53 protein-coding genes, 1 pseudogene and 1 riboswitch (2 of these 55 cut by a window edge) are annotated in these 55,689 nt (G+C 63.2%); of the genes and pseudogenes, 15 read left to right on the top strand and 39 right to left on the bottom strand.

Annotated features, from left to right (window positions below):
- The 6 genes from HU764_RS16535 to HU764_RS16510 all read right to left on the bottom strand — a co-directional run.
- Positions 1-843: the 5' portion of an MFS transporter gene (locus HU764_RS16535; protein ID WP_186703348.1), read on the bottom strand. The gene continues 495 nt to the left of window position 1, outside the view; only the first 843 of its 1,338 coding nucleotides appear in the window; its start codon is at positions 841-843; its stop codon lies beyond the left edge, outside the window.
- Between the two features lie 191 nt (positions 844-1,034).
- Positions 1,035-3,185: a TonB-dependent receptor gene (locus tag HU764_RS16530; RefSeq protein WP_186703347.1), complete on the bottom strand. Its 2,151-nt coding sequence runs from the start codon at positions 3,183-3,185 to the stop codon at positions 1,035-1,037.
- 66 nt (positions 3,186-3,251) lie between these two features.
- Positions 3,252-3,659: a DUF2946 family protein gene (locus HU764_RS16525; protein WP_085273260.1), complete on the bottom strand. Its 408-nt coding sequence runs from the start codon at positions 3,657-3,659 to the stop codon at positions 3,252-3,254.
- Between the two features lie 81 nt (positions 3,660-3,740).
- Positions 3,741-4,517 carry a ParA family protein gene (locus HU764_RS16520; protein ID WP_085273261.1) on the bottom strand — a complete coding sequence of 259 codons (777 nt, stop codon included), beginning with the start codon at positions 4,515-4,517 and terminating at the stop codon, positions 3,741-3,743.
- Between the two features lie 128 nt (positions 4,518-4,645).
- Positions 4,646-6,229: a sensor domain-containing diguanylate cyclase gene (locus tag HU764_RS16515; protein ID WP_085273262.1), complete on the bottom strand. Its 1,584-nt coding sequence runs from the start codon at positions 6,227-6,229 to the stop codon at positions 4,646-4,648.
- An 87-nt stretch (positions 6,230-6,316) separates the two neighbouring features.
- Positions 6,317-6,796, bottom strand: coding sequence for a hypothetical protein (locus HU764_RS16510; RefSeq protein ID WP_186703346.1), 480 nt, complete (start codon positions 6,794-6,796; stop codon positions 6,317-6,319).
- Positions 6,797-6,924: 128 nt separating this feature from the next.
- Between HU764_RS16510 and HU764_RS16505 the strand changes: the two genes are divergently transcribed.
- Together HU764_RS16505 and HU764_RS16500 are read left to right on the top strand one after the other, a co-directional pair.
- A complete protein-coding gene (locus tag HU764_RS16505; RefSeq protein WP_186703345.1) occupies positions 6,925-7,422 on the top strand; it encodes a GNAT family N-acetyltransferase in 498 nt (165 codons plus the stop codon).
- Between the two features lie 141 nt (positions 7,423-7,563).
- Positions 7,564-7,878, top strand: coding sequence for a hypothetical protein (locus HU764_RS16500; protein ID WP_225935665.1), 315 nt, complete (start codon positions 7,564-7,566; stop codon positions 7,876-7,878).
- Positions 7,879-7,943: 65 nt separating this feature from the next.
- Here HU764_RS16500 and HU764_RS16495 read toward each other — a convergent pair whose 3' ends face one another.
- The 6 genes from HU764_RS16495 to HU764_RS16470 all read right to left on the bottom strand — a co-directional run bounded on the left by HU764_RS16495 (position 7,944) and on the right by HU764_RS16470 (position 14,062).
- The gene (locus tag HU764_RS16495) at positions 7,944-9,281 is read right to left on the bottom strand and encodes an OprD family porin (protein WP_186703344.1); all 1,338 of its coding nucleotides are present in this window, start codon (positions 9,279-9,281) and stop codon (positions 7,944-7,946) included.
- Positions 9,278-9,712 (bottom strand): pseudoazurin, encoded by a 435-nt coding sequence (locus HU764_RS16490; protein ID WP_186703343.1) that lies wholly within the window; start codon positions 9,710-9,712, stop codon positions 9,278-9,280. Before HU764_RS16490 ends, HU764_RS16495 begins: the two co-directional genes overlap by 4 nt.
- Positions 9,713-9,729: 17 nt before the next feature.
- Complete coding sequence (locus HU764_RS16485; RefSeq protein WP_420876204.1) at positions 9,730-10,509, bottom strand: ABC transporter ATP-binding protein; 780 nt, start codon at positions 10,507-10,509, stop codon at positions 9,730-9,732.
- 5 nt (positions 10,510-10,514) lie between these two features.
- Complete coding sequence (locus tag HU764_RS16480; protein WP_099453544.1) at positions 10,515-11,531, bottom strand: FecCD family ABC transporter permease; 1,017 nt, start codon at positions 11,529-11,531, stop codon at positions 10,515-10,517.
- On the bottom strand, positions 11,531-12,541 hold the full coding sequence (locus HU764_RS16475; RefSeq protein ID WP_186703342.1) for an ABC transporter substrate-binding protein: 1,011 nt from the start codon (positions 12,539-12,541) through the stop codon (positions 11,531-11,533). The genes HU764_RS16480 and HU764_RS16475 overlap by 1 nt, the downstream gene beginning before the upstream one ends.
- Before the next feature lie 127 nt (positions 12,542-12,668).
- A riboswitch (cobalamin riboswitch) is annotated at positions 12,669-12,867 on the bottom strand.
- Between the two features lie 28 nt (positions 12,868-12,895).
- A complete protein-coding gene (locus HU764_RS16470) occupies positions 12,896-14,062 on the bottom strand; it encodes an acetyltransferase domain-containing protein (RefSeq protein ID WP_186678765.1) in 1,167 nt (388 codons plus the stop codon).
- Positions 14,063-14,264: 202 nt separating this feature from the next.
- Between HU764_RS16470 and HU764_RS16465 the strand changes: the two genes are divergently transcribed.
- Complete coding sequence (locus HU764_RS16465; RefSeq protein WP_099453547.1) at positions 14,265-15,011, top strand: outer membrane beta-barrel protein; 747 nt, start codon at positions 14,265-14,267, stop codon at positions 15,009-15,011.
- A gap of 127 nt (positions 15,012-15,138) precedes the next feature.
- Here HU764_RS16465 and HU764_RS16460 read toward each other — a convergent pair whose 3' ends face one another.
- The 3 genes from HU764_RS16460 to lpxO form a co-directional block, all read right to left on the bottom strand.
- Positions 15,139-15,708, bottom strand: a complete 570-nt coding sequence (locus HU764_RS16460) for a GNAT family N-acetyltransferase (protein WP_027593832.1) — start codon at positions 15,706-15,708, stop codon at positions 15,139-15,141.
- Positions 15,709-15,786: 78 nt separating this feature from the next.
- Positions 15,787-16,131: a carboxymuconolactone decarboxylase family protein gene (locus HU764_RS16455; RefSeq protein ID WP_013973174.1), complete on the bottom strand. Its 345-nt coding sequence runs from the start codon at positions 16,129-16,131 to the stop codon at positions 15,787-15,789.
- A 97-nt stretch (positions 16,132-16,228) separates the two neighbouring features.
- Entirely contained in the window at positions 16,229-17,128 is a 900-nt protein-coding gene (gene lpxO, locus HU764_RS16450; RefSeq protein WP_027593830.1) for a lipid A hydroxylase LpxO, read from the bottom strand.
- Positions 17,129-17,285: 157 nt separating this feature from the next.
- Between lpxO and thpR the strand changes: the two genes are divergently transcribed.
- A complete protein-coding gene (gene thpR, locus HU764_RS16445) occupies positions 17,286-17,831 on the top strand; it encodes an RNA 2',3'-cyclic phosphodiesterase (RefSeq protein ID WP_085273273.1) in 546 nt (181 codons plus the stop codon).
- Between the two features lie 13 nt (positions 17,832-17,844).
- Here thpR and HU764_RS16440 read toward each other — a convergent pair whose 3' ends face one another.
- From HU764_RS16440 to HU764_RS16425, 4 genes are all read right to left on the bottom strand, one after another.
- Positions 17,845-20,280 (bottom strand): TonB-dependent siderophore receptor, encoded by a 2,436-nt coding sequence (locus HU764_RS16440; protein ID WP_186703341.1) that lies wholly within the window; start codon positions 20,278-20,280, stop codon positions 17,845-17,847.
- 94 nt (positions 20,281-20,374) lie between these two features.
- Entirely contained in the window at positions 20,375-21,349 is a 975-nt protein-coding gene (locus tag HU764_RS16435; RefSeq protein ID WP_186703340.1) for a FecR family protein, read from the bottom strand.
- Entirely contained in the window at positions 21,346-21,852 is a 507-nt protein-coding gene (locus tag HU764_RS16430) for a sigma-70 family RNA polymerase sigma factor (RefSeq protein WP_027593826.1), read from the bottom strand. Before HU764_RS16430 ends, HU764_RS16435 begins: the two co-directional genes overlap by 4 nt.
- 389 nt (positions 21,853-22,241) lie before the next feature.
- Positions 22,242-23,147 (bottom strand): AraC family transcriptional regulator, encoded by a 906-nt coding sequence (locus tag HU764_RS16425; RefSeq protein ID WP_085273275.1) that lies wholly within the window; start codon positions 23,145-23,147, stop codon positions 22,242-22,244.
- 180 nt (positions 23,148-23,327) lie between these two features.
- Between HU764_RS16425 and calA the strand changes: the two genes are divergently transcribed.
- The gene (gene calA / locus HU764_RS16420) at positions 23,328-24,380 is read left to right on the top strand and encodes a vanillin reductase (protein ID WP_186703339.1); all 1,053 of its coding nucleotides are present in this window, start codon (positions 23,328-23,330) and stop codon (positions 24,378-24,380) included.
- Between the two features lie 61 nt (positions 24,381-24,441).
- Here the strand turns inward: calA and HU764_RS16415 are convergent, their stop codons facing one another.
- A complete protein-coding gene (locus tag HU764_RS16415) occupies positions 24,442-25,758 on the bottom strand; it encodes a WD40 repeat domain-containing protein (RefSeq protein WP_186678759.1) in 1,317 nt (438 codons plus the stop codon).
- A 202-nt stretch (positions 25,759-25,960) separates the two neighbouring features.
- Between HU764_RS16415 and HU764_RS16410 the strand changes: the two genes are divergently transcribed.
- The gene (locus tag HU764_RS16410; RefSeq protein WP_027593822.1) at positions 25,961-27,160 is read left to right on the top strand and encodes a sugar transporter; all 1,200 of its coding nucleotides are present in this window, start codon (positions 25,961-25,963) and stop codon (positions 27,158-27,160) included.
- A 125-nt stretch (positions 27,161-27,285) separates the two neighbouring features.
- On the opposite strand, the gene HU764_RS16405 is transcribed toward HU764_RS16410, so the two are convergent.
- The 3 genes from HU764_RS16405 to HU764_RS16395 are packed head-to-tail and all read right to left on the bottom strand — an operon-like array spanning position 27,286 to position 29,722.
- A complete protein-coding gene (locus HU764_RS16405; protein ID WP_186703338.1) occupies positions 27,286-27,870 on the bottom strand; it encodes a LysE family translocator in 585 nt (194 codons plus the stop codon).
- 50 nt (positions 27,871-27,920) lie between these two features.
- Entirely contained in the window at positions 27,921-28,751 is an 831-nt protein-coding gene (locus tag HU764_RS16400) for an AraC family transcriptional regulator (RefSeq protein WP_099429858.1), read from the bottom strand.
- A 47-nt stretch (positions 28,752-28,798) separates the two neighbouring features.
- Positions 28,799-29,722 (bottom strand): LysR family transcriptional regulator, encoded by a 924-nt coding sequence (locus HU764_RS16395; protein WP_085273278.1) that lies wholly within the window; start codon positions 29,720-29,722, stop codon positions 28,799-28,801.
- 103 nt (positions 29,723-29,825) lie between these two features.
- Here HU764_RS16395 and nfsB point away from each other — a divergent pair, with 103 nt between their 5' ends.
- Entirely contained in the window at positions 29,826-30,479 is a 654-nt protein-coding gene (gene nfsB, locus HU764_RS16390) for an oxygen-insensitive NAD(P)H nitroreductase (RefSeq protein ID WP_027593818.1), read from the top strand.
- A gap of 139 nt (positions 30,480-30,618) precedes the next feature.
- On the opposite strand, the gene HU764_RS16385 is transcribed toward nfsB, so the two are convergent.
- The gene (locus HU764_RS16385) at positions 30,619-31,773 is read right to left on the bottom strand and encodes a cysteine desulfurase family protein (RefSeq protein WP_085273279.1); all 1,155 of its coding nucleotides are present in this window, start codon (positions 31,771-31,773) and stop codon (positions 30,619-30,621) included.
- A gap of 185 nt (positions 31,774-31,958) precedes the next feature.
- Positions 31,959-32,885 (bottom strand): LysR family transcriptional regulator, encoded by a 927-nt coding sequence (locus HU764_RS16380; protein WP_085273280.1) that lies wholly within the window; start codon positions 32,883-32,885, stop codon positions 31,959-31,961.
- 140 nt (positions 32,886-33,025) lie between these two features.
- Between HU764_RS16380 and HU764_RS16375 the strand changes: the two genes are divergently transcribed.
- The 3 genes from HU764_RS16375 (at position 33,026) to HU764_RS16365 (ending at position 36,161) form a co-directional block, all read left to right on the top strand.
- Complete coding sequence (locus HU764_RS16375; RefSeq protein WP_085273281.1) at positions 33,026-34,255, top strand: acyl-CoA dehydrogenase; 1,230 nt, start codon at positions 33,026-33,028, stop codon at positions 34,253-34,255.
- A gap of 117 nt (positions 34,256-34,372) precedes the next feature.
- Positions 34,373-35,776, top strand: coding sequence for a PAAR domain-containing protein (locus HU764_RS16370; RefSeq protein ID WP_186678745.1), 1,404 nt, complete (start codon positions 34,373-34,375; stop codon positions 35,774-35,776).
- Positions 35,766-36,161 carry a hypothetical protein gene (locus HU764_RS16365; RefSeq protein ID WP_186703337.1) on the top strand — a complete coding sequence of 132 codons (396 nt, stop codon included), beginning with the start codon at positions 35,766-35,768 and terminating at the stop codon, positions 36,159-36,161. The genes HU764_RS16370 and HU764_RS16365 overlap by 11 nt, the downstream gene beginning before the upstream one ends.
- Positions 36,162-36,236: 75 nt before the next feature.
- On the opposite strand, the gene HU764_RS16360 is transcribed toward HU764_RS16365, so the two are convergent.
- The 7 genes from HU764_RS16360 to ribBA all read right to left on the bottom strand — a co-directional run bounded on the left by HU764_RS16360 (position 36,237) and on the right by ribBA (position 44,182).
- Positions 36,237-37,301: a TerC family protein gene (locus HU764_RS16360; RefSeq protein WP_186703336.1), complete on the bottom strand. Its 1,065-nt coding sequence runs from the start codon at positions 37,299-37,301 to the stop codon at positions 36,237-36,239.
- A 169-nt stretch (positions 37,302-37,470) separates the two neighbouring features.
- The gene (locus HU764_RS16355) at positions 37,471-38,778 is read right to left on the bottom strand and encodes a substrate-binding domain-containing protein (RefSeq protein WP_186703335.1); all 1,308 of its coding nucleotides are present in this window, start codon (positions 38,776-38,778) and stop codon (positions 37,471-37,473) included.
- Positions 38,779-38,888: 110 nt separating this feature from the next.
- Positions 38,889-40,037 carry an ABC transporter ATP-binding protein gene (locus HU764_RS16350; protein ID WP_186678736.1) on the bottom strand — a complete coding sequence of 383 codons (1,149 nt, stop codon included), beginning with the start codon at positions 40,035-40,037 and terminating at the stop codon, positions 38,889-38,891.
- Between the two features lie 19 nt (positions 40,038-40,056).
- Positions 40,057-40,866 (bottom strand): ABC transporter permease, encoded by an 810-nt coding sequence (locus HU764_RS16345; protein WP_027593811.1) that lies wholly within the window; start codon positions 40,864-40,866, stop codon positions 40,057-40,059.
- Between the two features lie 6 nt (positions 40,867-40,872).
- Complete coding sequence (locus HU764_RS16340) at positions 40,873-41,790, bottom strand: ABC transporter permease (protein WP_033694105.1); 918 nt, start codon at positions 41,788-41,790, stop codon at positions 40,873-40,875.
- A complete protein-coding gene (locus tag HU764_RS16335) occupies positions 41,787-42,812 on the bottom strand; it encodes a polyamine ABC transporter substrate-binding protein (RefSeq protein WP_099429850.1) in 1,026 nt (341 codons plus the stop codon). The genes HU764_RS16340 and HU764_RS16335 overlap by 4 nt, the downstream gene beginning before the upstream one ends.
- 248 nt (positions 42,813-43,060) lie before the next feature.
- Positions 43,061-44,182, bottom strand: coding sequence for a bifunctional 3,4-dihydroxy-2-butanone-4-phosphate synthase/GTP cyclohydrolase II (ribBA, locus tag HU764_RS16330; RefSeq protein ID WP_085273282.1), 1,122 nt, complete (start codon positions 44,180-44,182; stop codon positions 43,061-43,063).
- A gap of 78 nt (positions 44,183-44,260) precedes the next feature.
- Between ribBA and HU764_RS16325 the strand changes: the two genes are divergently transcribed.
- Positions 44,261-44,554, top strand: coding sequence for a DUF1330 domain-containing protein (locus HU764_RS16325; RefSeq protein WP_027593807.1), 294 nt, complete (start codon positions 44,261-44,263; stop codon positions 44,552-44,554).
- A gap of 22 nt (positions 44,555-44,576) precedes the next feature.
- Here the strand turns inward: HU764_RS16325 and HU764_RS16320 are convergent.
- Positions 44,577-44,693, bottom strand: a pseudogene (locus HU764_RS16320) (cupin domain-containing protein); the annotation flags it as partial.
- A gap of 82 nt (positions 44,694-44,775) precedes the next feature.
- Positions 44,776-45,795: an alpha/beta hydrolase gene (locus HU764_RS16315; protein WP_186703334.1), complete on the bottom strand. Its 1,020-nt coding sequence runs from the start codon at positions 45,793-45,795 to the stop codon at positions 44,776-44,778.
- Positions 45,796-45,941: 146 nt separating this feature from the next.
- Here HU764_RS16315 and HU764_RS16310 point away from each other — a divergent pair, with 146 nt between their 5' ends.
- Together HU764_RS16310 and HU764_RS16305 are read left to right on the top strand one after the other, a co-directional pair.
- On the top strand, positions 45,942-46,826 hold the full coding sequence (locus HU764_RS16310; RefSeq protein WP_186703333.1) for a LysR family transcriptional regulator: 885 nt from the start codon (positions 45,942-45,944) through the stop codon (positions 46,824-46,826).
- Positions 46,827-46,947: 121 nt separating this feature from the next.
- Positions 46,948-47,712, top strand: coding sequence for a hypothetical protein (locus HU764_RS16305; protein WP_186703332.1), 765 nt, complete (start codon positions 46,948-46,950; stop codon positions 47,710-47,712).
- A 32-nt stretch (positions 47,713-47,744) separates the two neighbouring features.
- Here the strand turns inward: HU764_RS16305 and HU764_RS16300 are convergent, their stop codons facing one another.
- Positions 47,745-48,368, bottom strand: coding sequence for a glutathione S-transferase family protein (locus HU764_RS16300; RefSeq protein ID WP_186703331.1), 624 nt, complete (start codon positions 48,366-48,368; stop codon positions 47,745-47,747).
- Between the two features lie 177 nt (positions 48,369-48,545).
- Here HU764_RS16300 and HU764_RS16295 point away from each other — a divergent pair, with 177 nt between their 5' ends.
- Together HU764_RS16295 and HU764_RS16290 are read left to right on the top strand one after the other, a co-directional pair.
- Complete coding sequence (locus HU764_RS16295) at positions 48,546-50,972, top strand: TonB-dependent receptor (RefSeq protein WP_186703330.1); 2,427 nt, start codon at positions 48,546-48,548, stop codon at positions 50,970-50,972.
- A 172-nt stretch (positions 50,973-51,144) separates the two neighbouring features.
- Complete coding sequence (locus HU764_RS16290; protein WP_186678721.1) at positions 51,145-51,879, top strand: hypothetical protein; 735 nt, start codon at positions 51,145-51,147, stop codon at positions 51,877-51,879.
- A gap of 108 nt (positions 51,880-51,987) precedes the next feature.
- Here HU764_RS16290 and HU764_RS16285 read toward each other — a convergent pair whose 3' ends face one another.
- The 4 genes from HU764_RS16285 to HU764_RS16270 form a co-directional block, all read right to left on the bottom strand.
- Entirely contained in the window at positions 51,988-52,476 is a 489-nt protein-coding gene (locus HU764_RS16285; protein ID WP_186678719.1) for an REP-associated tyrosine transposase, read from the bottom strand.
- A 216-nt stretch (positions 52,477-52,692) separates the two neighbouring features.
- Positions 52,693-53,235, bottom strand: a complete 543-nt coding sequence (locus tag HU764_RS16280) for a WCX domain-containing protein (RefSeq protein WP_186679029.1) — start codon at positions 53,233-53,235, stop codon at positions 52,693-52,695.
- 98 nt (positions 53,236-53,333) lie between these two features.
- The gene (locus tag HU764_RS16275) at positions 53,334-54,242 is read right to left on the bottom strand and encodes a LysR family transcriptional regulator (protein WP_186678716.1); all 909 of its coding nucleotides are present in this window, start codon (positions 54,240-54,242) and stop codon (positions 53,334-53,336) included.
- Positions 54,243-54,625: 383 nt separating this feature from the next.
- On the bottom strand, positions 54,626-55,689 hold the 3' portion of the coding sequence (locus tag HU764_RS16270) for an aminotransferase-like domain-containing protein (RefSeq protein ID WP_027593793.1). Its footprint extends 361 nt past the window's final position; 1,064 of the gene's 1,425 nt are visible here — the last part of the coding sequence; its start codon lies beyond the right edge, outside the window; the stop codon is at positions 54,626-54,628.

Here is a 55,689-nt window from a genome sequence, read left to right as displayed (position 1 = left end):
TACCAGCAGCGATTGCGCACGGGTGAGGTTGCCGACCAGTTGCAGGTAGGTGGCAAAGTAGGTGGTGAACATATAGAACGACAGCGCCGTCAGCGAGATGAACGCCCCTAGGTTGCGGATGGCCCGGCCATGGTTGCGCAGGGTCTCCTTGAGCGGCGAGTGCTCGTGTTCTTTGCCTTGGGCCACAGCTTCGCGGAACGCCGGGGTTTCTTCCATGCGCCAGCGCAGGTACAGGCCTACCAGGCCCAACGGGGCGGCGATCAGGAAAGGCACGCGCCAGCCCCAGGCGTTCATCGCCTCGGCCGTCAGGTTGGCTTCCAGGCCGTAGGCGATCACCGCCGCGCAGGCAAAGGCTGAAAAGGTCGAGACCGGCACGAAGCTGCCGTAGAACGCGCGCTTGTCGTTGGGCGCATGCTCCATCAGGTAGGCGCAGGCGCCGGCGTACTCGCCACCCGCCGAGAAGCCTTGCAGGCAACGGGCCAGGGTCAACAGCACGGGTGCCGCCAGGCCAATGCTGGCATAGGTCGGCAGCAAGCCGATCAAGGTGGTGGAGCCGGCCATCAGCAGGATGGTCAGCGACAGGATGCGCTTGCGGCCCAGGCGGTCACCCAGTGCGCCGAACACGATACCGCCGAGCGGGCGCAGGGCAAATGCCACGGCAAACACGGCGAAGGTCTTGAGCAAAGCCACGCTGGCATCTTCACTGGCGAAGAACTGGCTGGCAATCAGCGTGGCGAGAAAGCCATAGACGGCAAAGTCGAACCACTCGACGAAGTTGCCGATGGCAGAGGCGGCGATCACCCGGCGCAGGGTGGCGGGGGATACCTCATGAGGTGCGGACATGTGGGAGCTCTCCGGTTTCCATTGGCAGCCTGAATGAACGTGACGCGGTCGGGCCGCGTCATCATTGTTGTGCTTGCCAGTAGATCGGTGAGCGCCTGCGGGAGCTTCGTCGAGGGCGACACTGGGATGCCTGTTTCAACCAGGCGAGTACAGCCCTGCTGCGGCATACCCCTTGCAGCAGGGCTGACACCTCAGAAGCGCATGTCCAGCGCCACCTCGAAGGTGCGCGGAGCTCCCATGTAGTACTGGGAGCTGTAGGCCTGCTTGGCATACACCTCGTCGGTCAGGTTGCGCACTCGCCCGGTCACCGTGGTGTGCTCATCCAGCCGGTAGCGGGCGAAGGCACCGAACAGCGTGTAGGCCCGTGCCTTGAGGGTGTTGGCATTGTCGGCATACACCGAGCCCACGTAGCGCCCATCGACCCCCGCCGACCACGCGGACGTGAAGCTGTAGGTCAACCACAGGTTAGCGACGCTGGCCGGTACGTTGACCGGTGTATTGCCCTTGCGTGACACCGATACCCCGTTGACCGCTTCGTTGAACGTGTCGTACTGCGCGTCGACGTAGGCGTAGTTGGCCTCGGCCAGCAGTTTCGGCGTGACCTGCAGCCGCCCGGACAGCTCGACGCCGCGCGAGGTCTGCTGCCCGGCCTGCACCGTCTGGTTGGCATCGTTGGAATCACGCACGGCAAAGTCCTTGCGCACGATCTGGTACAGCGCCAGCGTGGCGGCGCCGCGGCCGTCGAGGAAGTCGAACTTGCTGCCGACCTCCCATTGCTCGCCCTTGGACAGGTCGAACAGGCCGACGTTGGAGTAGGTCGCCGCCGCCAGTGAACCGGCTGGCAGATCGGCCGAGCTGCTGTACTGCACGTACACACTGGCACTGGGCGTCAGCGCGTAGGTCAGGCCGATGCGCCCGGAAAGCGGCTCCCAGCGGCGCTCGAAAAACGCCGGCGAGGTGGGCGAGACCGTTCCGTAGTTGGTCACTTGCATGTCGAGGTAGTCATAGCGCAGGGCCGTCAGCAAGGCCAGGCGATCGGTCAGTTGCAGGCGGTTTTCGGCAAACACCGCGCGGTTAGTGACTTCGTGACGACGCTGCTTGGTCAGGCCGGCATTCACCCCGGTGATGTCGTCGAAACTGCCAGGGTCGAAATGGTCGGGGTCGACGACGTCGCTCCAGCTGCTCGACGTCGGGTAAAGGGTCTGGCGCATGCGCGAGTATTCCAGCCCTAGCGACCATTGGCTGGCGAAGCCGAACAGGGTGTTGTCATGGCGTAACTCGATGCGGTCGCCCAACAGATTCTGGTCGTGGCTTTGCAGGTAGGGGCTGCTGCGTTGCACATTGCCATTGGCGGTGTAGCTGTAGCGTTCAACGTTGCGGTAGTCGCGCTGGGCGTTGTAGTGGTACAGCGTGTTCTGCACGCTGGTGTTGTCGCTGAGCTGGTAGTCGAGGATCGAACGCAGCCAGCGTACCCGCTGCTCGTAGCGGCCGTCCGCGACGTTGTAGTTTTCGAAGCGGCGGCTTTTGTCGATCTTCATCGTGCTGCGGCCCGGCAGGATCGGCGAACCCCAGTACGGGCTGTCTTCGCGGTCTTCCTGGTACTCCAGCGCCAGGGTGTGGGTGAGGTTGGGCGCCAGGTCGCTGAGTACCGAAAACGCCAGGCTGTCGGTGTTGCGCTGGTTACGGTCGATGTAGCCGTTGCCCTGGCCCCGGCTGAAGTCCAGGCGCATGAAGTGGCGGGCGTCGGCGGGGTTGCTGGCCAGCGCCTGATTGATGCCGAAGGCCACTTCTGAGTCGTCGAAACTGCCGTAGCGCAGGCGGCCGTCGATGATCTGCTGATCGCGGCTGGCAAGCTTGGTGATGTAGTTGATCGAGCCGCCCACGGCGCCTGCGCCATGCAGGAAAGAGGACGGCCCGCCGATCAGTTCGACCCGGTCGAGTACCCAGGCATCCACTGGCCGGGTGGCACTGCTGTAGCCCAGGTTGATGCCGTTGTAGAGCTGGGTGACCTGGTTCTGGGTGAAGCCCCGGTAGGCGACGAAGCCGCCATAACCGGGGTTGGCCGAGGCGTTGACGCCGGTCATGGCGTTGATCACGTCCTGGCTGTCCTTGGCGCCGTGCGCCTCGATCAGGCGGCGGTCCGAGACACTGACCGACGCCGGGGTTTCCCGTGCGGTGAGGCCCAGGCGCGAACCGGTTTGGATCGACTCGTCCAGTTGCACACCGGAGGGGGCGTCGCGTTCGCCATCGATGGTGGTGGCGTTGAGTTCAACCGGGGCAGTGTCTGCCCAGGCGAAGGTGCAAGTGCCCATGAGGAGCACCAGGGAGGTCTTGCGGATCATGTTGTCGTGTCTTCCACGCAAAAGTCATGGCTGACCGCGAGCGCGCACAGGCGCACCCGCTTGAGGTCAGGCGAACAGAAGGGCTGCGGGAAGCGCGGCGGGGGAGGCGCGGGGGTTGAGGGCAGGGCGCAAGTAGCGCGGCGGCGGTTGTGCCCAGCTGCGCACGACAATGGGCGAGGTGGCCCCGGACTGAGGCGGCAGGAACGCCCAGCCGGTGTGGGCAAGCGGCACTGCCAGGCCGAACGAGGAGCACACGGGGCAGTCGAGCTGAGCCATGTGCTGGTCGCCACCGGCGTTGTCCAGGTTGATGGCCGGGCCGTGGTCACTGCTGATCGAACAGAAACCACCCTCGAGGCCCGCCAGGCGCAGGCCACTCATCTGGCCGTGATGCAGGCCGCACAGCAATAGGCTGAACAGGACGCTGGCATAAAGCGTCCAGGCGGTCAGCGTGCGGGTCTGCCGGGTGGTTTTCATGGCGGCGAATCTATCACCCGAATGCGTGATCGGGTAGCCCTGGTGACGCAAAATGCTGGGGTGCAAAGCAGCCCGCTTGGCTCAGGCTGCGCGCTCCAGCACGTCCAGCAGGTCGGCAAACTCCAACGCCAGCTTGTGCCGCGGCGCCATGTGCACCAGCGGCACCGACGCCTGGTGTGATTCGCGCATCTTGATCGAGCTGCTCAGGTACACCGGCAGCACCGGAACCCCTTCACCGCGCAACTGATCGACCAGTGTCTGGTGCAGTGCCGTGCGCCCGGCGAACTGGTTGACGACCACGCCCTCCACCTGCAGCGCTGGGTTGTGGTCCTGGCGCAGCTCCTCCACTTCGGCCATGACGCTGTGCAGCGCATGGCGCGAGAAGCTGTCGCAGTCGAACGGGATCAACAGGCGTTCGGCGGCCACCAGGGCGCTGAAGGTGTAGAAGTTCAGGGCCGGCGGCGTGTCGATGTAGATCCGCTCGTAGTCTTCGGCCAATTCCACCAGCAGCTTGCGCAGCTTGTTGATCTTGAACTTGCTCTCCAGCTTGCTTTGCAGGTCGCTGAGGTCGGGGCTGGCGGTGATCAGGTGCAGGTTGCTGTAGCGGGTTTCGGTAATCGCCACACGGGGCTTCTTGCCGTGCGCGGTCACGGATGACAAGGTCTGGCGGAAGAAGTCGGCAATGCCCGAGGGGATGGCGTCATTGACCAGGCCGGTCAGGTAGTAGGTGGCATTGGCCTGTGGGTCGAGGTCGACGAGCAAGGTCCGATAGCCTTCAGCGGCACTGGCGGCAGCCAGGTTGCAGGCGATGCTCGACTTGCCGACGCCACCTTTCTGATTGAAAACCACACGACGCATGAGACGCTCATCCATGAAGAGTGAAAATGTCAGGTTGGGGTCAATCCTATGACTGAAACACGACAGTTTTATGACAAGGCTTGTAACAACTTTTGCGAAGGGCCTGGCAGTGAAGGTTTGCGCGGGTCTCAGGGCTGAACTCGCGCGACACACACACGATTGCGCCCATTCTGTTTGGCCGCGTACAGCGCCCGGTCCGCCTCGCTCAATGCATCGCCAGGCTCGCTGCCTGCGCCGCCCGGCCAATGCGCCACCCCCAGCGAGATCGTCACCGCGCCCACGGGTTCCACCGGCGTATCCTGCACCGTTACCCGTAGCCGTTCTGCCACTGCTGCCGCAACCGCCAGGCTTGCCCCCGGCAGCAGCATGAGAAACTCCTCGCCGCCGGTGCGGCAAAGCAGGTCGCCCTCTCGGCAACAGCGGCGCATCAGCTCGGCCAGCCGCTGCAGTACCTGATCGCCCACCTCATGCCCATGGCCGTCGTTTACCCGTTTGAAGTGGTCGATATCGAGCACGATGGCCGAAAAAGCCCGCCCTTCGGCTTCCAACAACGACAGGCTGAATTCCAGGTTGCGGCGGTTGCCCAGCCCGGTCAGTGGGTCGGTCTGGGCATCGCGGTTAAGCCGGCCGATGCGCTCTTGCAGCAGGTTGAGCCCGAACAGCAGCGCACGCTTGAGCTCAGCCGCCTCGAAGTACCAGGCCGGCACCCGATGCAGGCGCTCGGCGGTGCCTGAGCGGTCCATCGACCTGGCCCCGGCCGCCAATTGCCAGAGTGGCCGAGCGATGGTCATCGCCAGCCACCACAGCACCAGGCTGCCCACCAGCGCCAGCGGCGCCGAGGTGCCGATAACGTTGAGCACAAGGTGGCTCAAGGGCGCCACGGTCTGCGCCAGCGGTTGCTGCGCCACTACACCCCAGCCAGCGCTCGGCACCGTGGCAAACCCTGCCAGCATTTCCACGCCCTGGCTGTTGGTCAGCTGGCGGGTGCCGCTGTCCAGGGTCGCCAGTTGATCGATCAGCGGGTTGCCTTCCACCACCGTGCCCACTCGCTGGTTGTCCGGGTGATAGAGCAGGCGGCGGTTGCGGTCGACCACATAGAGGTACGAGCCGTCCTTGTAGAAGTGCTCGCCCAGCAGGCTGTTGAGGATGTTGCGCTCGCGCAGGTACAGGCTGCCACCGACGTAGCCCAGGTAACGCCCATTGGTATCGAAGATCGGCTGCGACAGTGCCACCACCAGGTTGTTGGCGGCGGACAGGTAGGGCGTCGACACCAGCGCCTTGCGCCCTTGCAAGGCCTCCTGAACCCCGGGCGACTGCACCTTGGTATTGAGGTAGTGGCGCAATGAGGCAGGGGAGATTGCCCGCAGGATCCCGTCGGCATCGACTACGAACGTCGAGTTGAAGGCCAGGCCCTGGTGCAGCACGCGGTCGGTCTCCGCCTGCAGCGCGGCGGCATCAGCCAACTGGTGGGCTTGTACGCCGGCACTGAACGACAACTGCTGCAAGGCACTGGCGATGAAGGTCTCGGTGATCGACGCCAGCTTCGCCGCGTACACCCGGTTGGCCTCCAGGGCGTGGTCGATCAGCAACTGACGCTGAACCCGGTAGCTGGCGAAATAACTGGCGCACAGCATCAGCAGCGCGGTGAGGGCACAGAGAATCAGAATGAGCGAGCGTAAATCCAGGCGCAATCCGTGCTTGGGGTGTGGCAATCCTGACCTCACTGGTACGAAAAGGGAGTAACCCTGCTGCTTGTAGGTGTAGTGCGTTATTGTCGCCGCGGCGGTGTGTTACGTCGATCAGGAACCTGCTTTTTCCAGTTCAGCCAGCTCATCTTCGACCTGCTGCATGCGCTGCTCGGCCAATGCCTGCACCTGGGTGTCGCGGGCGGTTTCGCGCATCAGCGCGGTCAGTTTTTCGCTCAGGCGCTTGCCGGCCTCTGTCTCTTCAAGTGCGCGGGCCTTGGCCGGGTCCTGCATGGCGTCGACGATGCTGGCGAATTCAGCGTCGCTGAAATTCTTTTCGCTGTAGAGCTTGAACAAATCCTGGCGCTGGTCTTCGACCGTCAGGTGTTTGCGCAGCACCTCACGGATGCGCGCCTCGGGCACCAGCGGGTGGGCTGGCGCCAGCAACGACGCCATACGGTCGATGTTGTGCTCATAGGCGTCCTGCAGCGGCAGCTTGGCCAGGATCTGCGCTTCGCGGGAGGGTTGCTGGTCGCAGGCGGCGAGGGCGGTGATCAGTAGCAGGGGCAGTAGCAACGTCTGGAGGCGGGGCATGGGGTGGCCTGGTTGGGCGGTCTAGGCCTGCGATTATACCGGGGTCTTGATCGCGATGAGCCCAGAATTTGCCAGGGGCGGCGCGCTGGGGTAGAACCTTTGCCCTCGACTCATTGCCTGTAGCCCACATGCCGAATTGGATCATCCAACCCGTCCCGCGTGACGCCATCGACGAGGTCGTCGTTTTTGTCGACAGCGCCCGCCGCGAACTTTTCCCGCAGCTTGCCAACGCACCGTTGCCCCCTGACTTGGCTCGCTTCGCCGAGACATACCTGGACGGCGAAGGCGTGTTTCTCGAAGCCCGCGATCAGGGCCGTTTGGTGGCCGTGATCGGCTATGTGCCCTATGACCATCGCTTCGCACAACTCGACTATCAGCGGGTGTGCGTGGTCGAGGTAGTGCGCTTGTTCGTGTTGCCCGCCTATCGACGCCATGGCCTCGCCGCCGCCTTGTTCGCCGCCTTGCGCGGTGCGGCTGAACAGGCGGGTGTCGAATGCCTGTACCTGCACACCCACCCGTTCCTGCCGGGCGCGATTGCCTTCTGGGAGCGCCAGGGGTTCGTGGTGATCGATGTGGAGCAGGACCCCGTCTGGCAGACCACCCATATGCAGCTGACGCTGGCATGACGTCGCCGTAATCGGTCAGAAACCCCCTACAGCTGTTGTTGTGAAGTGTTCAACGCGTTCATTTCCATAACGTACCTGCTTGCTTACCGTCTCCCTCAAGGCTTACCCAACGCCCCCAAGGGAGACTCACCGATGCCACACATGGCCCTGTACAAGCTCAAACTGCTGGACGAATTCGAAGACCGCAGAGACCCGTGGTCGTTCGGCCACTTCGAAAACAGGCTGATGGATTTGTGGCGGGGTGCCACGCGCCACGACGCCAAGGGCATCATCAATGCAGCGCACAAGGAAGGGCGTTGGCCCAATACGGTGAAGCGCTACCTGCTGACCAACTACAAGGCTTTCGGCAATGTCAGCGCTGAATTGGACCAGACGTTTATGGAAGTGCTTGCTGCGATGACCTCGCAGGAAAAAGCCGAATGGGGGCTGCAGCCGCCATCCGCGGCAGCGTCTTGAACCGGGGGGCTGCTGCGCAGCCCGTCACCGGCACGTTGGTGCGAAGCCTGGTCTCTGAACGATGATCAGAACCCGCCGCCCAGCGGCCACTCGACTGCCAGGCGGATCTGGTCACCATCCAGTTCCGCCTGCGCCGTGTTACCCCGGTGCGCGTTATGCCGTACCGAGAACGTGGTGCCCTTGGCCTTGCCACTCTGCACCACATAGCGCGCTTCCAGGTCGCGCTCCCAGTGCTTGCCACCCTTGCCATACCCCAGGTACGCGTAGCCGCCGGAGGGGTCGACATGCGTGCCATCGATATCGAACCCGCGCACGTACAGCGCCGTCAGGTTCAACCCGGGCACACCGTAGGCGCCCATGTTCAGGTCATAGCGCGCCTGCCATGACTTCTCGTTCGGTGCGTTGAAGTCCGACATCTGCACAGCGTTGGCGATATAGATCGCGCCCCGCGTCACATAGTCGAACGGTGTATTGCCGTCTACCTGCTGCCAGCCCAGGCTGAACCCGTGCGGCCCCTGGTTGTAACGCGACACCAGGCTCCAGGTGGTGTTGTCGATGCGCCCGGACAGCGCCTTGCCGGTGTCGGTGGTGCGGTACAGGTTGAGGTCCAGGCTCAAGCTGCGCCGGTCATCCAGTGCGTGGGTCAGGGTGCTGCCCAGGTAGTGCTGGTTCCAGCTGTCCTCGTAGCGCGAGGTATACAGGCTGCCGCTGAAGGCTGCGCCGGGGTTCCAGGCCACGCCGGCCAGATCGAAGGCATTGCCCTGGCGGCCATTGGAATAGTTCACCACGAACCCTTGATCGTGGCTTGAAGCGTTGCGATCCGCGTTTTCATTGAAGTGGCCGGCCACCAGCCGAAGCGTGTCGATCTCGTTGCTGGTGAGGAAAAACCCCGTCGCGGTCTCGGGCAGCAAGCGGCTGTCGGACGAACTGAATACCGGGGTTTTCACCCGCTGCTCGCCGTAGGACAGCACCGTGTTCGACACCCGCATCTTCAAGGCTGCGCCTGCTCGGCTGTATTCGTTTTTCGGGTGCCCGTCGTTGTCGATGCCCAGCAAGCGAGCCTTGCCGGCACGGCCACCGCCGCTGTCGAGCTGTACGCCCAGATAAGCGTGGGCATCGACACCGACGCCGATCAGGCCTTGGGTAAAGCCAGACTGCAAGGTGCCCATCAAACCGTAGGCCCATTCTTCAGCTTTGCCGCTACGTTCGTCGCGTGGCTTGTAGGCATTGCGCGCACTGCTGTTGCGCCCGCCATGCTTGTAGTCGCGCTGGTCGAACACGCTGCGGTTGAGGATGCTCCAGCTGGCGTCTTCTACCAAACCGTTGCTCTGGGACTGAGCGGAGTCAGCCAATGCGAGCGGGGAAAGCCCGAGCAGAGGCAGGGCCAGCAACAGCCGGCTCATTGCGCGGCCCCCAGCTTCTGCAGTTGCGCTTCGAAGCGGGTTTTCGCCCGTGCAGGCAGGCTGGCAGGCACTGTGGCCGGCGCCGCGTCACCCACCTGGATCACCATCACCATGCCCATCGCCAGGTGCGGAATGCACTGGATACCGTACATGCCGGGTACGTTGAAGGTGTGCTCGTAGGGCTGGTTGAGCTTGCTCTTGAACGCCTCAGCGCCCTGCGGCAGCAGCCCCGGCACACTGGCTGCGTTGTGCCCACTCATGGTCGGCACAAAGCGCACGGTATCGCCGGGTGCGATGCGCAAGTGGTCCGGCTCGTAGACCATCGCGCCCTGCGTACCGCGGTTGAGCATCTTCACTTCATGCACGTCTGCCAGCGCGGCAGGGGCAAACAGGGTGCTGGCGAGCAGCAGGGCGACAGGGCGCAACAGCATGGTGGCAACTTCCTGGTTCAGGGGGCGCGAAAACGCAGAATGCGTGCGCCGTCGAAGGGGTCGGTAAGGTAGTGGGCGTGTACGCCGAAGGTGCTCAGCAGGCGCTCTGGGGTGAGGACGTCGAGCGGCTTGCCGAGGGCGACAAGGCAGCCTTTGTCGAGCACCGCGAGGCGGTCGCAGGTCAGCGCCTGGTTGAGGTCATGCAGGGCCACCAGCGTGGTAACCGGCAGCCCCTGCACCTGTTGCAACAGGCTCAGCTGGTGCTGGATGTCCAGGTGGTTGGTCGGCTCGTCGAGCAACAGCACCTGGGGGCGTTGCGCCAGGGCGCGGGCAATGTGCACGCGTTGGCGTTCGCCACCTGAAAGCGAATGCCAAAGCCGCTTGCGCAGGTGCAGGGCATCCAGGTCGGCCAAGGCCTGTTCGACGATGGCGCGGTCTGCTTTGCTGAACGGCGCCAGGGCCGACAGCCAGGGCGTGCGGCCCAGGGCAACGGCGTCGAACACGCTGATGGCGTCAGCGGTATCCGCTTGCTGCTCGACCAGCGCCAGAGCCTGGGCAATGCGCCGGCGTGGCAGTTGCGTGAGCGGCTCGCCCAGCAGCTCGACACAGCCACTGTCAGGCTTGCGCAGGCCCGCCAGCAGTTTGAGCAAAGTCGACTTGCCCGAGCCGTTAGGGCCGACGATGCCCAGCGTTTCGCCGGGGATAACGGTTAGCTCGATGTGGCGTAGTACAGGGTTGCCGCCCAACTGCAGCCCTAAGCCCTGGCAGGCCAGGGGGGCAATCTTCACGTTGGCCATGACGGTCATGGGCGCCCCCTTCTGCTGACCAGAATCAGCGCGAACACTGGCGCGCCGATCAGCGCGGTCACCACGCCCACCGGGATCACCTGGCCTGGGATCAGCGTGCGCGACAAGATATCGGCGCTGATCAGGAACAGCGCGCCGCCCAGCGCACTGGCCGGCAGCAGGCGGCTATGCCCGGGCCCCAGCAGCAGGCGCAGGGCGTGGGGGATGACCAGCCCGACAAAACCGATGGCGCCGACGATGGACACCATCACCGCCGTCACCAGCGCGGCACAACTGATCAGCAACAACTGGGTGCGCCGCACCGGGATCCCCAGCGACGCGGCCGAGTCGGCGCCGAAGGTAAAGGCATCCAGCGCGCGGCGATGCCACAGGCACACCACCAGCCCGAACAGTGCCACGGGCAGGGCCAGCCACACGGACGGCCAGCGCACGCCACTGAGGTTGCCCAGCAGCCAGAACAGAATGCCGCGCGCCTGCTCGGCGGTGGCCGACTTGGTGATGAGGAACGCGGTCAGCGCAGTGAACAGTTGCGAGCCAGCGATGCCGGCGAGTATCACCTGGGCGTTGTTGCTGCTCGGCCCGGCGGCGCGTGCCAGCACCAGCACCAGCGCAAACGCCGCCAACGCGCCGATGAAGGCACCCCCGGACATGCTCAGGGCGACGCTGCCCAGCCCCAGCAGGCCGACCAGCACCGCGCCGGTCGAGGCACCGGCCGACAACCCCAACAGGTAGGGCTCGGCCAGCGGGTTGCGCAGCAGCGCCTGCAGGATCACGCCACACGTGGCCAGCCCGGCGCCACAGGCGGCGGCGACCAGCGTGCGGGTCAGGCGGTAGTTCCAGACGATACCGGCATCGATGGGGTCGACCGGGTAACCGGCCTGCCACAGGTGATTGGCCAGCACCTGGTAGACCACGTTCGGCGCCAGGTTGCTCTCGCCGATCGCGGTGCCGGCCACCAGCGCGACACACAGGGCTGCCAGGGCCAGGGCGCTGTAGGGCAACAAGCGGCTCATCACTGGGCTGCTTTACCGCTGGCGAACGCCGTCGACAGCGTCTGCAGGCCGCGGAACAGGCGGATGCCGGCCTGCATCGCATCGGCGTCGAGGACGATGATGCGGTCGTTCTTCACCGCGTCCATGTTGCGGGTAACCGGGTCGTTGCGCAGGAATTCGAGTTTTTTCTGGTAGTCGTCTGCCGGGAAGCGGCGGCGGTCCATGCGGGCGATGATCAACCAGGTCGGGTTGGCCTTGGCCAGGGTTTCCCAACCCACGGTCGGCCATTCTTCGGTGGACTCGACCACATTGCGCACCCCCAGCGTACGCAGCATGAAGTCAGCCACCCCTTGGCGGCCGGCGACGTAGGGGTCGATATCCAAGTCGGCGCTAGAGAACCAGAACAGCGCCGAGGTGTTCGACAAATCCTTGCCAGCCAAGTGCGCCTTGGCGCTGTCCAGGCGGCCCTTGAGGTCGGCGTTCAACGCGGCGCCGCGGTCTTGCACATCGAAGATTTCGGCCAGCTGGTTGACGCTCTTGTAGATGCTCTCGACCTGGAACGCCTGCAGGCGGGTGCCGTCGGCGCCCACCAGGTTGTCCTTGCCTTCGCAGTCCGACGGCAGCAGGTAGGTCGGGATCTTCAGCTCGTCGAACTGCTCGCGGGTGCCGACCACACCTTGTGCGCCGACCATCCATTCAAACTGTACGGCCACCAGTTGCGGACGCTTGCCGACCACCGCCTCGAAACTGGGGTCGTTGTCGGCCAGGCGCTCGACCTTGTCGTTCAGCGCCTTGTACTCGGGCAGCACGTTGTTGAACCACAGCGAGGTGCCGGCCAGTTTGTCGCCCAGCCCCAGTGCGTAGAGCATCTCGGTGCCGGCTTGGCCAATGGTCACTGCACGCTCGGGCGCGTGGCCGAAGGTCTGCGGCATGCCGCAGTTGTCGACCGTGAGCGGGTAGTGGGTGGCGGCAGCCTGGGCCAGGCTGGTGAGGCCGAGGCCGGCAATCAAAGCGGCAAGACGATGCAGCATGAGGGGACGATCTCCTATCGAAGGGTTCACGGAATGAACGCACGGACAGGCATCGCCGAGCCCCGTGCACACGGCAGGGGGCAGCACCCAGAAAAGGGTGGAGATGGCCATCCCGGACACCCCGCCGGTTGGTGTTTTTGCGCCGGCAGGTCTCCTGACTGGTGCGTCATGGCCCAGCTCCAGCCTTCCCGGACAATGTTATCCAGTGGCATCGATGGAGCAGGCTCGGCACCTACAGTTGCGGGGGCAGTTCCGTTTGGCCCGCGTTAGCGGGCTTGGGATTCCCTATTAATTCCGTGGTGGAAACCGGCGGCCGGCATGGTAGACCATCAGGCAGCCGGGTGAAAACGCTTTTCAGAAGTACTTGAGCCAGGTGATATCACGCCGACGCGCCTTCAGCCGGGCGAAGCTACGTACCGGCAGGTACAGCGACACGGCGAGCAAGGCGGCGCCCAGCCACACGGCGCCGATGCCGTCGAAGCCAAAGTAATCCCCCTGGTTGTGGCCGAACAGCGCGACGCAGGCCAGGTAAAGCAGCTTCAGCACATACAGGTGCAGCAGGTAGAAAAACATCGGTGCTGCACCGTAAACCGCCAGGGCGTTGATCCAGCGGGCCTGGCCGGCACGCTCGAAGGCGCGCAACAGCAGCAGGCCACAGCCCAGGGTGAGGGCCAGGAACAGCAAGGACGGCGGATACTTGGTGATGTTGAAGAAGCTCATCAGCGTTTGCGTCAACGTCGGGTACCCGCTCCAGGGTGCCTCGCCGTAGCCGTTGAGCATGCGCAGCACGACAAAACCAAGCAGTGCGATCACCCCGGCCAGCAGCAGGCGGTGCTGGCGTTGGCCTGCGTCGCTGCCACGGGCGAACCAGGGGCCAAGGCCGTAGCCCAAGGCGATGACGCCTATCCAGGGCAGCACGGGGTACGACGTGCGCAGGCGCAGGTGGTCGGAGAATGCCAGCCAGCCACGGTCGTGCAGGATTGCCCACGGCACGTGCAGGGCCGACTCAGCGCCGAAGTGCAGGCTGTCGAGCAGGTTGTGCCCGGCGACGATGATTGCACCCAGGGCGATCAGCGCTGCCCGTGGCAACCACACCAGCAGCGACAGGGCGATCATGCTCACGCCGATGGCCCAGATCACTTGCAGGTAGATCACGCTGGGGGGTAGTTGGAAGGTCCAGGCGAAGTTGACCAGGGTGAACTCAAGTGCCACGAGGAACAGCCCACGTTTGAACAGAAAGGCCGAGACATCGCTACGGCCCTGGTACTTCTCGCCATACAGCCAGGCCGAAAGGCCAGTCAACAGGACAAACACCGGCGCGCATAGGTGGGCCAGGGTACGGCTGAAGAACAACGACGGGTCGGTGACGTCGATGGCCATCGGGTCGCTGACCTGGCGGTGCAGAAAGAAGGTCTCGCGGACGTGGTCCAGGAGCATGAACAGGATGACCAGGCCGCGCAGGGCATCGATGCTCTGCAGGCGCTGGGTAAGCAGGGTGGGGGTGGCGCTGGCGCTAGTCATGGAAGGTCGCTGGTAGGAATGGGTGTCAAATGAAACGTTATCTTATAACTTAAATTGGGTGGCCAGCAATGGGGATTTGGAGGGGTGTATGGCGCTGCATAGCCCAAGGCATTCGCTCTCAATGAATTTTTTCGAACTTTCTCCAAAGCGTGTCTCTCGAACCGCTCGTTATCACTGTTTTCACGTCATGGAGACTTCACGCATGTCCGCTCGTCACCTGTTGCGTCACACTTGCCTGCTCGCCTTGATCGCTTCGCCTTTAGCCGCCACCGCCGCGCCCAGTACCGACCCGCTGTTCACCCTCGGCCTGCTGGGTGCCTATAACGACTTCAAATTCGAAGGCGGCAGCGAAACCGACAAGGAGCACTTGGGGCAGGGCGGTGTATTCGCCACCTTCGGCAACAAGATGACCGCCGAATCCGGCTTCATCTACCAGATCGGTGCCGAGGCCAAGTACGGCAAGAAGAATGACAACAAACTCAAGGAAGCCCAGGCCGATCTCGACCTCGGCTGGCGTGCGGCGCTGGACGCGCGCAACTTTGTCGATGTGACCGTGGGCGGCGGCTACAGCTGGTCGCGCTTCGAGCCCGAGATCAACGACCTGGACACTAAACTCACGGTCAAGTCGCCCTTCGCCAAGGCGGCCTTGGGTTACAACCACCAGTTCGATGCGTCGACCCTGCGCGTGGAGGTGGGCGCGCGCCACACCCTCGATGGCCGTGCGCGCCTGAAGGTGGATGATTTCGGCAGTGACACCGTGGACCTGAAGGACCGCACCAACCCCTATGCCGAGGTCACCTTGCTGATGAACCAGCAGGGCGGCATGCCGGTACAGGCGGGGGTGTACTACACGCGCACCGAGTACAAGCTGGATGGCGATTCGCCCGTGGCGGACAACACCAAACTCAAGCGTGATGAGTTTGGCTTCAAGGTCGGCTTGGCGTTCTAAGCAGCGATTTGCCAACACCGCGGTTTGTGTAGGAGCAGCCTTGCGCTGCGAAGGGGCCAGTTCAGGCGATGACCAGCATGATGCAGGCGCTGGCCTCTTCGCAGCGCAAGGCTGCTCCTACCGTCGGCTAACGCCCCCGGCGGCGCGACACGCGAGCCTCGATGTTCTTGCGCCCGATCAGCAGTGGCGGTTTTTCCACCACTGGCTCATCCGCCAGCCACTTGTACATCACCAGGCAATCCACCAAGCCCAGCCGGGCATGCCGGAAAGCCTTGGGCAGGCGGCCGACCGTTTCGAAACCGAGCTTGTGCCACAGCGCCACGGCCACTTCGTTGCTGGCCACGACCGAATTGAACTGCAGCGCCAGAAACCCCTCCTGGCGCGCCAGCTTTTGCGAATGCTCGCACATCATCCGGGCCACACCACGGCCACGCGCGGCCTCGCAGACCATGTAACCGCAGTTGCCTACATGGGCCCCGGGGCCGGCAGCATTGGCTTTGAGGTAGTAGGAACCCAACAGCTCACCGTCGTCCTCTGCTACCCAGGTGCGAAGGGGCATCTCCAGCCACAACTGGCGGGCCTGGTCGAAGTTCAGGGCAGGGTCGAAGGCGTAGGTTTCACGGGCCTGGACAATGGCCTGGAAGGTGGGCCAGAAACGCTCGAAGTCCTCGGGCGTCATGGGGCGGATGTGGATCATGGTGGTTCCTGCAATGGCTGGACCGCCAAGTCTGGGTGGCGCGGCGCCGTCGCGCAAGGGCGGCGACGCCACGCGGGGTCAGCCGTTGGCCTTGCCCACTGCGTCCATGGCGCGTGCCGAGTACACCAATGCGGCGCCGGCGTTCATCGCCACCGCTACGCCAAGGGCTTCGGCAATCTCTTCGCGGCTGGCGCCGTGTTTCACTGCCTGCTGCGAATGCACGGCGATGCAGCCGTCACAACGGGTGGTCACGGCCACCGCGAGGGAGATCAGTTCGCGGGTCTTGGCGTCCAGGTGGTTGGTCTTGGCGCCCGCACCGCTGGCGGTCATGTAGCCGGCCACGGTGTCGGGAGACAGCTGCTTGAGATCGCCGATGCCGGCCATCAACTGCTTACGGTAGGCGTCCCAGTCCATCATGCTCATCGTCTTCACCTTGGGGTGGTTGCGAGTGGAGCTTTCAGGCTAGTCGAAAAAGGCGAGGGCATCTGCTGCCTGTACCGACGGCACAGGCAGCGCTGAATCAGATGTAGATGAACACCAGCACCAGTGCAGCCACCACCGCCCATTTTTCCAGGTAGTAGCGCATGCGATTGCGCTTTTTCAGCGCCTTGCCGCGTTCGCGGATCTTGTAGATGCGGGTGAATAGCCGGTTGATGCCACCGGTCTTGTCGTTGGCATCATTGGGCGCGGCGGCCGCCGCCATCACGTTGCGGCTGAACCAGCGGTTGAACGCCGTTGCCCAGCGGTACTTGAGCGGGCGCTCGACATCGCAGAACAGGATGATGCGGTTGTGGTCGGTGGTGTTGGCCGCGTAATGGATGTAGGTTTCGTCGAAGATCACGCCCTCACCGTCGCGCCACGAGTACTTCTCGCCGTCCACGTCGATATAGCAACCGTCATCGTTCGGCGTGTCCAGGCCTAGGTGGTAGCGGTAGGAGCCAGCGTACGGGTCGCGGTGGCGCACCAGCTTGGCGCCCGGTGGCAAGGTGGCGAACATTGCAGCCTTGACCGTGCCGATGCCTTGCAGCAGTTCGGTGGTGCGTGGGCACAGGGTCATGGCCGAAGGGTGGCTTTCGCCGTACCACTTCAAATAGAAGCGCTTCCAACCGGTCTTGAAGAATGAGTTGAAACCGACGTCATCGTAATTCTCGGATTTCTTGATTTCACCGACGTGGAGCAACTGCTGCGCCTCGGCACGGATTTCCTGCCAGTGGTCCTGCAGCGGTTGCAGTTCGGGGAAGGCCTCGACCGGCAAGTAGGGCTTGGCCGGGTGCTTGGAAAACAGGTAGAGGAAACTGTTGACCGGGGCCAGGAAGCTGGAGTGGTCGCCCAGCTGACGAGTCAGCTTGTGGCGAACGCGACCGCGTAGGTGAACATAGGCGATCGACAGAACAAAGAGGAGTACGAGTGCAATTTTCATGGACGTTTACTTGTCGAAAAATGGCCATGCGCCATGGCATAAGCTGGCCAGCATAAACAATCATGGGAGCAGTTTGTACTTATTGTTACGTGACTACCGCGCGACTTAGGTGTAATGGCCTAGCGCTTGCGCAAACGTTTCATGTCAAGGAGATCACATGGTTCAGGACGTTCGCCCCAGTGGCGCCCCCTTCAAACGGCTGTTTTTCGCTTTGCCGGTCAGCGATGCCCAGCGCCGTGCTCTGGCCCAGTGGCGGCGTGGCTTGAACCTGCGCACTGGCAAGCCGGTACCCGCCGACAACTTCCATGTGACGCTGCTGTTTCTCGGTGATGTAGACACCGCCTTGCTGCCCTCGATCTGCGCTGCGGTCGATGCGCTCAAGCGCCCGGCTGCGGCGCCGCGCCTGTTGCTCGACCGTTTGCAGGTGTGGCCGCGCGCCAGTGCGCTGGTGCTTGAGCCGCAGCAAACGCCGCCGGCCTTGCTGCAACTGGTGTATGGCCTGCAGCAGGCGCTGCTGCCATTGGGAGTGGAGGCGGCGAGCCGTGAGTACCGCCCGCACCTGACCTTGTCCAGGGACTACCGCGGCCAGCCGCCGGAGGCCGCCACGGCACCGGAGTTCTTCCTGGCCGCGCGGCACTTCGCCCTGTATGAATCGCGCAAGGGTGTGTACTGGCCGCTTGCGCAATGGCCGTTGACCGAGTGATGCGTGCTGCGTTTTAAAACTCAGGCGTGTACTTGACCGTCAACATGAAGTTGCGGGGCTCGCCGTAGTTGTTGCTGCCATTGAGCTGGTTGAAGCCGGCAACCCAGTACTTCTTGTCGAACAGGTTGTTGGCGTTGACTGCAAGGTTCACTTCCGGCGTCAGCTGATACGCCAGGCGCGCGCTCCACACGGTGTAGCCAGGCACGGTGTAGGTGCGTTCGTAGCCCAAGGTGTGGCTTTGGCTGGTGAAGCCCAGGCCGGTGCTCCAGCGTTGGCCGTCCAGTGGCAGGGTGTAGTCGGCCCAGGCGCGCAACATGTGCTTGGGCGTCCACTGGCTGAACACGCGGCCTTCTTCGTCCGGGTCGTCGAGGAACTTGGTGGTGTTGTAGGTGTAGCCAGCAAACAGCTGCAGGCCGCTGAGCACTTCGCCGCTGATCTCGGCCTCGATGCCCTGGCTACGCACCTTGCCCGCCGCAGTGGAGCAGTACCAGTCATCACAGGCAAAGCCCGAAGCCACGTCGGTCACCGCACGGTTTTCCTGGTCGTAGCGGAACACCGCCAGCGAGGCGTTGACCCGGCCGTCCAGCAATTCGCCCTTAAGGCCCGTTTCGTAGTTGCTGCCGATCACAGGCTTGAGTGGCACGTTGTTGACGGCCCGCTCGGTCTGCGGCACGAACACGTCGGTGTAGCTGGCGTACCAGGCCCATTCGCGGGTCAGGTCGTAGACGAAGCCGGCATACGGGGTGACTTCGCCCGACTCGGTCATGCGGCTGGTGGGGGGGCGGCTGCCGGGGTCGGTGCGGCTGTTGAAGTCGATCGAGTCCCAGCTGTAGTCGAACCAGCTGACCCGCGAGCCGAGGATCAGGGTCAGGTCATCGGTCGGCTTGACCCGCCACACGCCGTATAGGCCTTTTTGGCGGATGTCATAGCTGGCCTTGTTGGAGCGCGCGAGTTTGCCGTCGAACACACTGTCACGGCTAGGCTCGGGGCGGTTGTGGTCGATGTCGAAGAGGGTGTCGCCAGACGCGGCGAAGTTGCGCCAATAGGCATCGTCCGACGTCAGCTTGGAGTAGTTGCCGCCGACGGTGATTTCATGGGCCAGCGGCCCGGTGTTGAAGTGGCCCACCACGTTCATGTCCAGGCCCAGCTTGGTGTTGTGGAAGTCGGTGAGCCAGTCGGCATAGGTGATGCCGCTGCCGTCCGGCGCCACGCCCTGGCCGGTGGACTGCACGCGCTGGTGCGTGGAAGTGTTGACTTCGTCCATGCGCACGGCGGCGGCCTTGAACGCCCAGTCGTCGTTGAAGCGGTGCTCAAGGTCCGCGTAGTAGGTGGTCACGTCGGTTTCGGCACGGTTCCAATGGGCGCCGGTGAAGGTCGAGCGGGGCAGGTCGACCGGCTTGCCGTCGGTGTAGCGGGGGATGCCACGCAGCATTGGCCGCGACTGCTGGCGGTTGTAGCTGATGCCGGCACCTACGGTGGTGGCGTCGTTCAGGTCAATGTCCAGCGCGCCATACAGGGAGTGGGACTTGCTCCATTGGTAGTCGATGAAGCTGTCGCTCTGGTCCTCGTCGGCCACCATCCGGCCGCGCACGCGACCGTCGGCGGTCAGCGGGCCGCCAGCGTCCAGTTGCAGGCCGTAGTGGTCCCAGGAGCCAGCCTTGCCGGTGACGGTGACGGTCGGGGTGGCCTGCCCGCGTTTGCGCACCAGGTTGATCGCGCCGCCGGGGCTGCCGGTGCCTTGCAGCAAGCCCGAGGCGCCGCGCAGGACCTCGATGCGGTCGAAGAACACCAGGTCCTGGGTCGCCCAGTTGCCCAGCGAATAGTTGTTACGCGGGATAGGCACGCCGTCGTACTGCCAGTCGTCGATCTGGAACCCGCGCGATGTCACCACCACGCCTGGGCCGATGCCTTGCGCGCCGACGATCCCGGTGGTGTGGTTGAGCGCCTCCTGCAGGTCGGTGATGCCTTGGTCATCCAGCTGTTTACGGGTAATCACCGTCACCGATTGTGGGATTTCCTTGAGGGTGTGCGTGCCTTTGCCAAGGGTCACCGCGCGGGCGGCGTACGAGCCGCTGCCTTCGCTGGTGGCATCCAGGTAATTGTCGGTGATGCTGGTACTGCCAAGCTCCAGCACGTCGCTCTCTGGGGTTGCCGGGGCGACGCTGAAGTGGCCGCTGCTGGTCAGCCGCAATTGCAGGCCGCTGCCGACCAGCGCGGTTTGCATGGCTTGCTCGGCACTCATCTGGCCTACGACTGCCGGCGCCTGCTTGCCGCGTACCAGCTGGGGTTCGAGCGCGATGATGTAGCCGCTCTGGCTGGCAATCCGGTTAAGGGTGGTGGCCAGGCTGGCAGGCGGCAGGTCGAACGCCAGGGTCTGCACCTGGGCATGGGCATTGAGGCTGCTCAGGGCAACGACGAGGGGCAAGGCGCGGGGCCAGAGGTTGAGCACAGAATTCTCCCGAATGAAGTGACTTGTCAGGAGATAGGTGGGACGAGAAACGAAAACCGGACACGCCCGCGAATGATTTTCACAAATATTTGCATTAGCCTTGGCTGGGGCCGATCAACGTTACCCAGGGTCCGAACGGTTCGACCTTGATCGGCAGGGCTTCCGCCAGGGCAGCCAGCGCCTCCTGCGGCTGGTCGAGCGGGAACACGCCTTGCACGCGCATCCCGCGCACCGCCGGGGCCAGCCGTATGTAGCCGCGCTGGTAGGGGCGCAGGGCATCGATGACCGCGTGCAGGGGTTCGTCGAGCACTTCCAGGCGCCCAGACAGCCAGGCGCAGCGTTGTTGCTGCTCGCCGCCCAGTTGCTGGATGCCATCGCTGCGCAGCAGGGCTGCCTGCCCCTGTTGCACGTCTTGCCAGCGGCCATCGCGCAGGCTGGCGCGCACGCTGTGCTCCAGCACCACGACGCGGGTAGCGGCTTGCTCTTGGCTTACCAGAAAGCGGGTGCCCAGCGCCTGCACTTGCCCTTGGGGCGTGCGCACGCGCAGGGGCCGCTGAGGGTCGGCCGCAACCTGAATCACTATTTCGCCACGGCGCAGTATCAGCAGGCGTTGGCTGGCATCGAACTGCAGGTCGACGGCACTGGCGCTGTTGAGGCTCAGGCGGCTGCCGTCTGCCAGGGTAAAACTGCGCCGCTCGCCGCTGGCGGTGTGCAGGTCAGCCAGCCAGTTTTGCGCGCTGTCGCTGCGCCAACCGCTCCACAAGGCGCCTGCGACGACACCCATGCCTGCCAACGCGCCCAGCACTTCGCGGCGAGAGTGGGTGGGCGTGAGCAGCAGTTGGCGGGCTTCGGCGGCTTGTCCTGGGGCACGTTGGTCCAGCGCGTGCAGCGCCGCAAACGGGCTGCCCAGGCGTTGTTGCAAGCGGTCCCAGGCGCGTTGGTGTGCGGGGTCCTGGCGCAGCCAGTGCGCCAGGCGTTGCAGCAGCGCCTGGTCAGGCGTGCCGGCCTTGAGTGCGACCATCCAGTCGATGGCCTGCTCGCTGATTGGGTCCAGGTGTGTTGCGCTCATGCGTGCACCTCGCACAGGTAGCACTGGCGCAGGGCCTGCTTCATGTGGCGGCTGACGGTGCGTTCGCTGATCTGCAAACGGGCGGCGATGTCGACGTAGCTCATGCCGTCGAGCTGGCTGTAGAGGAAGGCAGCCTTGACCATGGCGGGCAAGCCGTCCAGCACCTTGTCGATGGTCACCAGTGCCTCGATCAGCAGCAGTTGCTCTTCGGCAGAAGGGGCGATGGGTTCAGGCAGCAGCGCCAAGCGCTCGAGGTACGCCTGCTCGAGTTGGCGACGGCGGTACCGATCGAAGATCAGCCGACGGGCGATGGTCGAGAGGTAGGCACGCGGTTGCTCGATGCTGTCCGGGTCGACGCGTGCGCCCAGCATCTGGCAGAACGCCTCGGCTGCCGTGTCCTCGGCATCGGCGCGATTACGCAGGCGTTTGAAGACATGTTGGAGCAGCCAGCGGTGATGGTCGCTGAAGAAGAAGCCCAGCTTGCGGGTCGATGTGCTGTCCAACGCCTGGTATCCAGTTGTGAGTGCGAATCTTTCTCAATATTAGCTGGGTCGGTTGGTGGGTAGCAATGGGGGGGGTGAGATGTTGGGTGTGTATGGCTGGGGTTTGATGGTGTGGCGGAAACCGAGCGCCGCCCGCGCGGCGCATCGCGAGCAACGCTCGCTCCTACGTCTGTTTCGGGCCAGTAAAGCCTGTGATAGTTGCGCGCGACCGCCTTGTTTGATCTATCCGATATCGTGTCAGGCACCAGGGGACCGCGCGCCTATGCCCCAGAAATAATTGGCCCGAAACAGACGTAGGAGCGAGCGTTGCTCGCGATGCGCCGCGCGGGCGGCGCTCGGTTTCTGCCACACCACAACGCCCCAGCCAGACACCTAGCGGCCACCACCAATCAAACCGGCAAACTCTGGTACGCCACTTCATCCCCCGGGCTGCGGTCAAACTGGCGTTTGTACTCGCGGCTGAACTGCGAGGTGCTCTGGTAGCCCACCCGGTGCGCCGTCTGCGCCACTCCCAGGCCCTCGCCGATCAGCATCTGCTGCGCCTTGAGCAGCCGCAGGCGCTTGAGGTATTGCATGGGGGCCATGTCGGTGCAGCGTTTGAAATGCTCATGGAAGGTCGACACGCTCATGTTGGCGCGTGCCGCCAGCGCCTCGACGCTCAAGGGTTCGGTGTAGTGTTCACGCAAGTGGGCGAGGGCGGCGCCGATGCGGGCGAAATGCCCCTGCTGTTCGACCAACGCCCGCAACACGCCGGCTTGCGGGCCGCGTAGCGCGGTATAGAGCACTTCGCGCACCCGCGCCGGGCCGAGTACCTTGGCATCCAGCGGGTCTTGCAGGCAGCTCAGCAGCCGTTCGACGCTCTCGCGCATGGGCGCATCCAGCGCTGCAGACGTCATGGACTGCGGGGTCTGGGCCTGGACGGCGGCATCCGGTGCCAGGTCCATGCTTTGCACCAGTTCACCGAGCACGCTGCGGTCAATGTCCACAGCCACGCCCAACAGCGGCGCCTCGCGGGTGGCGAAGGTTTCGCACATGAACGGCACCGACAACGCCTGCACCAAGTAGTGGCCCGCACCGTACTCCAGGGTGCGCGGCCCCAGCCGCGCGAGTTTGCTGCCCTGGGCCAGGATCATCAGGCTTGGCTCGTAGATTTGCGGGCTGCTGGCGACATAGTGGTCCCAGCTCAGCACCTGCACTTGGGGCAGGTGAGTGGGCACGAAACCCGGGCGCGTGGCGAGGCGGCGGATCAGCGCGCAGAGGGGGGCGTTAGCGTCGACATGGCGGGTGAGCTGCATGGTGAACCTGGGCAGAGAATCAGACAGTTGCATCATCGCAGATTGAAGGTCTAGCGTCAGATGCTTGCGGGCAAATCCGGATAATCAGGCATGCATGCCGGAGAATCTGCGGTGGGCGAGGGGAGGCAGGGCGCGCAAAATGCGCCGCCTGAATCGTTTCACTTCTTTGCGAGGTCCCGCATGTACACCGCCATCGGTTATGCCGCCCAAACCCCGACCAGCCCTCTGGCTCCCATGACCTTCGAACGCCGCAGCCCGCGCCCGGACGATGTTGCCATCGAGATTCTCTACTGCGGTGTGTGCCACTCCGACATCCACCAGGCACGCAACGAATGGGGCATCGCCGTGTACCCGTTGATGCCGGGCCACGAGATCATTGGCCGGGTCACCGCGGTGGGCGACAAGGTGTCCGCGCACAAGGTCGGCGACCTGGTAGGCGTCGGTTGCATGGTCGATTCCTGCCGCCACTGTGAGGCGTGCGCCAAGGAACTGGAGCAATACTGCCTGGAAGGCCCGACCATGACCTACGCCACCCCTGACCGGGTCGATGGCAGCAACACCATGGGTGGCTATTCCAGCAGCATCGTCGTCAGCGAGCACTTTGTGGTGCGTATCCCTGCCGGCATGGACCTGCCAAGCGCCGCGCCGATCTTGTGCGCCGGTATCACCACCTATTCGCCGCTCAAGCACCACGGCGTTGGCCCTGGCCACAAGGTAGGCATCCTGGGCATGGGCGGCCTCGGCCACATGGGTATCAAACTGGCCAAGGCGCTGGGCGCGGAAGTGACCTTGTTCACCCGTTCGCCAGCCAAGGCCGAGGAAGCGCGCCGCCAGGGTGCCGACCATGTGATCGTGTCCACCGATGACGAGCAGATGCGCGCCGCGGCAGGTCGCTTCGACTTCCTGCTCGACACCATTCCGGTGCAGCACGACCTCAATCCGTACCTGGAAACCCTCACCTTCGATGGTGTGCATATTCTGGTCGGCCTGATCGAACCGATTGAACCGGCGCTGCACGCGGCCAACCTGGTGCTCAAGCGTCGGGTACTGGCCGGCTCGCTGATCGGCGGCATCGCCGAGACTCAGGAAGTGCTGGATTTCTGTGCGGAGCACGACATCCGTTGCGATATCGAAATGCTCGATATTCGTAATATCAACCAGGCTTACGAGCGGATGATTGCTGGGGATGTGAAGTACCGCTTTGTGATCGACATGGCGACATTGCAGGGTTGATCCTGGCGTTAATCTGCACCGGGCTTTTCGCGGGCTTGCCCGCGAAGAAGCCAGTGCAGATCTACCAGACCAGCGCCTTGTCCCACCCCTTCCAGAACAACCAGCGCCGCACTTCACCATGCTCGCCGGTACCGATCTGCCACTCAGGCCGTCCACTGCCCAGCGCAATCACCGAGATGAACCCGGCATGGCTCGCCGCAACCAGCGTGCGTCCATCGGCGCTGATGTCCATGGCGCTGATGGTCGACCCCAGGAAGTGCTGCCAATGTTCCGTGCCCTCTTCGCCAAAGGCCCGCAGGTAGCCGTAGGCATCGCCGACGATGTACTCGCCATCGCCTGCGACCCCGGCATACACCCGCGCTCCGTCTTGCAGCAGTGGGGTGCGTGGGTCTTCGCTGTAATAGTCGGTGTCCAGGCCCGCAAGGTCTGCCACGCGTACCCCCAGTGTGCCGCCGTTGTAGAAGTGGCAGGCATTGACGATCAACTGGTCGCCGCTGCGGTTGAACAGGGCGAAGTGCGGGTATTCGCCGCCGGGGCCGATCTGCGCCACTTCCTCCAACTGGTCATTCAGCACCAAGTGGCGGCTGCATTGTTCACCCACCACGATCAGGCGCCCGTCCGGCGACACTGCACCGTGCTCCATGGCCAGGCCCAGGGCGATATCGTCCGGGTCGGTGCCTTCGGCCAGTTCCTCGAGTATCTGCGACTGGCGTGGCAGCAGCCGGGTGGCACCTTCAGCGGCCAGCAGGTAAATACCCTCGGCGCTCACCAGCAGCACCCGCTGGCCACCGGCGAAGGGCACCAGGCTGGTGGGTGTGGGTGGCAGGTCGAGCGGCTCGAACGGGTAACCCGCTGGCAGGCCTTCGAGCCCGCTAGGCCAGGCCAGGCGAGCGACCTGCGGGCCGCCCCAGCCATCGGTCACGCGCACGCCCTCGGCGTTGGCCAGGGCAAAGTAGCGGCGCTGTGGGCAACGCCCGAAGTGCTCGATACCGATGACGGGCGTCACGCCTTGTTGATCGATGCGCACCACTTGGCCCTTTTCATAGGGCATGCCAATGCGCGCGAGCAGGCTGCCGTCGTCCAGCACCAGGACGCTGCTGATGCCTTGGCCATGCGCGTCGAGCAGCGGCACCAGCGGCAGGTGGGCAGGCGGCCAGGCGGCGCGGAAGGCTTGGCGTTGCTGTTCGTCCACCCCCGGCCGGTTGATCGCTTCCAAGGCGGCCTGCCAGGCGTCGAGCAGGTGCTCGGTGGCCGCAGGCTGTGGTTCTTCGAGGTTGTCCCAGCCCTGTGCGCAGCCTTGCGCGACGTAGCGGTTGATGGCTTGGGCGTAGGTGGTGACCGCCTGCTGCCACTGCTGCTGGGGTTGTTGCTTGTCCATGGGCGGATCGGGCTCCTTGTTCCGCTTGCAATTCACATTAAGCGGGCATGTTACTCGCAATGTGCCGCTGGTTGTGAGGCCCGGTATTGACGCGTACCATGCCGGCATTCCTTCCAATAACAAACCCGTGCCCCAGCGCGGCCGATACTTGGCCCCTGACGCGCGTCTTTTCGCCATGCCTGCGGAGAATAGAACCCCACCCATGAACGGACCCCTACCCACCGATGTGCCGCCGACCACCGGTAACGGCAGCTGGCTGAGCGTGATCGCCCTGGCCCTCGCGGCCTTCATCTTCAACACCACCGAGTTTGTCCCGGTAGCGTTGCTCAGCGACATTGGCCGCAGCTTCGACATGAGCACTGCCCAAGTCGGCCTGATGCTGACCATCTATGCCTGGGTCGTGGCCCTGGCTTCGCTGCCGATGATGCTGCTGACCCGCAACATCGAGCGCCGGCGCCTGCTGCTGTTCGTGTTTCTCGTGTTCATCGTCAGCCACCTGTTGTCGTGGCTGTCGCAGAGCTTTGCCATGCTGCTGGTGAGCCGCATCGGCATCGCCTTGGCCCACGCCGTGTTCTGGGCGATTACCGCGTCGCTGGCCGTGCGTGTGGCCCCGCCTGGCCAGCAGGCCAAGGCGCTGGGCCTGCTGGCCACCGGCACTACCCTGGCGATGGTGTTGGGTATCCCGCTGGGCCGTGTGGTGGGTGAAGCCCTGGGCTGGCGCGTGACGTTCCTCAGCATTGCCGGGGTGGCATTGGCCACCATGCTGTGCTTGATGAAGTCGTTGCCGCTGCTGCCCAGCCAGAACTCCGGTTCGCTGCGCAGTTTGCCGATCCTGTTCAAGCGCCCGGCCCTGGTGATCACCTACCTGTTGGTGACGCTGGTGATCACTGCGCAGTTCACCGCCTACAGCTACATCGAACCGTTTGCCCTGCATGTGGCGCAGATCAGCGGTGAGCGCACCACGTTGCTGCTGCTGTTGTTTGGTGGCGCCGGCGTGTTCGGCTCTGTGCTGTTCAGCCGTTACAGCGACCGCTTCCCGCAGGGTTTTCTGGTGGGCTCGATTGGCCTGCTGGCGGCCTGCCTGCTGTTGATGTTGCCCTTGTCGGGCAACTTCTATGCGTTTGCTGTGTTGAGCATGTTCTGGGGCGTGGCGATTTTGAGCTTCAGCCTGTCGCTGCAGTCCAAGACACTGAAGTTGGCGTCCGATGCCACGGACGTGGCCATGGCCTTGTTCTCGGGCATTTACAACATCGGTATTGGTGGAGGGGCATTGCTGGGCAGTATCGTCAGCAGCCAGATGGACGTGGCCGACATCGGCCTGGTCGGAGGCTGTGTCGCGGTTGTCGGGTTGCTGCTGGCGGCGGCCAGTACCCGGCGGTTCCGTGATGCCTTAGGTGGCTGATTTGCCTGTACTGGCCTCTTCGCGGGCAAGCCCGCTCCCACAGGATCTTCACCGGCCTTGAAAGCAGTGGAATACCGGTGGGAGCGGGCTTGCCCGCGAAGAGGCCGGCAAAGCCAACATCACAATCAACCCAGCAGCGTCGCCCAAGCCGACACCAGCAACACCACCGCCAACCCCCGGTTGAACCACAGCAACCGCGCAGGCACCGGCAACCAGCGTGCACTTCCTACCCCCAGCAGTGCCCAGGCCGTCATGCACGGCAGGGCAATCAGCAGAAACACCAGCGCCAACTGCCACACCGGCAGTGCTGGCGCGGCAAATACCCCGATCACGGCCACGGCCATCATCCACACTTTTGGGTTCACCACTTGCAGCGACGCCGCGCTGAGCGCATCCAAAGGCTTGTCTGCGTTGATGTCCAAGGGCTGCCCAGCACTGCGCAGAATGCGCCACGCTAGCCAACTCAACCACAGCGCGCCGGCCCAGCTCATCAGCTGCTGGGCCAGTGGATGGCGCACTAACAGCTCGCCCAGCCCCAGCCCGACCAGCAGCACCACGGCCGCGGCTGCGCCACAGCCGGCGAGGATGGGCGCCACACTCGCCCGCAAACCTTGCCGTGCGCCATGTGCCAGGATCAACAGGTTGGTCGGCCCCGGGCTGATGCTGGCCACCAGGGCGAAGAGGATGAAGGGCAACAACGTCTGCGACATGGCACAAGGCTCCGAGGGTTCGAAGCGCCATGTTCGCTGCCTGGCTGCAGTCAGTCTGGAAGGTTTGAGCAGCGCCTGCGGTAGTCGGCTGGGGTCAACCGATACGCCCGGCGGAACCAGCGCCCCAAGTGGCTCTGGTCGGCAAAGCCCAGCGCCATGGCCACTTCAGCAGGTGTCTGGCCTTGGCTGAGCAGGCGCCGCGCGCGGGCCAGGCGCAACTGGATCAGGTAGGCGTGCGGGGCCAGGCCGAAGGCGGCTTTGAACGCCCGGGTCAGGCGAAAACGGTCGACGCCGCAGGCCTGGGCCAGGTCTTCCAGGCCGATGTCGCGGTCCAGGTGAGCATGCAGGTAGTCACGCGCCCGCTGCGCGGTCAACGGCAGGCGCGGGTCGGGATTGACGCGTTTGCGCCAGTGCAGGTGGCGGGTCAGGCAGGCCAGCAGGTCGTCCATGGCGGTCTGGCGGACAATGCGCAGGTCCTGATAGTGCACGCTGTTAAAGGCCAGCGCGGTGGCGCGGGCCAGGCGCTCATCGTGGCACAAGGTATCGGCAAAGCTGGGCAGGCCAGCGCTGGGTGCGTGTTCGAACAAGGCCCGCAATTGATCGTCCAGCCAGGCAGGCTCCAGGTACAGCGTCGAGTAGGTGAAGCCTTCCTCGGTCGGTGCAAGGCCGTCGTGGATGTCGCCGGGCTCGAGCAGAAACACCTGGCCCGGCGTGCTGCGATGGCGTACCCGCCGGCAGTTGAACTGCTGCACACCTTGCTCGGTGACGCCGACCAGGAAACTGTCGTGCCAGTGCGGGTCGTAGGCATGCCCGACAAAATGCGCGCGGACCGACTCGATGCCGGTATCGGCGTCTTGCTTGAGGTCAATCCAGTTGCTCATGCGGCAGGCCGTGGGAGTAAAACGCTACCTTAGCGCACGCGTGCGGTTCAGTCTGGAACGATTGTGCAGCCCTTGTTCAGCAGCCGCGGCCGCAGGGCCTCGAAGCGTTCGCGCAGCCACAGGTGCAGCTGTGTCACTGCTGGCGTCAGCTGTTTGCGGTGCGGACAGACCAAGGTGACCGGCGTTGGCTCGCCCAGGTATTCGGGCAGCAGAATCTCCAGTGCGCCCGCCTCGATGTCGGCGCTGACATCTAGCCACGACTTGTAGACGATCCCTTCACCCAGCAGCGCCAGGCGGCGGATCACATCGGCGTCGTCGCTGACCAGCGGCCCACGCACCTGCACGGTGCGGTTACCCACCCGCCATTTGTCATAGACCCGGTTCTGTTGCATGTACAACAGGCAGGCATGTTGCTGCAGGGCCTCCGGCGTCAGTGGCCGGCCGTGGCGCGCGAGGTAGTCGGGGGAGGCGACCAGTACCCGGCGGTTCCAGCTGGCCAGGGGCAGGGCGATGTAGTTGGCATCCTGGTTGAGGCCGTAGCGGATGGCGATGTCCACCGGGTCACGATTGAGGTCGGCCATCTGGTCGGACAGAAAGAAGCGCAGGTGCAGCGCCGGGTGCTCGCGGCGAAAGGCGCTCAACCAGGGCAGCAGCATGTTGCGGCCCATGTCCGAAGGGGCTGAAACCTGCAGGGTGCCGCGCAAGGTACTGGCATTACCGTGCAGGTCCTCGCGGCCCTGGCGCAGGCTTTCCAGCACGTTCTGCGCGGTCGGCAAGTATAACTCGCCCGCAGCGGTCAGGCGCAGGCTGCGGGTGGTCCGCGCAAACAGGCGCACGTCCAGCTCGCGTTCCAGGCGTTTGATGGCGGCGGCCACCTGGCCCGGCAGCAGTTCTGCCTCATGGGCGGCGGCGGTGAAGCTGCCCAGCACGCTGCTGCGTACGAACAGTTCAAGGTCAGTGATGCGCAGCATTTTCACTCACAGGATGAAAGTGTTGCTGTAGTTTGCCGGTTTTTCTTATCTGCAGGAAAGATAAGATGCGCGACAAATCCCGTTTCACTGCAGGAGTTGTTGCATGGATACCGTTTCCCTGGCCAAGCGCCGCTACACCACCAAGGCTTACGACGCCTCGCGTCGCATTCCCCAGGCCACCCTCGATGCGTTGCTCGAGCAACTGCGCCACAGCCCATCGTCGGTCAACTCACAGCCTTGGCACTTCATCGTCGCTGACAGCGCCGAAGGCAAGGCCCGGTTGGCCAAGAGCACCCAAGAGCGCTTCGCCTACAACACGCCGAAGATTCTCGATGCGTCCCATGTGATCGTGTTCTGCACCCGTACTGAGATGACCGAGGCCCATTTGGACGCGGTGCTCGCGCAGGAAGCCGCTGATGGCCGTTTTCGCGACGAGCAGGCCCGCGCCGGGCAGAACCAGAGCCGTCGTCACTACGTCGACCTGCACCGCTTCGACCAGAAAGACGTGCAGCACTGGATGGAAAAGCAGACCTACCTGGCCTTGGGCACCGCACTGCTTGGCGCTGCGGCACATGGCCTGGATGCGACGCCGATCGAGGGCTTCGACAGCAAGGTGCTGGATGCCGAACTGGGGCTGCGCGAGCAGGGCTACACCAGTGTGGTAATCATGAGCCTGGGCTATCGGAGTGAGGCCGACTTCAATGCGGGGCTGAGCAAGTCGCGTTTGCCGGCTTCGAAGGTCTTCACTTTCCTGTGATATCGCTGGGGGCCGCTTCGCGCCCCATCGCCGGCAAGCCGGCTCCCACCGGAATTGCGCCGTCTTCAGGACAGTGATGGCCCTGTAGGAGCTGGCTTGCCGGCGATGGGGCGCGAAGCGGCCCCTGACAAGCTCGGCCTCACCACAATGCCATTGAAGCCTGCGCTGTCACCTTGGCAAACACCTCGATGGCCTTGTCCACTTCAGCCTCGGTGCTGAACCGCCCAATGCTCAACCGCACGCTGTTACGTGCCTGGCTTTCATTCAGTCCCAGCGCCAGCAGCACATGCGATGGCGCATTGCTCGCCGAATTACACGCTGACGTGGTCGACAATGCCAGCTCACTGGCCAACGCCGCACTGTTGAAGCCTCGGCTCTCGATACACAGGTTCAAGGTATGCGCAATGCGCTGTGTGTCGCAGCCGTTGAGGCTGACCGCTGGCAAGGCCAGCAACCCATCGCGCAGTCGCCGGGACAGGTGCTCGATGCGCTGGTGCTCGCTGTCCCCCGGCTGGCCGGCCAGGGCAAAGGCGCTGCCCATGCCGACAATCTGGTGGGTCGCCAAGGTGCCGGAACGCAGCCCGTGTTCATGCCCGCCACCGTGCATCTGCGCACGCATCAGTTCGCGCGCGCGCGGCCCGACGTAGAGCGCGCCGATGCCTTTGGGGCCGTAGGCTTTGTGGGCCGAGAACGACATCAGGTCTACCGCCATTGCTGCCAGGTCGATGGCCAGTTTGCCCACCGCCTGCGCGGCGTCCACATGCAACAGCGCACCGTGGGCACGCACACGCTCGCCAATCGCCGCAAAATCGGTCACGGTGCCCAGTTCGTTATTGACCGCCATCAGCGAGACCAGGCGGGTATCGGCCTGCAGTGCCGCCTGCACGGCTTCAGGCTGAATGAGGCCCGAAGCATCCACAGCCAGGCGGGTAACGGCCCAACCTTGGCGCTCCAGTTCAGCGACCGTGTCAAGCACGGCTTTGTGTTCCAGCTGGCTGGTGATCAGGTGGCCGGGCTCGCCAATGCCTTGGGCGATACCCTTCAGCGCAAGGTTGTTGGACTCGGTAGCGCCTGATGTCCACACCAGCTCATCGGCGCGGGCGCCGACGCGTTCGGCGACCTGCTGGCGCGCCTGCTCCACGGCATTGCGGGCCGCCTGGCCATAGGCGTGGCCACTGGATGCGGGGTTACCGAAGTTGGCTTGGCGGCCAAGGCAGGCGAGCATCGTTTCGATGACGCGGTCGTCAACGGGCGTGGTAGCGGCGTAGTCGAAGTAGAGCGGGGCGCTGGGCATGGGGCAGGTCCGTGTCTGTCACGTTGAATTCAGTGATCGTTGCAGTAAGCCTACCCGGCCCTTGGCCAAACATTTTTGCCTTCTGTTTGGCTGACTCGCACCTTTTTGGTAAAAAAATCTATGTATGAAGTCTGGTAGAGAAAATAATTCTCCATCAGGCTGGCATCCGTACCATGGTAGGAACGTCAGGCAGGTTCAAGCGTGCGTTCTTCCTCCGCCACCACCCGTTCGCACAACTCGATGATCTGCTCGCGCATCCAGCGGTTGGCGGGGTCCTGATCCGTGCTTTCATGCCAGTACAGGTGGGTTTCCAGCGCCGGTACATCCACAGGCAATGCCTGGTAGCGCAGTTGATGGCGGCGGGCGAAACGCTCGGGGACGGTCATCACCATGTCGGTCTGCTGCAGCACCTGCGAAGCCATCAGGTAGTGCTGTGAGCGCAAGGCCACCTTGCGTTGCACGCCCATCTTGCCCAGGGCCAGGTCGACATAGCCGAGGCCATTGCGGCGGCTGGAGATATGGATATGGGTCATGCCCAGGTAGCTGTCGAGGGTCAGTTTGCTGTCGGCGAGCGGGTGGCCCTGGCGCAGGGCGCAGACATAGCGGTCTTGCATCAGTTTGACGTGGCGTACCTGTGGGTCGGTGTTCAGCGGGGCGTCGACGGCAAAGTCCAGCCGCCCGGCTGCCAGTTCCTTGGTGGTTTCACGACGTTTGCACAGGAAGCTCTCGATCAGCACCGAAGGTGCCAGGCGGCGCAGGCGCTGGAACAGCGGCGGCAGGATCACCGCCTCGGTCAGGTCGGTCATGCTGATGCGGAAGGTCTTGTTGGCCTGCTGCGGGTTGAAGATGCGGCTTTCCTGCACCGAGGTGCGCAGCAGGGCAAGGGCGTTGCGCACTGGGCCGATGATGTTCTGCGCCATCGGCGTGGGCACCATGCCTTGTGCGGTGCGCACGAACAGCGGGTCGTTGAAGGTTTCGCGCAGCCGCGACAGGGCATTGGACACCGCCGGTTGGGTGATGCCGACAATTTGCCCGGCACGGGTCAGGTTGGCTTCGGTGTAGATCGCGTCGAAGACGATGAACAGGTTGAGGTCGACCTTGCTGAGGTTCATGTGCGCCGCTCATTGTTGGAATTATTGCCCGATCATATATCGGTTATGAATGTTTATACACGCGGAAAATAGACTAGGTGGATGGGCGTGTGCTGCTCTAGGCTCTGGCCCATGTCCTACGAACCGTGAAGGTAGCCCCGATGGATTTCGCCTATTCGCCCAAGGTCCAGGCACTGCGTGAGCGCGTCACCGCGTTCATGGATGCCTATGTCTATCCCGCCGAGGCGGTGTTCGAGCGCCAGGTCGCCGAGGGGGATCGCTGGCAGCCCACCGCGATCATGGAAGAGCTCAAGGCCAAGGCCCGCGCCGAGGGGCTGTGGAACCTGTTCTTGCCCGAGTCAGAGTACGGCGCCGGGCTGAGCAACCTGGAGTATGCCCCGCTGGCCGAAATCATGGGCCGCTCGCTGCTCGGGCCAGAGCCGTTCAACTGCTCGGCACCGGACACCGGCAACATGGAAGTGCTGGTGCGTTATGGCAGCGAGGCGCAGAAACGCCAGTGGCTGGAGCCCCTGCTGCGCGGGGAGATCCGCTCGGCGTTCGCCATGACCGAGCCGGACGTGGCCTCCTCGGACGCCACCAACATGGCCGCCACCGCTGTGCGTGATGGCGATGAGTGGGTGATCAATGGTCGCAAATGGTGGACCTCCGGTGCCTGTGACCCGCGCTGCAAGGTCATGATCTTCATGGGCCTGTCCGACCCCGAAGGGCCGCGCCATCAGCAGCACTCGATGGTGCTGGTGCCAACCGACGCGCCTGGCGTGAAGATCGTCCGGCCGCTGCCGGTGTTCGGTTACGACGACGCGCCGCATGGCCATGCCGAGGTGTTGTTCGAGAACGTGCGGGTGCCTTACGAGAACGTGATTCTGGGTGAGGGCCGTGGCTTCGAAATCGCCCAGGGCCGCCTCGGCCCAGGCCGCATCCACCACTGCATGCGCTCGGTCGGCATGGCCGAACGGGCGCTGGAATTGATGTGCAAACGCTCCGTGGAGCGCACTGCCTTCGGCCGCCCGCTGGCCCGCCTGGGCGGCAACGTCGACAAGATCGCCGACTCGCGCATGGAAATCGACATGGCCCGCCTGTTGACCCTGAAAGCGGCCTACATGATGGACACGGTCGGCAACAAAGTGGCCCGCAGCGAAATCGCGCAGATCAAAGTAGTGGCGCCGAATGTGGCCTTGAAGGTGATTGACCGGGCGATCCAGATGCATGGTGGCGCTGGGGTGAGCGGTGATTTCCCGCTGGCGTATATGTACGCCATGCAGCGCACCTTGCGCCTGGCCGACGGGCCGGATGAAGTGCATCGCGCGGCGATTGGCAAGTATGAGATCGGCAAGTATGTGCCGGTGGAGATGTTGCGTAGTTCCAAGTGATTTGTAAGCAGATTTCGTAATTGCTGTAGGAAGTGTCTGGTTTTCACGTTCAGGCACTAAAAGCGCGGTTGCAGCTGTTAGGTTTCGACACCTCACCTATGCACAGAGAGCGTGTCGATGCGTGTCAACCTGGGAGGAAAAGGTCAGGCGGTAGACGGTGACGTCACCACGACGGGCGCTGTTTGCATCGCGACTGATCCCTGCTATTTGAGCGACGGGCGTAGGGTGCTCAGGGAGGGCGACAGGACAACACCCTGTCCCCTCTGCGGCGATGAAGGGACCGTCGCTGAAGGCGTTAGGCATTTCATCTCTGGTGGCCATGCCGTGGCCATGGATGGGGCGCTGGTGAACTGTGGTTGCCCGCCCGGTAGTAACCGAGTCGTAGCACCGCTGGATGTGGCACCGCCACCTCTCCAGGCTTTGGCGACTCACCGCGTAATGTCTATTGTGCCAACCGCTGGTGCTCAAGCAAGCAACTGCTCGCGAGGGTCAGTTACAGCATTGCCGGGGACAATGGAGCCGGGCTTTTATGTGGTTCCCAGAAGCATGTCGTTCTCTCAGGTTCTGCTGCGGTTGGCCGAGCAGGACGCCACGTTACCCATTTCCCGTTTGCAGCGACTTAATCCTACCTACGATCAAGGATTCAAGGCTGGGGAAATTTTCGTCATTGGTGACCCAGATAATGGCGATGCCTGTACCCGGGAGGAAGCCAAGCTGATGGCTGCCGCTCAGGACGCCCGGCACGCGTTGGCGGCGCTGGATTTTGCCGAATCGGATTTCATGATGAAGCACCAGGCTGATATTGCCGGCTTGCTCAGCAATGCCAGCCAATCGATGGGCGTGGGCAAGGACATGCTGGATCAAGGGTTGAAACAGGTCCGCAACACCTTGACCCAGATCGAGCAATTGCATCAGCGGGAGTTTTTGCGGCATGGGCATTTGAATAGTCGCGAATTCTTCGTCTCGCGGCGTCAGCTGTTGCAGCAGCTGGATGGACAGTTGAAGGCGGCATTGCTTAACAAACAGCTGAACTTGGGCAGTTATGAACGGCTGAAGAAGAGTCTGAATATTTCGACCAAGAGCCTGGTGCACCATTGGTCGAAAGCGGGTGGGGCGGGGCAGATACCGGGGTATGCGACGCATCTCGATAAAGTGGCGAAACTCTCCAATTACCTCAAACACGGCGGGAATGCTGCAATTGGACTGAGCGGGGCTTCGTCGTACCTCAATGTGAGAGAGGTTTGTCAGGCAGGGAGTACAGAGGAGTGCAGGAAAGCCCGTTTCGTAGAAACAGGAAAATTTAGCGGGGGCGTGGGTGGTGGAATGGCAGGGTCGTTGGTAGCCGGTGCAGCGGCTGGTACGGTGTGTGCTGCGTTTACTGTGGGTACTGCGGGTTTAGCAATTCCATTATGCGGAATTTTATTAGTTGGCGGCGGTAGCTTCGCGGGCGGTAAGTTAGGTGAGATCATGGGGGAGGGGACAGGGGAATTCATCTATGAGGTATCAAATTATGGATATTAATACATGGCCTATAGCTGTAAAGCTGTCGTTTGTAATTATGCCATTTGTTATTTCCATGTCAGGCTTTGCAATAAGTGCGTACATAACGTTGACTCGTCATTATCAGGTTGTTTGCTCTTCGGTTACAAGTAATTCGTATATAGAGTGTTTGAAAGTAACCTGGGGTGGATCTTATTTTAAATGGCGGCTAATGTTGGTTTGTGCTATTGGTGGCCTAGTCACGTTCCCCTGGTTTGTATTGCGCCGCGGTCAAGTGGATGCTGAAGAACTAAAAAAATTTCCGCCAAAGCTGAAGCGATGGTTGGCAGTGTCTACTTGGCTAGCTATCATCGGTTTTGCCTGGATGATGTTTGCGGGTTTAGTTATCAAGATTTCCAAGGTGTAGTAATTCTAGTTTTTGTATTTTTGATGAATAATTGCGTCTAAGAATCGCTGAGTTTGCACGTATTAAGCGCGTTAGTCAGACCCGCAATTGCGGGTCTTTCTCTTTTTTATCGCCCTCAGCTTTCCCCGCCGGAAGCGGCTCCATGCTGGCCTCATCCACCGCTACCTTACCCCCCCGCGTCTTGACCAACGACACCACCACCCCACCCAGCAACAACCCAAACGTCACCCCCAGCGACAGCAACGCCGGTACCTTGCCGACCATCCCGTGATAAAAGATCTTGCAACCAATGAAGATCAACACCAACGCCAGCGCGTACTTGAGGTAGATAAACCGGTGCATCAACGCCGACAAGGCGAAGTACAGCGAGCGCAAGCCGAGGATGGCGAAGATGTTCGAGGTGTAGACAATGAACGGGTCTTGGGTAATGGCGAAGATCGCCGGCACGCTGTCGACCGCAAACACCAGGTCGGCCAGTTCGATCAGTACCAGGGCCAGAAACAGCGGCGTGGCATACCGCAGCGCCTTGCTTTGCCCTGGCGGGGTCTGGCGCACGAAGAAGTGCGAGCCGTGGATCTGGTCGGTAACCCGCATGTGCCGGCGCACGAATTTCAAGATTGGGTTGTTGGCCAGGTCCGGATGGCTGTCCTCCTTCGACAGTGCCATCTTCACCCCGGTAAACAGCAGGAAGGCGCCGAAGATGTACAGTACCCATTCGAAGTTCTGCACCAGTGTCGCACCCACGCCGATCATGATCGCCCGCAGGAACACCACGCCCAGGATGCCCCAGAACAGCACGCGGTGCTGATAGCGGCGGGGGATGGCGAAGAAGCCGAAGATCATCGCCATGACGAACACGTTGTCCATCGACAGCGACTGCTCGACCAGGAACCCGGTGTAGAACTCCAGCGCCGACTGCGCGCCCAGCTCATACCAGACCCAGGCGCCGAACAGCACGCCGACACTGAAATAGCCTGAGTACAGCAGCAGGCTTTCGCGCATTTCGATCTCGCGGTCCTGGCGGTGCAGCACGCCCAGGTCGAGTACCAGCAAACCGATGACGATGGCCATGAACACCAGCCACAACCACGTGCTGGTACCGAGAAACGGAGTGGTGAGGAATGTCTGCAGAGCCGTCATGAGCCCCTCCTTTATTGTCGACGTTGCAAGGCAACAGTGATCCGACATGGCGGCTTGGCAGCCGTCAGAGGGGCCCGGTATCACATGGTCTTGAGCCTAGTCCCGTTTGACGAGGATGCCGAATGCAGACCTGTTACATTTCTTTGCCTGGCGCTCGGCGGGTGACGCCTTAATACACCCACACTTCTACCCGCCGATTGCGCAAGCGGCCTTGCTCCTGGTCGTTCCCTGCCACGGGCAGTTCGTCGCCCATGCCGGTCACTTCCAGCACGTCCACGCCATCGCGTGCCAGCTCGCGACGAACCGCCAGCGCCCGCAAGCGCGAAAGCAGCGCCGCGCGCCCGGGTGTCTCCTTGGGGTCACCAAAGCCCACCAGCACCGCCTTGCTCTGCAACTTGCCGGCCTGGCGCAGGTACTCGGCTACCCGCTGCACATCGCGCAACGCTTTGTTGTCGAGGCTGGCGCTGCCCTCCTGAAAGCGAAAATTCACGCTCAACCGCTGCGCTTGCTGGGCCAGTGTGCGGTAGCGTGGCGGCATGTCGGCCTGTGGGGGTACCGGTTGGGCCTTGACCTGCTGCGAAACGAAACCCAGTTGGGCGACGATGGCCTGGCCGGCTGGGCTCTGGGCAAAGTCGGCCAGGGCCTTGGCCTGAGGCTTGGGGTTGGCTGGCAGGTAGAAATACAGGCGCCGCGACAGCGGGTAGTCCTCGCTGGCCACGAGCGAGCGCTGCGGCAGCATGGCCGGTGCATCGCCCTCGGCGACGGCCAGCACCTTGGCCCCGTGTACTGCCGCCAGGCTGCTGAAGCCGATGGCCTGGCGGTCGGCGGTGACGCGCTCGGCCAGCGTGTCGCTGGATTCAAAGCGCTGGGCCTTGGCAGACAGCTCGCCTTGATTAGGGTCGAGCACCAGTGCCTTGAAGGTTTCGAAGGTGCCGGAACGGTCGTCGCGGGCATAAAGGTGAATCTTCCCACCCGCAATGCCCACCTGGTCCCAGCGCTGGATCTGCCCGGAGAAGATCTGCGCCAGTTGCTGCGTGGTCAGTTGCGGCAGTGGGTTGTCGGGGTGGACGATCACCGCCACGCCATCGAGGCCGATGACCTGTTCGGCGCTGGCCGCGCGCAGGTCACCCAGGGCATGCAGTTGCTGAACTTCTGTTTCGTTGATCGGCCGCGAGGCGGCAGCCAGGTCGGCCTCGCCCCGGCCCAACGCTGCAAAGCCGGTGCTGGAACCATGCGCGGCGATGTCGACACGCAGCGGTTGCCCGCGAACGTCGCGGGCGGTGATGACGGTTTCGTTGATGTGTGTGCCGGGGGCCTGTTCAATCGCCGTTGCACCTTGAGCCCGCAATTGCCCTTGCACCAAAGCCGGCAGCAGGGCCGCGCCGATGGTGTTGGAGCCCTGCACGCGCAAATGCGCAAAATCGGCCAGGGCCGACAGCGGAAGCAGGGCAAGAAGAATGAGCAGCAGGCGGGGCATGCCGGGCAACCTATGGCACAGAGTTGCCCGGCAGATTACGACGGTGGCGTGATAGAAATATGACAGGCAGTCGGGAGGGCTTTGCCCTCCATTACGCAGCCCCGGCCAAATCAGTGCGCGCCTGCCGACTTGCTCAGGTCACTCTCCGCCCACTCGGTATAGATGCAGGCATCGGCCACGGCCCAGCGCACGTTCACGGTATCCCCTGGCTGCATCGGCATGCCTGCCGCAGACAGCGCCTTCACGGTCATTTCGGTACCGCCGGCAGTGACCACATGGCAGGTCTGGCTTTCACCCAGGAACAACACTTCGGCGACCTTGGCCCGCACCTCGTTCCAGCCTGCTGGCAGGGGTTGCGCGGCGGCCTGGGCAGCGGTCAGTGCCAGGGCTTTTTCCGGGCGTACCATGATCAGTGCCTGCTGGTCGGCAGCCAACCCGGCGGTCAGGCGAATGGCCACCGGCTGGCCCTCGAAACTGCCCGCGCCATTGCTGCTGGCCGTGATCCGCAGGAAGTTTGAGTTGCCCAGGAACGAGGCGACGAACGCGTTAGGCGGGTTCTGGTAAAGGTCATAACCACTGCCCAACCCAACGATCTTGCCATGGCTGAAAATGGCGATGCGCTGGGACAGGCGCATGGCTTCTTCCTGGTCGTGGGTGACGTAGACGATGGTGATGCCTAACCGGCGGTGCAACTGGCGCAGTTCGTCTTGCAGGTCTTCACGCAGCTTTTTGTCCAGTGCGCCGAGCGGCTCGTCCATCAGCAGGATGCGGGGCTCGTAGACCAGCGCACGGGCGATCGCCACCCGTTGCTGTTGGCCGCCCGACATTTGCGAGGGCTTGCGGTGAGCGAACTTTTCCAGCTGCACCAGCTTGAGCATGGCATCGACCCGCTTGTTGATCTCGGCGGCGCCGAGCTTGCGGATGGCCAGGGGGAAGGCGATGTTGTCGCGCACGTTCAGGTGCGGGAACAGCGAATAACGCTGGAACACCATGCCGATATCACGCTTGTGCGGCGGCACGTTCACCAGCGACTGGCCTTCGACCAGAATCTCGCCGCTGCTGGGGGTTTCGAAACCGGCCAGCATTGACAGGGTGGTGGACTTGCCCGAACCGCTGGAGCCGAGGAAGGTGAGGAACTCGCCGTCCTGGATTTCGAGGTCCAGGTTGTCCACGGCGGTGAAGTCGCCGTAGTGCTTGTTCAGGCCGCGCAGGCTGACCAGGGTCTTGTTGTGCGCGTTGTCTTTGATCACTGCACTCATTGTTGTTTTCTCCGGGCGCTCAGGCGTTGACTTCGGTGCGCCGGCGCAAAGCGGCGGCAATGACCATCACAAGCAGGGACAGGCCGATCAGCAGCGTCGAGGCGACGGCGATCACCGGGCTCAGGTCCTGGCGCAGGGTGGTCCACATCTTCACGGGCAGGGTCTGCAGGTCGGGGCTGGCCATCATCACGCTGAGCACCACTTCATCCCACGAGACGAGGAAGGCGAACAGGCCGCCGGCGATCATGCCCGGGCGAATGGCCGGGAAGGTCACCTTGAAGATTGCCTGCAGGCGCGAGGCGCCGCAGATGACCGCGGCATCTTCGATCGACTGGTCGAACAGCTTCAGCGAGTTGATGATCGAGATAATGGTGAAGGGCAGGGCGACGATCACGTGGCTGACCACGAACGCGAACAGCGTGCCGGTGTAGCCCAGCTTGAGAAACAGCGCATACACTGCGACGGCGATGATCACCAGCGGCACGATCATCGGCATGGTGAACAGGCCGTAGAGCATCTCACGGCCGGGGAAGCGGCCGCGCACCAGGGCAAACGCCGTCGGCAGGCCCAGCAGCACTGCGGCAACAGTGGTCAGCACGGCGACCTTGAGGCTGGCCAGGGCGGCATCCATCCACTCCGGGTTGGAGAAGAACTGGCCGTACCACTTGAAGGTCCAGCCCGGCGGTGGGAACACCAGCCACTGCGAAGAGCCGAACGACAGCAGCACGATGAACACCACCGGCAGCAGCAGGAAGGCCGCGATGACCCCGGTGGTCAGGTACAGGCCCGTACGCAGCGGGCGGCCCATGGCATTGGGTGACAGGAGCATGGCGGATTACCTCGCGTTGCCGACCGGGGATTCCGGCTGCAGCTTCAGGTACAGGTAGAAGAGCACCAAGGTGATCACCACCAGCAGTGCGGCGGCGGCGCTGGCCAGGCCCCAGTTGAGGAACGACTGCACCTGTTGAATGATGAATTCGGGCAGCATCATGTTCTGCGCACCACCGAGCAGGGCCGGCGTGACGTAGTAACCGAGCGACATGACGAACACCATCAACGCCCCCGAAAACAGCCCCGAGCGGCACAGCGGCAGGAACACCTTCCAGAAGTTGGTCCACGGGCTGGCCCCGCAAATCGACCCGGCTTGCAGCACCATCGGGTCGATGGCGTGCATGGTCGCCTGCAGCGGCAGCACGATGAACGGGATCATGATGTAGCTCATGCCGATCACCACGCCGGTGAGGTTGTGCACCATCTCCAGCGGGGTGTCGATGATGCCCATGGCCATCAACGCCTTGTTGATCACACCCGAGCTTTGCAGCAGCACCAGCCACGAGTAGGTGCGCGCCAGCAGGCTGGTCCACATCGACAGCAGCACGATGTTCAGCAACCAGCGGCCCCAGCCGTTAGGCACCAGGGTGATCGCCCAGGCCAGCGGGAAGCCCAGCAGCACACTGATCAGGGTCACCACGCCGGCCACCGAGAAGGTGTTGAACAGCACCCGCGCATAAGCCGAGTTGGCGAACAACTGCTCGTAGTTGCCAAGGCCTGGCACTGGCTCCAGCACGCCGCGCAGCAACAGGCCGATCAGCGGGGCGAAGAAGAACAGGCCAAGGAACAGCAGGGCAGGCAACAGGTTGCGGCTGCCTTTCCAGCGCTGGCCCAGGCTCACACGGCGGGGGGCCGTTCCCGGAGCGCCGGCGCCCGTGGGGGCACCTTGCGCGTTGTGCAGGGCGTTGATGGCGACTTTCATTTGACCAACCACTCATTCCAGCGTGCGGCGATGGCCTGGCCGTTTTTCGCCCAGTAGGCAAAGTCCAGTGTCACCTGGTCCTGGGCATAGGCGGTCGGCAGATTAGGCGCCAGGTCGGCTTTGAGCTTGGGCACGCTGTCCAGGTTGACCGGCGCGTAAGCGGTCAGGTTGGCGAACTCGGCCTGGCCTTCGGGGCTGCTGGCGTTGGCCAGGAACTTCATGGCCGCGTCCTTGTTCTTGGCACCCTTGGGGATGACCAGGAAGTCGGCCATGACCAGGTTCTGTTTCCAGCTCACGCCCACCGGTGCACCGTCTTGCTGCAAGGCATACACGCGGCCGTTCCAGAACTGGCCGAGCGAGGCTTCACCAGAGGCCAGCAGTTGCTGCGACTGCGCGCCGCCACCCCACCAGACGATGTCTTTCTTGATGGTGTCGAGCTTTTTGAAAGCGCGGTCCAGGTCCAGCGGGTAGAGCTTGTCGGCGGGCACGCCGTCGGCCAGCAGCGCCAGTTCAAGCACGCCAGGGCTCGGCCATTTGTACAAGGCGCGCTTGCCGGGGTAGGTCTTGGTGTCGAACAACGAGGTCCAGTCTACCGGCTTGTTGGCACCCAGCTTGCCTTCGTTGTAGCCGAGCACGAACGAGAAGAAGAACGAGCCGACGCCATGGTCTGACACGAAGCGCGGGTCGATGCGGTCTTTTTTGACGGTGTTGAAATCCAGCGGCTCGAGCAGGCCTTCACTGGCGGCGCGCAGGGCGAAGTCGGCTTCAACGTCGACCACGTCCCACTGCACGTTGCCGCTTTCGACCATGGCCTTGAGCTTGCCGTAGTCGGTAGGGCCGTCTTGGACGACTTTGATGTTGGTCGCTTTGGAGAAGGGTACGGCCCATGCTTCTTTCTGGGCGTCCTGGGTGGTACCGCCCCAACTGACGAAGTTCAGGCTGTCAGCGGCCTGCGTGGCCTGACACGCCAGGGTCAGCAGGCTGGCGGACAGCACTGCGGTTACACGTTTGCTCAACAGCATGGTTACGCCCTCGTTGCTTTTGTTATTCGAGGCGGGGCTTTTTGGTGCGCCCGCCAACAGTATTCGGGGAGCAGCTAAAACAAAGTGTCGGTGGCCGATTGTGAGTGTAGGTGCCGGCCTGCACATTCAAGGTCTACGGGATATCATATTATGGTATTCCAAACTTTTGGCAAGAGGCGGAGGCGACCGGCCATCACTCCAACCCTTCCAACCATCGCCTACACGGCGTGAGCGCTAGGGCAGCGTTGTCAGCTAGCCAACACTGGCTCGAACGGTATGCTCTGCACCACCTCCAGCTCATACCCTGCCAACCCCGCATACTTGAGCGGCGGCCCTAGGTGGCGCAGCTTGCCTACGCCAAGGTCCTGCAAAATCTGTGCACCGGTGCCGACTTCCGAATACACCTTCGACTGCCCGCGCTGGTAAGGCCGCACCGGCTGGGTCAGCTGCGGAACGCGTTCGAGCAACGCCTGCGAAGACTCATGGTTGGCCAGGATCACCACCACGCCGGTGCCTTCTTCGGCGACCTTCTGCAGCGCCGCCCACAGCGTCCAGTTGGCCGGGCCGGCGTATTCGGCGCCGACCAGGTCGCGCAGCGGGTCGATCACATGCACGCGCACCAGGGTCGGTTGCTCACGGCGGATGTCGCCCATGACCATGGCCATGTGCACGCCACCTTCGATGCGGTCTTCATAGGTGACCAGGCGGAAGGTGCCGTGCACGGTGGGCAATTCGCGCTCGCCGATGCGCTTGATGGTCTGCTCGGTGCTCAGGCGGTAGTGGATCAAATCGGCAATGGTGCCGATCTTGATGCCGTGCCTGGCGGCGAACACTTCCAGGTCGGGGCGGCGCGCCATGGTGCCGTCGTCATTGAGCACTTCGACGATCACCGAGGCGGCTGTGAAACCGGCCAGGCGCGCCAGGTCGCAGCCCGCTTCGGTGTGGCCGGCGCGGGTCAGCACGCCGCCTTCGCGGGCGCGCAAGGGGAAGATATGCCCAGGCTGCACCAGGTCTTCCGGGCGCGCGTTCGGCGCCATGGCCGCTGCCACGGTGCGCGCACGATCGGCGGCGGAAATACCGGTAGTGACGCCAGTGGCGGCCTCGATCGACACGGTGAAAGCGGTGCTGAACACGCTGCCGTTGGCCGGTACCATCTGCTCCAGGCCCAGGCGCTGGCAATGATCGTCGGTCAGCGTCAGGCAGATCAGGCCACGCGCTTCGCGGGCCATGAAGTTGATGGCCTGGGCGTCACAGCGCTCGGCGGCGATCAGCAGGTCGCCTTCGTTTTCCCGGTCCTCATCGTCCACCAGCAGGACCATCTTGCCTTGCCGGTAGTCCTCGAGAAGTTCTTCGATGCTGTTGAAAGCCATGCTGCACGCTCGCTGTGGTGGGGTGATTTTTATGGTATACCATCATACACAAATACTTTTGCAACAGGAGAGCAGCGGATGAAAGCGTATTGGATCGCCCACGTGGATGTGACCGACCCCGAGCAATACCAGCAATACACCCAGCGCGCGCCCGCTGCCTTTGCCGCATTCGGTGGGCGGTTTCTGGCGCGGGGCGGGCGTAGCGAGGCGATGGAAGGGCGGCCGACGCCGCAGCGCAGTGTGGTGATCGAGTTCGACTCATACGAGCAGGCGGTGGCCTGTTATCAGTCGGCGCTTTATCAGGAGGCCTGCAGCCACCGCCAAGGTGTGGCGAAGGCTGAAGTGATCATCGTCGAAGGGTTCGAGCCCTGAGGTGATCAGGGCCGGCATCGTTTTACGGCATGCCTGGCAGCTCATGGGGGCGCAAGTCGAACACCAGGACCTCTGCATCCTGGCCATTGCCAAGTTGCAGCAACTGCTCCTGGCGCACCCGAACGCCATTGCCCTCTCGTTGTAAGTGGGTTTCGGAAGAACAGGTAGCAATGGCACGCGCAACCACAAAGACCCGATCGCTCGGGCCTTTGTGTCTGGATTTATTGAAGGTGCACCTTCAGCTCCCCAGCCGCCTGGCGCATCGCCGCTTTCACTTCAGGCACCTGGCTCAGTGGGTTCAGCAACCCATAGTCATGAATCATCCCGTTGTACCGCACCGCAGTCACCGCCACCCCCGCCGCATCCAGCTTGCGTGCATAGGCCTCGCCCTCATCACGCAACACATCGAACTCTGCGGTCTGCACCAGCGCTGGCGGCAGGCCTTTGAGCTGCTCGCTGCTGGCCCGCAGCGGCGAGGCGTAGATGTGCTCACGTGCCTTGGCGTCAGTGGTGTAGCTATTCCAGAACCACTTCATCATGCCCGTCGTGAGGAAGTGCCCCTCAGCGAACTGCTTGTACGAGCCGGTTTCGAAGCTGGCATCGGTCACCGGCCACAGCAGCAACTGGAAGCGCAGCTTGGGCGTACCGGCCTCCTTGGCTTTGAGCGCGACCACTGCGGCCATGTTGCCGCCGACGCTGTTGCCGGCCACGGCCAGGCGCTTGCCATCCACGCCGATCGCTTTGCCATGCTCGGCCACCCAGCGGGTGGCGGCATAAGCCTGGTTGATGGCGGTGGGGTAGTGCGCTTCAGGCGAAGGCGTGTAGTCCACGTACACCGCTACCGCGCCGGAACCGACCACCAGGTCGCGAATCAGCCGCTGGTGAGTTGGGAAATCGCCCAGTACCCAGCCGCCGCCATGGAAGAACATGAACACCGGCAACTCACCCTTTACATTGGCCGGGCGGACAACCTGCAGCGTGATTGTCTCGCCGTTGGCCTGGATCGTGTGTGCTTTGACTTCGATGCCGGACAGGTCAACCTTGACCGACGATTGAGCACCGGTCAGCACTGCACGGGCGTCCTTCGGCGCGAGCTGTTCCAGGGGCTTGCCGCCACCCTTTTCCAGGGCTTCGAGGAAGGCCTGGGTGTGCTGCTCGACGCATGGGCTGCCTGCTGCAAACGCAGTGGAAACGGAGAGGGCAAGGAGGCTAGTAGTGAGTACCTTGTGGACAATGTTCATGTGCGAATCCTTTTCTATGCAAGTGTTTGAGAGGGGCGAATTGCCTGGCCTTAAAGGCCATCGCTGTGACTTGCGAGTAGATTAAGGAGATGCCTTCGTGGGAAAAATCGGCTATAAAGCGTTTGACTGTCACCAGGAACGAGACAATGAACCCTTACGAAGACATGCGGATCTTCGCCCAGGTCATGGAAGCCGGTAGTTTCACCGCTGCGGCGGACCGTCTGGGCATGTCCAAGCAATCGGTCAGCCGGCGCCTGATGCAACTTGAAGAACGCCTGGGCGTGCGCCTGCTCAACCGCTCGACACGGCGCCTGGACGCCACTCCGCTGGGGCAGCACTATTACCAGTCGGCGTTGCGCTTGCTGGGCGAAGTGCAGCAGGTGGAGCATGACATCAGCGGCCAGGCCCAGGCCTTGCGCGGCACCTTGCGCCTGAGTGCGCCGCTGTCGTTCGCCATGGCCCACCTGGGGTGCCTGCTGACCGAATTTCTGCAGTTGCATCCGCAGGTGGATGTAGAAGTGGACCTCAGCGACCGGGCCGTGGACCTGATCGGCGAAGGCTATGACCTGGCCTTGCGCATTGGCGCGCTGGAGGACTCCAGCCTCATCGCGCGGCGTATTGCCGGTGTTGAACGGGTGTACTGCGCAAGCCCGGCCTATCTTGAGGCGCAGGGGGTGCCCGCATTCCCCGAGCAGTTGGCCGGGCATGACTGCCTGCCTTATGGGCATTCACGGCAGGTGCAGTGGCAGTTCAAACAGGGCGGCAAGACGCAGGCGATTGCGGTGGCGGGGCGGATGCGCGCCAACAATGGCGAAATGCTTAGGGATGCGGCGATAGCGGGGATGGGCGTGACGTACCTGCCCACGTTCATCGTTGGCCAGGCACTGACGGATGGCCGTTTGGTGACGTTGCTGGAAGACTGGACGCCGCCGGCGTTGCAGTTGTCGGCGGTATATCCGCAGCATCGCCAGGTGGCGCGGGCGGTGCAAACCTTTGTCGGGTTCTTGCGGGAGCGGCTGGCGCAGTTGTGACGGGGCCGGCGCGTTCGCCGCTGGTGGGCAGAAGTGCAATTCGGCTAGCATGAGGCTCTGCCAAGCAACCCGCGCGCGACTGCGCAAGGCTTGATCCCTCCCTTCTGACCCGAACCTCTGCATGACTGCCTTCTACCTCAAACTACTCATGACACCCACCCTCATGCTGGCCATCTCGCTGGCGGGCAAACGTTGGGGTACGCAAATTGGCGGGCTGCTCTCGGGGCTGCCTGTCACCTCAGCGCTGGTGATGCTGTTTCTCAGCCTTGAACAGGGCGAGGTGTTCGCGTCGCAGGCCGTACCTGGTGCATTGGCGGGGGTGGCCGCCGTGCAAGCGACCTGTTTGTTCTACTACTGGGTGACCCAGCGCGTCAGTGCGTTTGTCGGCTGCATCGTAGCGCTGCTGTTCTTCGCTGTGGCCGCCTTGGCGACCAGCCACCTGGGCTGGGTGGCGCTGTCTGTCGTTGCCACGCTGTTACTGGTCGTCGCCATCGTCGTCGTCACCTCGCAACCGGCCCAAGCCCGTTCAGCGCGTTACGTGCCGATGCCGCGCTGGGTTATCCCGATGCGCATGATGACCGCCACCATGTTGCTGTTGGTGATCACGGCCAGTGCAACGATGCTCGGGCCGGTGGTCAGTGGGATGCTGGCGCCGGTCCCGGTAATCGCCTGGCCGCTTGCAGTATTTGCCCACGTCCAGGGCGGGCGCCACGAGTTGGGTGCGATCGTGCGTGGCAATGCCATTGGCGCGGTGGGCGTGGTGGGCTTCTACCTGGCCCTGCAAAGTACGTTGTTGCAATGGGGCGCAGTCCTGTCGATTTCGCTTGCGGTGTTGCTGGCCGTGGTTGTGACGTTCGTCTTGGCGAAGCTCTTGCAGTCACGCTAGCGCGCGCTGCAAGGCTCCTGTGCATCAAGCGCTCAGGGGGTGCCGTTCCTGCCATGCAGGCAAAACGCCCGGCGCTTGCTCAAGCGTTCGTAATACGCCCTGACGGCTGGCAAATGAGGATGCTCGAAAGGCGTCTCGAACCACCGGTTGACCGAAAGGCCGATGGGGATGTCAGCCAGGGTGAACATGTCGCCAGCCACATACGCACCGGTTGCGGCGAGCTGCCGATCAAGAATCTGCATGTAGCGAGACCATTCGGCACGGCCGGCGGCCAGCGCCTGCGGGTCCTGATGGGCGGGTGAATGCCTGACCAGCGACATGAAGGTATAGCTCCAGGACCTGTTGAGGTCCGAAGCCTGCCAGTCGATCCATTGATCGATACCTGCCCGGGCTTTTGCCTCGGTCGGGTACACCGAGGCGTGGCCATAGCGCGTCGCCAGGTAACGGATGATGGAGTTGGATTCCCACAGGGTGAAGTCGCCATCCTGGATGACCGGGATCATGGCGTTGGGGTTAAGTGCCAAGAATTCGGGGGTGTCGGTGGCGGTGAAGCCTGCGCCCCAGTCCTCCCGTTCGAAGGGGATATCAAACTCGGCACAGGCCCAGAGGACTTTACGCACGTTGATCGAAGACGCTCTGCCCAATATCCGTAACATGGTATTCGTCCTTGCTTGTGGAAGGCTGATCGTCCTTCACGGCATGACCTCGGTCAAGGATTAACCGTGGACGGTGGGCAGGGTTTTTCGTTCGTTAAAAATAATGCTGCAAGGCTGTCCCTTTTTTTCAGGCCGCCTGTCATTAGCGGTAGTAGAGAATAAAGGGAGCCTGTTTCAATGCCTGTCGTATTGCCTTGCCGCCCGCGTGCGGCGTCACTTCGTTCGCGTCCGTTGATGTACCTGGGTTTTGCCATCAGCCTGAGTGCCAACCTGTTGTCTTCGTCAGCCTGGGCCGACGACCTCGCGCGGCGTACCTACACCGTGCCCGCCGGCACCTTGGGCGCCGCACTGACCCGTTTCGCCCACCTCGCCGGGGTCAGCCTTTCACTCGACCCGGCGCTGGTCACTGGCCGGCAAAGCAGGGGGTTGTCAGGCAGTTACAGCGTTGACGAGGGCTTCATGCAGCTGCTTCAAGGCAGCGGCCTGCAGCTGCAACCAGTGGGTAACGGGGCGTTTACCCTGGTGCCTGTGGCGCAAGCGTCGGATGCGCTGGAGATCGCCCCGACCAGCATTGTCGGTGGCCATGTGGGTGGCAGCGACGCGCCACCTTATGCCGGTGGCCAGGTCGCCCGCCAAGGGTCGCAAGGCCTGCTTGGCTCGCGCGACTTCATGGACACCCCGTTCAGCATGACCACCTACACCAGCGACCTGGTGAAGAACCAGCAGGCACGTACCCTGGGTGACCTGATCGCCAGCGACCCCTCGGTGCGTGCGACCAACCCGGCCGGTGGGCGCTTCGAGCAGTTCACGATCCGCGGGTTCAGCTTGTTCAACAGCGATGTATCCTACAATGGCCTGTTCGGCATCTTGCCGACCTACTCGATCGACATGGAGATGGCCGACCGGGTCGACATCATCAAGGGGCCGAGCCAGTTGCTCAATGGTATTTCGCCGCGCGGCAGCGTGGGCGGCGGTATCAATGTGGTGCCAAAGCGGGCAGGCGATACGCCCATTACTGAGTTCACCGGCAGTTTTGCCTCGGGCAGCCAGGCCGGCGGTGCGGTGGATGTCGGCCGCCGCTTTGGCGAGGGTGGGCAGTTTGGTATCCGCTTCAACGGCGTCAAGCAGGCCGGCGACACCGAGTGGGATCACCAGCGTGTCGAGCGGGACATGGCGGTGCTGAGCCTGGATTTTCGCGGCGAGCGGCTGCGCCTATCGACCGACATCGGCCACACCGAGCGTGATACCGATGCCCCCCAGGAGCGTGTGCTGATTGGTGCCAATGCCAAGGTGCCGAGCGCCAATGATGTACACCACAACTACGCACAGGCCTGGAGCAAGGCGCGCACTAATGACACCTTCGGTGCCGTCAATGCCGAGTACGACATCAGCGACTCGCTGATGGCTTATGGCGCAGTAGGCGCGCGCAAGAGCAACCATGACTTCTTGCGCCACAACGTTTCGATCATCAACGATGCCGGGGACTTTACTGTTCAGCCGCGCGATTTCACCCGCGATGAAAGCGTGCGTACCGCCACGGCCGGTGTGCGCAACTGGTTCCATACCGGGCCGGTCAGCCACGAAGTGAACCTGGCCGCCACGTACTTCTACATGGACTTCACCAACGGCGGCGCGCGCTATGCCTCGGCGCCCAGCAACCTCTACAACCCGGTGGCCACGCCGACACCCGGCACCCCGACCCGGCTCGACCCCAAGGTCTATACCGAGAACCGGTTCAGCGGCGTCGCCCTGGCCGATACCCTTGGCTTTTTCGATGACCGCCTGCTGCTGACCTTGGGCGCCCGCTGGCAGCGGGTGCAGGTCGATGACTGGAGCGACGGCGTCAAAGGTGACACGGCCTACGACGAAGAAAAGGTGTCGCCATCGGCGGGCGTTCTGCTGAAGGTCAGCGAGCAGCTGTCGCTGTACGCCAACTACATGGAAGGCTTGAGCCAAGGCAAGATCGCGCCGTCGACGTCGGTCAACGAAGACCAGATCTTCCCGCCCTTCACCAGCCGGCAGGTGGAAGTCGGGGCGAAGTATGACCTGGGTAAGGTCGGCTTCACCGCCAGCGTGTTTCGCATACGTCAGCCCGCCTACGAAACCAATGCCACCACGCGAGTGTTCGGGCCCAATGGCAAGCGCGACAACCGAGGTGTGGAGCTCAGTGTGTTTGGCGAGCCGCTGGAGGGCGTCCGTCTGCTGGGCGGGGTGATGTACATCGACAGCGAACTGACCGATACCGTCGGCGGCGCCTTCGACGGCAACCGCGCACCGGCAACGCCCGAGTACAACGTCAATGTGGGGGCCGAATGGGATGTGCCGAGGGTAAACGGGCTGACCTTGACCGCACGGGGCATTCACTCGAGTTCGCAGTACTTGGACCAGAACAACAGCAAGCAGATCGACGGCTGGGAGCGTTTCGACCTGGGCGCCCGCTATACCTTCAAGGTTGACGCTACCCAGGTCACGCTGCGGGCCAGTGTCGAGAACGTGCTGGACGACCGCTACTGGGCGTCAGCAGGGGCTTCGGACGACAGTGAGCCAGGGCTGACGCTGTCTACCCCTAGGACCTACCTGCTGTCGGCGACGCTGGGCTTCTGAGCCCAGGGTCAGAACTTCAACCTGTCGATGCTGAGGGTGGCTATGCTCTGCTATCAGGGTACCGGTGTGGTCGCTTTCGGCTCCCAGGGCGTTGAACGCTTGCCTGGGTGCCACGAAATTGGCACCCTTGGGCGCCTTGAACCGTCAGTATCACGACAGAAGGAAGTTTGCGTTGAGCTGGGACAAAGTCGGCAAAGTCCTCGTAGCCCTGCTGATTGGCCTGATGGTCATGGTAGTGGCCTATGTGGTGATCAAAGGCAGCCCTCGCCTGGAGGCCTCCCTGACCTACGCCTACCTCACTTACCCGAGCCAGTTCAGCGAACGCATCACCAAGGCCAGCGAGCAGCTTAAGTACGAGCAGTTGCAGGGCCGTATCAACACCATCAGCGAAGGGCAGTTGCACCAGGACCAGGTCGACAGGTTGATCGAACTGGCCCAGGCGCCTTACGCCCAGTTGTTCGCCAAACCGTTCGAGGCGGGGCTGGTGGACCATCGCACCGGTCTGCTCATCGACCTGCGCAACACCGGGAATGCGCCGGTTCGCCTGGTGAAGATTCGCCTGCCGGCCAAGGGCCTGGTGCAGGTGCGCGATGCGGCTGGCAACGACACCATTATCGAAGCCGCCACGCCCCTGGTCGAAATACCCTCCATCGAACCGGGTGGGGCGTGCAAGGTGTGGGTGTACTTCGATGCCGACTACTCGCAGATCCGCCAGGGCGGCGTCAGCATCCGTCATGCCGACGGCGTGGCCGATGTGCAGGTGTACCGCGAGTTCACCGGCTTCCCCGCGCAAGTGGCGCGCTACAGCCGCGAATTGATGGTGTTATTGGGGATATTGGGGTTCAGCGTGCTGGGGTTGGCGTACGCCTGCCTGTCACGCCGACGCGTGCCGGTGTTGCCGTCCTGAACCTGTCAATGGGTCACTGTAGGAGCAGCCTTGTGCTGCGAAGAGGCCCGTAGCACCAGCGAAGATTCCCGGTGTTGTCGCGGGCCTCTTCGCAGCACAAGGCTGCTCCTACAGTGAGTTAAGTGGGTCGGTCACGTCCGCAGTGAGCCACACTGCGTCCCAGTGGGGATAGTCACCTATGTGTTCAACCAAACCCGCACGCAATGGGTTGGCAACAATGTATCTGGCTATCTTGCGCACGTCATCGTCCTTGCGTAAGGCACGGTCGTGATAACCACGTTGCCAGACTTGGCCACGACTTACCCCGGCTTTGCACAATGCAGTGCCAGAACGCGACTTGAACTGCCGCATCAGGCTGCACAGCGTATTGGTGTGAAGTTCTATCAGCCAATGTAAGTGATCAGGCATCACCACCCAGGCAAGTGACTGGCAGGCGTCTTCTCGTTCCGAATGGCGCATTTGCCCAATAACCAAACGCGCAGCAAGCAGGCTTGCAAACAGCGGCTTGCGCTGGTGAGTGACGGTGGTGAGCAGGTATAGCCTGCCGGGTTCCGAGAACCGTCCCCGCCGTAGTAGCTTTGCTTCGGCCCACTCCATGGTGTGTTCCTCGTTTAACGATCCTTGTCGTTAAAACAATAGGAGACGCAGCAATCCAGCACTCGACAGATCGTTACCGAATATCACAACCCCATACTGAACAGGGGTGGTGTAGGAGCAGCCTTGTGCTGCGAAGAGGCCCGTAGCACCAGCGAAGATTTCCCGGTGTTGTCGCGGACCTCTTCGCAGCGCAAGGCTGCTCCTACACGCTCGTGCTTAGCTGCATTCTTCGTGCAGCGCCAAGCTCTGGCGCTGCTGCTCCAGCAGGGCGGCGCGCAGTGATGCGGGAGCTAGGACACGAATCGACCCTGCCTGGGACAGTAACCAGCCCATCAGTGCACGGCTGTCGTCGACGGTAGCGGCCAGCGAGGCGCCGCCGCCTTGCTGAGGTGCCAGCTGCATGTCTGTGGACAATGGCTGCTGTTCAAGGCGCAGCGCGAGCGCGTCGTCGACCCAGGCGCGTAGCCCGATCGGGCGAACCGGTGCGAGGGCATCCGGTTGCAGTTGCTGCGCCTCGTCCAGGCTCAGCCCAGGTTGCCAGTACCAGCCATAAGGCATGCCTTTACTGTTGCAGTGCAGCGGAAACAACGCCGACAGTTCCACCAGGTCGCGCTCCACGGTGCGCTTGCTGGTGGTGTGGCCCACCTTCGCCAGCGCTGCCTGCAACTGCGTAGAACTCATGCCTGGGTGGCGCCCCGGCAGCAGCTTGAGCAGCTGCCATTGGCGGGCGATGGTGTGGCGGGTAGGGTGGCTGGGCAAAGGAGGCTCGTCCGTGAATGCCAGGCACTGGGTGCGCCCGGATGGTGGCATTTGGCTATCCTGCAAGCATACCCTGCCCGGGGATGGGATCCAAACTTTTACGGGGCCATAGCTTGCAGCGCCTGGATAAACGTCTCTTCCGCCCGGCTCAGCCGTTGCTCCCTGTTCCACAGCAGGTGAATATCCACATCCGCAATCCCCTCCTGCGGTGGCAGCTTCCATAACAACCCCGCCACCACATCCGCCGCCACCACGTGTTCCGGCAGGCAGCCGATGCCAAAGCCCGCGATCACCAGCCGGCGTACCTCTTCAAGGCTGGGCGAGGACGCCACGATCCGCCCGGAGAACCCTTGCTGGTCCCGGAAGATGGTCAGCGGCGAGAGCATCCCGCCGATCTGGTCGCTGGTGAAACTGACGAAGTTCTCACGCTGCAGGTCGCCCTCCAGCTGGCCGAACAAGGCATGGTGCTTACCGCAGAAAAACGCATAGCGCTGGCGCAGGAACAGCCGCTGCTCCAAACGCGGTTGCGGCCGTCGATTGAGGCTCAAGCCCGCCGTGGCAGTCTTCTCCTGCAAGGCGGCGACAATGTCGGAGCTGCGCATCACCTCGATTTCCAGCTCTACCCGTGGGTGCTGGCGGTGAAAATGGGCAAGAAAATCGTCGAACTGCTCGCTTTCGATGCGGCTGATCATCAGCAAGCGCACCTTGCCCACCAGTTCGTCCGCCGGTTGCTCCAGCAGGCCGCCGATCTGCGACATTTGCCCATACACCTCGCCGGCCAGCACAAACAGCTGCTCGCCCATTTCAGTCAGCACAAAGCGTGGCCCACGGCGGGCGATGAGTTGCCGGCCGAGCTGATCTTCGAGGCGTTTGAGCGCTTGGCTCACCGCCGGTTGGGTGAGGTGCAGGCGTGCGGCCGCGCGGCTGATGGACAGCTCCTGGCCGATGACCCGGAAGGTGCGCAGCAGGTTCCAGTCGAGGCGGTCGTTGAGCAGGCGGTCGGACATGGTCAGGCTCGATAATAAGCAGGGCTAATAGTGCAAATAATAAATAGAAAATTGACTAATCATAGCCCTGGGACGATAAATCGCCTGCCTTGAATGCTTCAGCGCCTATGAGATCGAGCGCCGCCCGCGCGGCGCATCGCGAGCAACGCTCGCTCCTACGTTTGTCTCGGGCCAGTGAGGCCTGTGGCATTTGCGCGCGAACGCCTTGTGGGTCCGACGCAATATCGCGCCATGCACCGAGACGGTCGCGCGCGTTTGCCCCAGGAATAATTGGCGTGAAACAAACGTAGGAGCGAGCGTTGCTCGCGATGCGCCGCGCGGGCGGCGCTCGATTTCGCAGGCGCTGAAGATGTCAAGGCGAACACCCCGCCACACCACCGTCCCTACACCCCGCCCCGCCGCACATGCTTCACCAGCACCTTCTCCAACAACTCCCACATCGCCGGGTCCGTACTGAACGCCACATTGAAGCGCATCCACCCGGTCGGCTTGGCATCGACCATGAACAGCTGCCCCGGCCCAAGCATGATGCCTTTCTCCAGCGCATCATCCAGCAGCTCCGCGCTGTCGGGGATGGCGGGGTGGCGGGTCCAGATGTACATGCCTTCATCCGATTCGGTGAACAACTCGAAGCCCAGCCGGTGCAGGTGCCGGCCCACTTCCTGGTGCGCCTCGGCCAGGCGCTGGCGCAGGCGCTTGAGATGCTTGCGCCAGCGGCCGTCGATGATCGCGGCATACACCACGCGTTCCATCACCTGCGAGGTGGTGAGGCCTGAGCGCATTTTCAGGTGCACCAGTTTCTGCATCAGCTCCGGGTTGGCCATCATGTAGCCAACCCGTACGTTGGGCGAGATGCTCTTCGAATAGCTGCCGACGTACACCACCTGCTGCAGGTGGTCGAGGCTGGCCAGGCACGGTTGCGGTTCGGCGACCATGTCGGCGTACAGGTTGTTCTCGACCAGGCGGAAGCCATGCTGGCTGGCCAGTTGCAACAGCCGATGCAACTGCGGCAGCGGGGTGCGCGAGCAGGTCGGGCTGTGCAGGTGCGGCTGGGTGAAGAACGCGGTCGGGCGGTGATGCGCCAGCAACTGCTCCAGCTGGTTCAGGTCGTAACCGGCAGGGGTGCGGGGTACGCCGACCAACGTCGCGCCCTGGGTGCGCAGGATGCTCATCAGGTTGGGGTAGCCGGGGTCGTCGACCAGCACCACGTCACCTGGGCGCACCAGGGTGCGCGCGGCCAGGTCCAGGGCCTGGCTGGCGCCATGGGTGAGCATCAGCTGCGCCGGGTTGGCGACGATCGACAGCTCCTGCTGCAGGTTTTGTGCGGTCAGCGTGCGCAGTTCGGCCAGGCCCATGGGGTCGCCGTAGCCGGACAGCTCCAGCGGGCTGCCAGCGACCTGGCGCAGGCCGCGGCGCAGGCCTTCCTCGTACATCCAGTCATTGGGCA

Origin of the sequence: Pseudomonas kermanshahensis (genome assembly GCF_014269205.2) — a bacterium.
In the GTDB taxonomy this organism is placed as follows: domain Bacteria; phylum Pseudomonadota; class Gammaproteobacteria; order Pseudomonadales; family Pseudomonadaceae; genus Aquipseudomonas; species Aquipseudomonas kermanshahensis.
The sequence above is the reverse complement of the archived record's forward strand: the minus strand, read 5'-3'. Positions and strand labels throughout refer to the sequence as shown.

Excerpts from the sequence above, each read along its gene's own strand:
- HU764_RS16530 (WP_186703347.1), bottom strand. The coding sequence starts at position 3,185 with ATGATCCGCAAGACCTCCCTGGTGCTCCTCATGGGCACTTGCACCTTC.
- HU764_RS16525 (WP_085273260.1), bottom strand. The coding sequence starts at position 3,659 with ATGAAAACCACCCGGCAGACCCGCACGCTGACCGCCTGGACGCTTTAT.
- HU764_RS16520 (WP_085273261.1), bottom strand. The coding sequence starts at position 4,517 with ATGCGTCGTGTGGTTTTCAATCAGAAAGGTGGCGTCGGCAAGTCGAGC.
- HU764_RS16510 (WP_186703346.1), bottom strand. The coding sequence starts at position 6,796 with ATGCCCCGCCTCCAGACGTTGCTACTGCCCCTGCTACTGATCACCGCC.
- HU764_RS16505 (WP_186703345.1), top strand. The coding sequence starts at position 6,925 with ATGCCGAATTGGATCATCCAACCCGTCCCGCGTGACGCCATCGACGAG.
- HU764_RS16500 (WP_225935665.1), top strand. The coding sequence starts at position 7,564 with ATGGCCCTGTACAAGCTCAAACTGCTGGACGAATTCGAAGACCGCAGA.
- HU764_RS16495 (WP_186703344.1), bottom strand. The coding sequence starts at position 9,281 with ATGAGCCGGCTGTTGCTGGCCCTGCCTCTGCTCGGGCTTTCCCCGCTC.
- HU764_RS16490 (WP_186703343.1), bottom strand. The coding sequence starts at position 9,712 with ATGCTGTTGCGCCCTGTCGCCCTGCTGCTCGCCAGCACCCTGTTTGCC.
- HU764_RS16485 (WP_420876204.1), bottom strand. The coding sequence starts at position 10,509 with ATGGCCAACGTGAAGATTGCCCCCCTGGCCTGCCAGGGCTTAGGGCTG.
- HU764_RS16480 (WP_099453544.1), bottom strand. The coding sequence starts at position 11,531 with ATGAGCCGCTTGTTGCCCTACAGCGCCCTGGCCCTGGCAGCCCTGTGT.
- HU764_RS16475 (WP_186703342.1), bottom strand. The coding sequence starts at position 12,541 with ATGCTGCATCGTCTTGCCGCTTTGATTGCCGGCCTCGGCCTCACCAGC.
- HU764_RS16470 (WP_186678765.1), bottom strand. The coding sequence starts at position 14,062 with ATGACTAGCGCCAGCGCCACCCCCACCCTGCTTACCCAGCGCCTGCAG.
- HU764_RS16465 (WP_099453547.1), top strand. The coding sequence starts at position 14,265 with ATGTCCGCTCGTCACCTGTTGCGTCACACTTGCCTGCTCGCCTTGATC.
- HU764_RS16460 (WP_027593832.1), bottom strand. The coding sequence starts at position 15,708 with ATGATCCACATCCGCCCCATGACGCCCGAGGACTTCGAGCGTTTCTGG.
- HU764_RS16455 (WP_013973174.1), bottom strand. The coding sequence starts at position 16,131 with ATGAGCATGATGGACTGGGACGCCTACCGTAAGCAGTTGATGGCCGGC.
- lpxO (WP_027593830.1), bottom strand. The coding sequence starts at position 17,128 with ATGAAAATTGCACTCGTACTCCTCTTTGTTCTGTCGATCGCCTATGTT.
- thpR (WP_085273273.1), top strand. The coding sequence starts at position 17,286 with ATGGTTCAGGACGTTCGCCCCAGTGGCGCCCCCTTCAAACGGCTGTTT.
- HU764_RS16435 (WP_186703340.1), bottom strand. The coding sequence starts at position 21,349 with ATGAGCGCAACACACCTGGACCCAATCAGCGAGCAGGCCATCGACTGG.
- HU764_RS16425 (WP_085273275.1), bottom strand. The coding sequence starts at position 23,147 with ATGCAGCTCACCCGCCATGTCGACGCTAACGCCCCCCTCTGCGCGCTG.
- calA (WP_186703339.1), top strand. The coding sequence starts at position 23,328 with ATGTACACCGCCATCGGTTATGCCGCCCAAACCCCGACCAGCCCTCTG.
- HU764_RS16415 (WP_186678759.1), bottom strand. The coding sequence starts at position 25,758 with ATGGACAAGCAACAACCCCAGCAGCAGTGGCAGCAGGCGGTCACCACC.
- HU764_RS16410 (WP_027593822.1), top strand. The coding sequence starts at position 25,961 with ATGAACGGACCCCTACCCACCGATGTGCCGCCGACCACCGGTAACGGC.
- HU764_RS16405 (WP_186703338.1), bottom strand. The coding sequence starts at position 27,870 with ATGTCGCAGACGTTGTTGCCCTTCATCCTCTTCGCCCTGGTGGCCAGC.
- HU764_RS16400 (WP_099429858.1), bottom strand. The coding sequence starts at position 28,751 with ATGAGCAACTGGATTGACCTCAAGCAAGACGCCGATACCGGCATCGAG.
- HU764_RS16395 (WP_085273278.1), bottom strand. The coding sequence starts at position 29,722 with ATGCTGCGCATCACTGACCTTGAACTGTTCGTACGCAGCAGCGTGCTG.
- nfsB (WP_027593818.1), top strand. The coding sequence starts at position 29,826 with ATGGATACCGTTTCCCTGGCCAAGCGCCGCTACACCACCAAGGCTTAC.
- HU764_RS16385 (WP_085273279.1), bottom strand. The coding sequence starts at position 31,773 with ATGCCCAGCGCCCCGCTCTACTTCGACTACGCCGCTACCACGCCCGTT.
- HU764_RS16380 (WP_085273280.1), bottom strand. The coding sequence starts at position 32,885 with ATGAACCTCAGCAAGGTCGACCTCAACCTGTTCATCGTCTTCGACGCG.
- HU764_RS16375 (WP_085273281.1), top strand. The coding sequence starts at position 33,026 with ATGGATTTCGCCTATTCGCCCAAGGTCCAGGCACTGCGTGAGCGCGTC.
- HU764_RS16370 (WP_186678745.1), top strand. The coding sequence starts at position 34,373 with ATGCGTGTCAACCTGGGAGGAAAAGGTCAGGCGGTAGACGGTGACGTC.
- HU764_RS16365 (WP_186703337.1), top strand. The coding sequence starts at position 35,766 with ATGGATATTAATACATGGCCTATAGCTGTAAAGCTGTCGTTTGTAATT.
- HU764_RS16360 (WP_186703336.1), bottom strand. The coding sequence starts at position 37,301 with ATGACGGCTCTGCAGACATTCCTCACCACTCCGTTTCTCGGTACCAGC.
- HU764_RS16355 (WP_186703335.1), bottom strand. The coding sequence starts at position 38,778 with ATGCCCCGCCTGCTGCTCATTCTTCTTGCCCTGCTTCCGCTGTCGGCC.
- HU764_RS16350 (WP_186678736.1), bottom strand. The coding sequence starts at position 40,037 with ATGAGTGCAGTGATCAAAGACAACGCGCACAACAAGACCCTGGTCAGC.
- HU764_RS16345 (WP_027593811.1), bottom strand. The coding sequence starts at position 40,866 with ATGCTCCTGTCACCCAATGCCATGGGCCGCCCGCTGCGTACGGGCCTG.
- HU764_RS16340 (WP_033694105.1), bottom strand. The coding sequence starts at position 41,790 with ATGAAAGTCGCCATCAACGCCCTGCACAACGCGCAAGGTGCCCCCACG.
- HU764_RS16335 (WP_099429850.1), bottom strand. The coding sequence starts at position 42,812 with ATGCTGTTGAGCAAACGTGTAACCGCAGTGCTGTCCGCCAGCCTGCTG.
- ribBA (WP_085273282.1), bottom strand. The coding sequence starts at position 44,182 with ATGGCTTTCAACAGCATCGAAGAACTTCTCGAGGACTACCGGCAAGGC.
- HU764_RS16325 (WP_027593807.1), top strand. The coding sequence starts at position 44,261 with ATGAAAGCGTATTGGATCGCCCACGTGGATGTGACCGACCCCGAGCAA.
- HU764_RS16315 (WP_186703334.1), bottom strand. The coding sequence starts at position 45,795 with ATGAACATTGTCCACAAGGTACTCACTACTAGCCTCCTTGCCCTCTCC.
- HU764_RS16310 (WP_186703333.1), top strand. The coding sequence starts at position 45,942 with ATGAACCCTTACGAAGACATGCGGATCTTCGCCCAGGTCATGGAAGCC.
- HU764_RS16305 (WP_186703332.1), top strand. The coding sequence starts at position 46,948 with ATGACTGCCTTCTACCTCAAACTACTCATGACACCCACCCTCATGCTG.
- HU764_RS16300 (WP_186703331.1), bottom strand. The coding sequence starts at position 48,368 with ATGTTACGGATATTGGGCAGAGCGTCTTCGATCAACGTGCGTAAAGTC.
- HU764_RS16295 (WP_186703330.1), top strand. The coding sequence starts at position 48,546 with ATGCCTGTCGTATTGCCTTGCCGCCCGCGTGCGGCGTCACTTCGTTCG.
- HU764_RS16285 (WP_186678719.1), bottom strand. The coding sequence starts at position 52,476 with ATGGAGTGGGCCGAAGCAAAGCTACTACGGCGGGGACGGTTCTCGGAA.
- HU764_RS16275 (WP_186678716.1), bottom strand. The coding sequence starts at position 54,242 with ATGTCCGACCGCCTGCTCAACGACCGCCTCGACTGGAACCTGCTGCGC.